This is a genomic window from Micromonospora sp. NPDC005979 (assembly GCF_040614415.1).
Taxonomy (GTDB): Bacteria; Actinomycetota; Actinomycetes; order Mycobacteriales; family Micromonosporaceae; genus Micromonospora.
The window spans coordinates 124,057-169,317 of sequence record NZ_JBEXUR010000014.1 but is presented as its reverse complement, the minus strand read 5'-3'; the positions used below and the strand labels follow the sequence as shown (position 1 = coordinate 169,317).

Annotated in this window: 39 protein-coding genes and 1 pseudogene; 30 read left to right on the top strand and 10 right to left on the bottom strand. The window is 71.6% G+C overall.

Annotation, left to right across the window (positions count from 1 at the left end):
• Window positions 1-115: 115 nt before the first annotated feature.
• Complete coding sequence (locus ABZ272_RS23350) at window positions 116-781, top strand: hypothetical protein (protein ID WP_355052038.1); 666 nt, start codon at window positions 116-118, stop codon at window positions 779-781.
• A 90-nt stretch (window positions 782-871) separates the two neighbouring features.
• Here the strand turns inward: ABZ272_RS23350 and gabT are convergent, their stop codons facing one another.
• Both gabT and ABZ272_RS23340 read right to left on the bottom strand, forming a co-directional pair.
• Window positions 872-2,143, bottom strand: a complete 1,272-nt coding sequence (gabT, locus tag ABZ272_RS23345; protein WP_355052037.1) for a 4-aminobutyrate--2-oxoglutarate transaminase — start codon at window positions 2,141-2,143, stop codon at window positions 872-874.
• Window positions 2,144-2,146: 3 nt separating this feature from the next.
• On the bottom strand, window positions 2,147-3,583 hold the full coding sequence (locus ABZ272_RS23340) for a gamma-aminobutyraldehyde dehydrogenase (RefSeq protein ID WP_355052036.1): 1,437 nt from the start codon (window positions 3,581-3,583) through the stop codon (window positions 2,147-2,149).
• A gap of 142 nt (window positions 3,584-3,725) precedes the next feature.
• Here ABZ272_RS23340 and ABZ272_RS23335 point away from each other — a divergent pair, with 142 nt between their 5' ends.
• Window positions 3,726-5,165, top strand: coding sequence for an aldehyde dehydrogenase family protein (locus ABZ272_RS23335; protein ID WP_355052035.1), 1,440 nt, complete (start codon window positions 3,726-3,728; stop codon window positions 5,163-5,165).
• 16 nt (window positions 5,166-5,181) lie between these two features.
• On the opposite strand, the gene ABZ272_RS23330 is transcribed toward ABZ272_RS23335, so the two are convergent.
• Both ABZ272_RS23330 and ABZ272_RS23325 read right to left on the bottom strand, forming a co-directional pair.
• Window positions 5,182-6,072, bottom strand: a complete 891-nt coding sequence (locus ABZ272_RS23330; RefSeq protein ID WP_355052034.1) for a hypothetical protein — start codon at window positions 6,070-6,072, stop codon at window positions 5,182-5,184.
• A gap of 42 nt (window positions 6,073-6,114) precedes the next feature.
• The gene (locus tag ABZ272_RS23325) at window positions 6,115-7,356 is read right to left on the bottom strand and encodes an SUKH-3 domain-containing protein (protein ID WP_355052033.1); all 1,242 of its coding nucleotides are present in this window, start codon (window positions 7,354-7,356) and stop codon (window positions 6,115-6,117) included.
• Between the two features lie 78 nt (window positions 7,357-7,434).
• On the opposite strand from ABZ272_RS23325, the gene ABZ272_RS23320 reads away from it, so the two are divergent.
• From ABZ272_RS23320 to ahcY, 16 genes are all read left to right on the top strand, one after another.
• Entirely contained in the window at window positions 7,435-7,857 is a 423-nt protein-coding gene (locus ABZ272_RS23320; RefSeq protein ID WP_355052032.1) for a YbaB/EbfC family nucleoid-associated protein, read from the top strand.
• Window positions 7,854-8,186 (top strand): hypothetical protein, encoded by a 333-nt coding sequence (locus ABZ272_RS23315; protein WP_355052031.1) that lies wholly within the window; start codon window positions 7,854-7,856, stop codon window positions 8,184-8,186. Before ABZ272_RS23320 ends, ABZ272_RS23315 begins: the two co-directional genes overlap by 4 nt.
• A gap of 16 nt (window positions 8,187-8,202) precedes the next feature.
• Window positions 8,203-12,336 carry a toxin glutamine deamidase domain-containing protein gene (locus ABZ272_RS23310; protein WP_355052030.1) on the top strand — a complete coding sequence of 1,378 codons (4,134 nt, stop codon included), beginning with the start codon at window positions 8,203-8,205 and terminating at the stop codon, window positions 12,334-12,336.
• Window positions 12,308-12,598, top strand: a complete 291-nt coding sequence (locus ABZ272_RS23305) for a hypothetical protein (RefSeq protein WP_355052029.1) — start codon at window positions 12,308-12,310, stop codon at window positions 12,596-12,598. The genes ABZ272_RS23310 and ABZ272_RS23305 overlap by 29 nt, the downstream gene beginning before the upstream one ends.
• Window positions 12,599-12,661: 63 nt before the next feature.
• On the top strand, window positions 12,662-13,093 hold the full coding sequence (locus ABZ272_RS23300; RefSeq protein ID WP_355052028.1) for a hypothetical protein: 432 nt from the start codon (window positions 12,662-12,664) through the stop codon (window positions 13,091-13,093).
• A gap of 139 nt (window positions 13,094-13,232) precedes the next feature.
• Window positions 13,233-13,826 carry a DinB family protein gene (locus ABZ272_RS23295; protein WP_355052027.1) on the top strand — a complete coding sequence of 198 codons (594 nt, stop codon included), beginning with the start codon at window positions 13,233-13,235 and terminating at the stop codon, window positions 13,824-13,826.
• On the top strand, window positions 13,826-14,482 hold the full coding sequence (locus tag ABZ272_RS23290) for a tetratricopeptide repeat protein (RefSeq protein ID WP_355052026.1): 657 nt from the start codon (window positions 13,826-13,828) through the stop codon (window positions 14,480-14,482). The genes ABZ272_RS23295 and ABZ272_RS23290 overlap by 1 nt, the downstream gene beginning before the upstream one ends.
• 81 nt (window positions 14,483-14,563) lie before the next feature.
• Window positions 14,564-14,806 carry a hypothetical protein gene (locus ABZ272_RS23285; protein ID WP_355052025.1) on the top strand — a complete coding sequence of 81 codons (243 nt, stop codon included), beginning with the start codon at window positions 14,564-14,566 and terminating at the stop codon, window positions 14,804-14,806.
• A 119-nt stretch (window positions 14,807-14,925) separates the two neighbouring features.
• Window positions 14,926-15,600: a deoxyribonuclease V gene (gene nfi / locus ABZ272_RS23280; RefSeq protein ID WP_355052041.1), complete on the top strand. Its 675-nt coding sequence runs from the start codon at window positions 14,926-14,928 to the stop codon at window positions 15,598-15,600.
• Between the two features lie 105 nt (window positions 15,601-15,705).
• Window positions 15,706-16,773, top strand: a complete 1,068-nt coding sequence (locus tag ABZ272_RS23275) for a hypothetical protein (RefSeq protein WP_355052024.1) — start codon at window positions 15,706-15,708, stop codon at window positions 16,771-16,773.
• A 69-nt stretch (window positions 16,774-16,842) separates the two neighbouring features.
• Window positions 16,843-18,228: a phosphomannomutase/phosphoglucomutase gene (locus tag ABZ272_RS23270; RefSeq protein ID WP_355052023.1), complete on the top strand. Its 1,386-nt coding sequence runs from the start codon at window positions 16,843-16,845 to the stop codon at window positions 18,226-18,228.
• A 61-nt stretch (window positions 18,229-18,289) separates the two neighbouring features.
• Window positions 18,290-18,475, top strand: coding sequence for a Trm112 family protein (locus tag ABZ272_RS23265; RefSeq protein ID WP_007455824.1), 186 nt, complete (start codon window positions 18,290-18,292; stop codon window positions 18,473-18,475).
• Window positions 18,472-19,668: an SIS domain-containing protein gene (locus ABZ272_RS23260; RefSeq protein WP_355052022.1), complete on the top strand. Its 1,197-nt coding sequence runs from the start codon at window positions 18,472-18,474 to the stop codon at window positions 19,666-19,668. Before ABZ272_RS23265 ends, ABZ272_RS23260 begins: the two co-directional genes overlap by 4 nt.
• 58 nt (window positions 19,669-19,726) lie before the next feature.
• Window positions 19,727-20,734, top strand: coding sequence for a cation diffusion facilitator family transporter (locus ABZ272_RS23255; protein WP_355052021.1), 1,008 nt, complete (start codon window positions 19,727-19,729; stop codon window positions 20,732-20,734).
• Window positions 20,735-20,738: 4 nt separating this feature from the next.
• Window positions 20,739-21,902 (top strand): mannose-6-phosphate isomerase, class I, encoded by a 1,164-nt coding sequence (gene manA, locus ABZ272_RS23250; protein ID WP_355052020.1) that lies wholly within the window; start codon window positions 20,739-20,741, stop codon window positions 21,900-21,902.
• Window positions 21,903-22,165: 263 nt separating this feature from the next.
• Entirely contained in the window at window positions 22,166-23,665 is a 1,500-nt protein-coding gene (ahcY, locus tag ABZ272_RS23245; RefSeq protein WP_355052019.1) for an adenosylhomocysteinase, read from the top strand.
• Between the two features lie 206 nt (window positions 23,666-23,871).
• On the opposite strand, the gene ABZ272_RS23240 is transcribed toward ahcY, so the two are convergent.
• Window positions 23,872-24,021, bottom strand: a complete 150-nt coding sequence (locus ABZ272_RS23240) for a hypothetical protein (protein ID WP_355052018.1) — start codon at window positions 24,019-24,021, stop codon at window positions 23,872-23,874.
• 169 nt (window positions 24,022-24,190) lie between these two features.
• On the opposite strand from ABZ272_RS23240, the gene efeU reads away from it, so the two are divergent.
• From efeU to raiA, 8 genes are all read left to right on the top strand, one after another.
• Entirely contained in the window at window positions 24,191-25,177 is a 987-nt protein-coding gene (efeU, locus tag ABZ272_RS23235; RefSeq protein ID WP_355052017.1) for an iron uptake transporter permease EfeU, read from the top strand.
• A 23-nt stretch (window positions 25,178-25,200) separates the two neighbouring features.
• Window positions 25,201-26,334: an iron uptake system protein EfeO gene (efeO, locus tag ABZ272_RS23230; RefSeq protein ID WP_355052016.1), complete on the top strand. Its 1,134-nt coding sequence runs from the start codon at window positions 25,201-25,203 to the stop codon at window positions 26,332-26,334.
• Between the two features lie 25 nt (window positions 26,335-26,359).
• Window positions 26,360-27,637 (top strand): iron uptake transporter deferrochelatase/peroxidase subunit, encoded by a 1,278-nt coding sequence (efeB, locus tag ABZ272_RS23225; protein ID WP_355052015.1) that lies wholly within the window; start codon window positions 26,360-26,362, stop codon window positions 27,635-27,637.
• A gap of 121 nt (window positions 27,638-27,758) precedes the next feature.
• A complete protein-coding gene (gene mtrA, locus ABZ272_RS23220) occupies window positions 27,759-28,448 on the top strand; it encodes an MtrAB system response regulator MtrA (RefSeq protein WP_355052014.1) in 690 nt (229 codons plus the stop codon).
• Between the two features lie 12 nt (window positions 28,449-28,460).
• Window positions 28,461-30,212 carry an MtrAB system histidine kinase MtrB gene (gene mtrB, locus ABZ272_RS23215; RefSeq protein WP_355052013.1) on the top strand — a complete coding sequence of 584 codons (1,752 nt, stop codon included), beginning with the start codon at window positions 28,461-28,463 and terminating at the stop codon, window positions 30,210-30,212.
• On the top strand, window positions 30,209-32,026 hold the full coding sequence (locus ABZ272_RS23210; protein WP_355052012.1) for an LpqB family beta-propeller domain-containing protein: 1,818 nt from the start codon (window positions 30,209-30,211) through the stop codon (window positions 32,024-32,026). Before mtrB ends, ABZ272_RS23210 begins: the two co-directional genes overlap by 4 nt.
• Window positions 32,027-32,030: 4 nt before the next feature.
• Entirely contained in the window at window positions 32,031-32,738 is a 708-nt protein-coding gene (locus tag ABZ272_RS23205) for a ComF family protein (protein WP_355052011.1), read from the top strand.
• 245 nt (window positions 32,739-32,983) lie between these two features.
• Complete coding sequence (gene raiA, locus ABZ272_RS23200; RefSeq protein ID WP_355052010.1) at window positions 32,984-33,610, top strand: ribosome-associated translation inhibitor RaiA; 627 nt, start codon at window positions 32,984-32,986, stop codon at window positions 33,608-33,610.
• A 51-nt stretch (window positions 33,611-33,661) separates the two neighbouring features.
• Here the strand turns inward: raiA and ABZ272_RS23195 are convergent, their stop codons facing one another.
• The gene (locus ABZ272_RS23195) at window positions 33,662-34,777 is read right to left on the bottom strand and encodes a GNAT family N-acetyltransferase (protein ID WP_355052009.1); all 1,116 of its coding nucleotides are present in this window, start codon (window positions 34,775-34,777) and stop codon (window positions 33,662-33,664) included.
• Window positions 34,774-35,925 carry a GNAT family N-acetyltransferase gene (locus ABZ272_RS23190; protein WP_355052008.1) on the bottom strand — a complete coding sequence of 384 codons (1,152 nt, stop codon included), beginning with the start codon at window positions 35,923-35,925 and terminating at the stop codon, window positions 34,774-34,776. The genes ABZ272_RS23195 and ABZ272_RS23190 overlap by 4 nt, the downstream gene beginning before the upstream one ends.
• Window positions 35,926-36,093: 168 nt before the next feature.
• Here ABZ272_RS23190 and secA point away from each other — a divergent pair, with 168 nt between their 5' ends.
• Window positions 36,094-39,021, top strand: coding sequence for a preprotein translocase subunit SecA (gene secA / locus ABZ272_RS23185; protein WP_355052007.1), 2,928 nt, complete (start codon window positions 36,094-36,096; stop codon window positions 39,019-39,021).
• Between the two features lie 164 nt (window positions 39,022-39,185).
• Here the strand turns inward: secA and ABZ272_RS23180 are convergent, their stop codons facing one another.
• Both ABZ272_RS23180 and ABZ272_RS23175 read right to left on the bottom strand, forming a co-directional pair.
• Entirely contained in the window at window positions 39,186-39,767 is a 582-nt protein-coding gene (locus tag ABZ272_RS23180) for an Rv3235 family protein (protein WP_355052006.1), read from the bottom strand.
• A gap of 213 nt (window positions 39,768-39,980) precedes the next feature.
• Window positions 39,981-40,208 (bottom strand): helix-turn-helix domain-containing protein, encoded by a 228-nt coding sequence (locus ABZ272_RS23175; RefSeq protein ID WP_355052005.1) that lies wholly within the window; start codon window positions 40,206-40,208, stop codon window positions 39,981-39,983.
• A 203-nt stretch (window positions 40,209-40,411) separates the two neighbouring features.
• On the opposite strand from ABZ272_RS23175, the gene ABZ272_RS23170 reads away from it, so the two are divergent.
• Complete coding sequence (locus ABZ272_RS23170) at window positions 40,412-40,921, top strand: hypothetical protein (RefSeq protein WP_355052004.1); 510 nt, start codon at window positions 40,412-40,414, stop codon at window positions 40,919-40,921.
• 243 nt (window positions 40,922-41,164) lie between these two features.
• Here ABZ272_RS23170 and ABZ272_RS23165 read toward each other — a convergent pair.
• Window positions 41,165-42,136, bottom strand: a pseudogene (locus ABZ272_RS23165) (hypothetical protein); the annotation flags it as partial.
• 611 nt (window positions 42,137-42,747) lie between these two features.
• Here ABZ272_RS23165 and pruA point away from each other — a divergent pair.
• Both pruA and ABZ272_RS23155 read left to right on the top strand, forming a co-directional pair.
• Window positions 42,748-44,376, top strand: a complete 1,629-nt coding sequence (gene pruA / locus ABZ272_RS23160; protein ID WP_355052003.1) for an L-glutamate gamma-semialdehyde dehydrogenase — start codon at window positions 42,748-42,750, stop codon at window positions 44,374-44,376.
• Window positions 44,377-44,553: 177 nt separating this feature from the next.
• A complete protein-coding gene (locus tag ABZ272_RS23155; RefSeq protein ID WP_266249116.1) occupies window positions 44,554-45,069 on the top strand; it encodes a PadR family transcriptional regulator in 516 nt (171 codons plus the stop codon).
• Window positions 45,070-45,261: the final 192 nt, after the last annotated feature.

Genomic DNA, 45,261 nt, shown 5'->3' with positions numbered 1-45,261 from the left:
AACTCCATGATCGACGGGCTTGATGGTGGGGGCGAACTGGTGGGTGGGGTGAACGGTTGGGGGGTGGTTTCCGTATCAGGCGGTGAAGACATTGGCTAGGGCGGGAGTTTCGGCGATGAGGGTTCAGCGGAAGCATGTGCTGGCGGCTACCGTGGCGGTGGTTGCCGCGGCGGGGGTGGCGGTGGGGACTGGGTTCGGGTTCGCCGACACCGCCCCGGCACGGTCGTCCGCCTGCTCCGGTTCGGTGACGTTCTCGGCGGAGGCCGGTGCGCCGGCGGCGACCAGCGACCGGTTCCCGGTGGGTACGCGGCTGCGGGTGACCAACCTGGACAACAACCGCGCGGCCACGGTGACGGTGACCGGCCCGTCGGGAAGCTGTGTGCTGCTCAACGCCGCCGCCATGGAGTTGGTGCGGGAGCCGGGCAAGAACGTGATCCGCCGCAACGTGGTGGAGCGTCTGGACGGCGTGGCCGCCCAGCCCGCCCCCGGTGGGGTACGCCCCGGCGCCGCCTCGCCCGCCGCGCCGCGCCCGGTGCGCGGCTCGGCCTGCTCCGGCGCGATCACCTTCTTCGCCGAGAATGCCGCCCCGGCGGCGACCAGCGGGCAGTTCCCCGTCGGCACGCGGCTGCGGGTGACGAACCTGGACAACAACCGGGCGACCACGGTGACGGTGACCGGCCCGTCGGGGAGTTGTGTGCTGCTCAACACCGCCGCGATGGACCAGATCCGCGAGCCGGGCAAGAACCTGGTCCGCAACAACACCGTCGAAGTGCTGCGCTGACGCGGGCCGAGGGGCCCGCCGCGGGTCTCTCGACGGCGTCAACGCCGCCCGACGTCGTGGCGGGGCCCGGGTCGGGCCCCGCCACGGGCGTCACTCGAACGCCGCGTCGAGGATGTCGGCGCCCCGGGTGAGCTGCGCGTCGGAGATGACCAGCGGCGGTAGGAAGCGCAGCACGTTGCCGTACGTGCCGCAGGTCAGGGTGAGCAGGCCGGCGGCGTGGCAGGCCGCCGAGATGGCCGCCGTGGCGGTCGGGTCGGGGACGAGGGTGCCGGGCTGGACCAGTTCGACGGCGAGCATCGCGCCGCGTCCGCGTACCTCGGCGATCCGGGGATCCCGCTCGGCGATGGCCCGGAGGCGGGGGGCCAGCACGGATTCGATCCGGCGGGCCGCAGCGGCCAGGTCCAGTTCGTGCATGGTCTCGATGGTGGCCAGCGCGGCGGCGCAGGCGATCGGGTTGCCGCCATACGTGCCGCCGAGCCCGCCGACGTGCACCGCGTCCATCAGCTCGGCCCGACCGGTGACCGCCGCGAGGGGCAGGCCACCGGCGATGCCCTTGGCGAGGGTCACCAGGTCGGGTTCGACGCCCTCGTGCTGGCAGGCGAACCAGTCGCCGGTCCGGCAGAAGCCGGTCTGGATCTCGTCGGCGACGAAGACCACCCCGGCCGCCGTCGCCCACGCGCGCAGCGCCGGCAGGAAACCCGGAGCGGGTACGACGAACCCGCCCTCACCCTGGATCGGCTCGATGAGCAGCGCGGCGACGTTCTCCGCGCCGACCTGCTTCTCGACCATCTCGATGGCCCGTGCGGCGGCCTCGGCGCCGGAGAGCCCGCCGTCGCGCAGCGGGTACGACATCGGCACCCGGTAGATCTCCCCGGCGAACGGCCCGAACCGGTGCTTGTACGGCATGTTCTTCGCCGTCAACGCCATGGTCAGGTTGGTCCGCCCGTGGTACGCGTGGTCGAACACCACCGCCGCCGGTCGTCCCGTGGCGTGCCGGGCGATCTTGACGGCGTTCTCCACCGCCTCGGCGCCGGAGTTGAACAGCGCCGACCGCTTCTCGAATCCGCCCGGCGTCAACGCGTTGAGCTGTTCGCACACCGCCACGTACGACTCGTACGGGGCGACCATGAAACAGGTGTGGGTGAACCGTTCGACCTGCGCGCGGACGGCCTGGACCACCCTCGGCGCGGAGTTGCCGACGCTGGTCACCGCGATGCCGGCGGCGAAGTCGATCCACTCCCGCCCGTCGACGTCGGTGAGCGTCCCGCCCGAGGCGGAGTCCACGTAGGACGTGACCACGCTGCCGACCCCGCGGGCCACGGCCGTGCCCCGCCGTTTGTGCAGCTCTTCCGAGGAGGGCATGGCTCAGACCTCGATGTTGTGCATGACGTGCTTGATCCGGGTGTAGTCCTCCAGGCTGTAGACCGACAGGTCCTTGCCGTGCCCGGAGTGCTTGAAGCCGCCGTGCGGCATTTCGGAGACGAACGGGATGTGCGTGTTGACCCAGACGCAGCCGAAGTCGAGCCGTCGCGTCATCCGCATCGCCCGGCCGTGGTCGCGGGTCCAGACGGACGCCGACAGGCCGTAGTCGACGCCGTTGGCCCAACGCACCGCCTCGTCCTCGTCGGAGAAGCGCTGCACGGTGATGACCGGACCGAACACCTCGTCCTGGATGATCTCGTCGGCCTGCCGCAGCCCGGACACCACGGTGGGCGTGTAGAAGTAGCCGCGATCGCCCTGCCGGGAGCCGCCGGTCTGGATCGCCGCGTGGTCGGGCAGTCGGTCGACGAAGCCGCTGACCCGGGCGAGCTGGTTGGCGTTGTTCAGCGGGCCGTAGAGCACGTCGGCGTCGTCCGGAGCGCCGGTCTTCGTGGCGCGGGCCTGCTCGCTGAGCGCTGCCACGAAGTCGTCGTGGACGCCGGGACCGGCCAGCACCCGGGTCGCCGCCGTGCAGTCCTGACCGGCGTTGAAGTAGCCACCGACCGCGATGGCCTCGGCCGCCGCCGCAACGTCCGCGTCGTCGAAGACCACCACCGGGGCCTTGCCGCCCAGCTCCAGGTGGGTGCGCTTCAGGTCGGGGGCCGCCGCGGCGGCCACCTCCATGCCCGCGCGGGTCGAGCCGGTGATCGACACGAGCTGTGGGGTCGGATGCGACACGAGGGTACGACCGGTGTCGCGGTCGCCGCAGACCACGTTGAACACCCCCGGCGGGAAGAACTCGGCGGCCATCTCGGCGAGCAGCAGCGTCGACACCGGCGTGGTGTCCGACGGCTTCAGGACGACCGTGTTGCCGGCCGCGAGCGCGGGAGCGATCTTCCAGATCGCCATCATCAGCGGGTAGTTCCACGGGGTCACCTGGGCGCAGACACCGATGGGCTCGCGCCGCACGTACGAGGTGTGCCCGGCCAGGTACTCCCCGGCCGAGCGCCCCTCCAGCAGCCGGGCGGCACCGGCGAAGAACCGGAACTCGTCCACCGCCGGGGGCAGCTCCTCATCGAGGGTGAGTTGGCGGGGCTTGCCGGTGTTGCGTACCTCGGCGTCGACCAGCTCGGCGGCCCGTGCCTCCACGGCGTCGGCGAGCTTGAGCAGCGCCCGCTGCCGCTCGGCGGGGGTGACCTCCCGCCAGCTCTCGAAGGCGGTGGCGGCGGCGTTCATCGCCGCGTCGACGTCGGCGGGGCCGGAGACCGGCGCCTGCGCGAACACCTCCCCGGTGCAGGGGTCGACCAGGTCGGCGTAGCCGCCGTCGGCCGGGTCGACGTAGGAGCCGTTGACGAAGTTGCGCAGCTGCTGCTGGTCACTCATGACGGGATCACTCCGAGGGGGCCGGGGGTGAGGTCTGCGGCGGTTATCGCAATCTTCCTGCCATCTTCGCTACTGAATCCGCAGCAGACAAGGGCTGTGGCGACTGTTTCCGTCGACTTCTGACTCGTCTACGCTGCACGGCGTGGAGCCCGCACCCTTTTTCGTCGCCTCCCGTCCCGCCTCCGGCACGGGCGAGCTGACCGTCCACCACCCGTACGACGGTCGCGCGGTGGGGCGTACCACCTTTGCCACCAGCGACCAGGTGGAGGCCGCTGTCGCGGCAGCGGCCGGGGTGGCCGCGCAGGCCGCGGCCCTGCCCGCGCACGCCCGCGCGGCGGCCCTGGACCACGTGTCCCGTCGGCTCGCCGAGCGTGCCGACGAGGTCGCGACGCTGATCACCGCCGAGAACGGCAAGCCCGTGAAGTGGGCGCGTGCCGAGGTCGGACGGGCGGTCTCCACCTTCCGGTGGGCCGCCGAGGAGGCCCGACGCTTCTCGGGAGAGCTGCAACGGCTCGACACCGATCCGGCCGCCACGGGCCGGATCGCCCTGGTCCGACGGGCACCCCGGGGGCCGGTGCTCGGCATCGCGCCGTTCAACTTCCCGCTCAACCTGGTCGCGCACAAGGTCGCTCCGGCCATCGCGGTGGGTGCGCCGATCATCGTCAAGCCGGCCCCGGCGACGCCGCTGTCCGCGCTGCTGCTCGGCGAACTGCTGGCCGAGACGGACCTCCCGGCCGGCATGTTCTCGGTGTTGCCGCTGCCCAACGACCGTGCCGCCGAACTGGTTGCCGACCCGCGGCTGCCGGTCGTGTCGTTCACCGGGTCCGGGCCCGTCGGGGCGGCGATCCGGCGGCAGGTACCGGAGAAGCACGTGACGCTGGAACTGGGCGGCAACGCGGCGGCGGTGCTCTGCGCGGACTGGACGTCCGCCGACGACCTGGACTTCGCGGCGCAGCGCATCGCCACCTTCGCCAACTACCAGGCCGGTCAGTCGTGCATCGCCGTGCAGCGGGTGTACGTGCACCACGCGCGGTACGCCGACTTCCTGCCCCGGCTGGTGGCGGCGGTACGCGCGCTGCGCACCGGCGACCCCACCTCGGAGTTGACCGACGTCGGCCCGATGGTGTCCGAGGACGCGGCCCGCCGGGTCGAGGCGTGGGTCTTCGAGGCGGTCGCGGCCGGCGCGACGGTCGAGGTGGGCGGCGTACGCGACGGCGCGACGTACCCGCCGACCGTCCTCACCGGCGTGCCGGCGGACGCCAAGGTCGTCGCCGAGGAGGTGTTCGGGCCGGTGCTGGTGGTCACCCCGGTCGCCGACGACCAGGCCGCGTTCGCCGCCGTCAACGATTCGGCGTACGGGTTGCAGGCGGGCGTGTTCACCCGCCGACTGGACGTGGCCTTCGCCGCCGCGCGAGTCCTCGAGGTGGGCGGCGTGATCGTCGGCGACGTGCCGTCGTACCGGGCGGACCAGATGCCGTACGGCGGGGTGAAGGGCAGCGGCGTCGGCCGGGAGGGGCTGCGCAGTGCGATGGACGACTACACCGAACCGCGTGTGATGGTGCTGACCGGGCTCGACCTCTAGGCCCTCTCGGCTCGAGCTATTCGACGAACACCTTCACGGTGTCGGCGAGCCCGTCGTTGCGGTTGATGCCGACGAAGAATTCGCTTCCCACATGGGTGACATCTTCGATCTCATCGACCAGGTTGTTGCTCGGAACGCCGATGTCGCTCTCCACATCGCTTCCCGACCAGTTGTACTGGTACACCCAGTTCCATCCGGTCGAGGGCGTCGAGGTGTTGATTGACTTGGTGTTCCAGATGTAGTTCTCCGAGCAGTCGATGCCCTGGTCGGACCGATTGTCGTGACTCGTCAGGTTGCTCTTGACCAGCGTCCATCCACTGGTGAGGGCACCCGCGCCGGGATGGGTCCACAGGCTGCCCAACCGGCGGGCCGCATATTTGCCGGCACCGCCCGCAGCCGTCGCGCTGTAGCAGAACCCGCTGATGTCGCCGGTCGGCAGACGAACCTCACTGGTTGTGCCGACAGCTCCGTCGGCGTTCAGGCGAATGACCGTCACCTTGTCGCTCAGGAACGCGGACTGACTTCCCTGGGCGGCAATCAGGGCCGGGCCCTGGCCCAGATAGTTCGCGTTGTAGGCGAGGTCGTTGCCGTGGCCGAGCGTCGGTATGGAGGTGGGAGCCCCGGAGCAGACCCAGCTGGCGCCGTCCCAGGTCGAGCCGTCACGGAGCCACCGGGACAGGACCGGCTCCGCGCCGGCCGCCTTCGTGAAGACGATGTAGAGCTGACCGCCCGGCCCCGCCACCATGCCCTGCATGACCGTGCGACCGGCCTTGCACTCGCTGCTGTTAGGGATGTCCAACCGGACCGCGCCACTCCGGTCGGTAGCGGCGAAGGCAGCCGAAGCCGGTGCGATGGCGATTCCAACTGAGAGTACGAGCACGGTGGCGACGCTCGACAGTTTCGTCAATTCGGTGTCTCTTCTCCAGAGGGGGGCGGAAAGACCTGGGAACTAAACCTGGGCCCAGGTGCCGTCGTCGCGAACCCGGGCGGGGGCGCGGCCGAGCAGCAACGTGGTGAGCGCCGCGTCGACGCCCTCGCCGAGGAACCAGTCGCCGGCCTGGTCGAGGGCGAAGACCCGGCCCCGCTCGTCCACGGCGAGGATGCTGTCCTGCTGCTCGGTGCCGATCGGAAAGAGCCGCACGCCGAGCACCGCGCCGAAGTCCGCGAGCGTGTCGGCGGTGTGCGCGATCAGGTGCGGACGGATGTCGAAACGGGAGATCCACACCTGCTCGCCCGGGCCGCGTCGGGCGCCCACCAGGCTCGGGAACGCCGTCAACGCCTCCACAGCGGCGGGGAAGACCTCGTGTCGGTGTGTCCTGGAGGGCACGGCGGTGACGTCCCGTACGCCGGCCGCCGCCATGATCTGGTCGCCGATGTGCGGACGCCAGCCCGCCGCCACCAGCGCGTTCGCCACCTCGGGCGGAAAGCGCCCCGGGTCGGGGTCGGGCGCGGCCGGTGCCCGCCACGTCTCGGTGTAGGCCCGCGCCGCCTCCGGCAGGACGTTGGCGCGTACCAGGAACGTGATGCACGAGTCGCAGGGCAGTTCGGCGACGCCGCCGGCCGGGTCACCCGGCTCACGGATCCGGAAGATCTCGAAGCGGGCGGCGTCCAGCAGGGCCGCCGCCTCGGCCCGACCCATCGGCTCGATGCCCTCGGCGGCCCGTCGGTGGTCGTACTCGTGCAGCACGTCGGAGACCACGATCAGCTCGGCGTGACACTCGACGCCACGTACCAGCTCGCCCGGCGGCCTCTCGTCCAGGTAGGCGCGCACGAGCGGATGGTGGTTCAGGGTGGCGGGGCCTCTCGTGCCCTGGGCCGTCCAGATGCGACCGTCGAGGGTCAGGTGCGCCACCGTGTTCGGCGTCGGACCCCGGTGGATCTCCCGGATCAGCAGGCTCGACGCGTCGATCGTGCGCGGCGCGGTCGGCCCGCTGGGCTGACTACGCCGGTACAGGTCCGCCACCACCGTGGCCGGCACCCGGGGCCAGGTGGTGACCTTTCCGGTGCGCTTGTCGATGACGGTCGTCGGCAGGTCGCCGGGGATCGCCCGTGCTCCGCTCGACACGATCGAGGTGACGACGAAACCGAGGTCGAACTCGTCGACCACCGGGGTGCACTCGTGGCCTACGCGCTGTGAGTCGCGCCGCGCCCAGGCGGACGCGAGCTGCTCGGCCTGCTGACGGTCGATCACACATCGAAACTACCGGACGACACGGATCGATGGCGGCCGGTATGGTCTTGGATACCGACGGTGACGGGAGGAGCGGCGGTGAGCGAACGCGCGGACCGGGACGCCAATCGCGAGCTACGAGCCCGATTCGACGACGTGTACGGCCAGTACCAGCAGCTCAGGTCTGGTTTGGACACTCTTACGGCACGGCTCGCCGAGCTACGGGTAACCCGCCGCTCATCCGATGGGCACGTCACGGCGACGGTCGACGCGCAGGGCCAGGTCATCGAGGTCGTCCTGACGCCGGCCGCCTACCGGGCCCGGGACGCCGAGGCGCTGAGCCGGAAGATCACCGAGACGATCCGGGCCGCCGTGGCCGCCGCCACCCAGGCCACCCAGGCCCTGGTCGCCGAGACCATGCCGGCCGGCGCCGGCTCGGCGGACTTCCTGCGTACCGGCGACTTCGGCGCGTTGCTCGGCCGCGCCGACGCGTTGCTCGGCCGCCGCGAGGGGTCGACATGACCGACGGGCAGCTCTGGCTGGACGCGTCCCGTGCGCGGCGTGGCGGCGCCGACCTGGCCCTGTCGGGCGAGGCGGTGACGGCCCGTCGCGCGGCGGAGGGCGGCGAGATCGAGACCGCCAGCGGCGCCCTCCCGTGGGGGCGCGACGACATCGGCGCGGCGTTCGAGCGGAGCTACCGCGGCATCGAGCAGACCGTGCTGCGCGCCTGGGCGGGCGTCGGTCAGCGGCTCACCGAGTTGGGTGTCGACGTAATCAGCGCGGTCGACGCCAGCGTGCAGACCGACCAGAGCGGCGCCGCCCGGCTCGACCGGGCCGCCGACCAGCGCTGACGGCGGGGCGATTCGGATGAGCGTGCTGCCCAGCCCGATCCCGCACCCACTCGACTACGCGCCCTGGGACGTACCGGGCTGGATCTACGAGGCCCTCGACTGGGCCGTCGGCGTGCAGTGGCCGGAGGGCGACGAACGGGCCGTCTGGGACGTCGCGGACCGGTGGTACGCGGTCGCCTCCGTCCTCGCCGGCCCGCACGCCGACGCCGCGGCGGCCGCCACCGAGGTACGCAGCGGATACGGCGGCGTGGGAGCTGTCGACGCCGCGTTCGAGGCGGCCTGGCGAGGCATCGCCGAAGGTGACGACGCGCCCCTGCCGGTGCTGCTCGCGGTCACCGCCGATCTGGGCCGCCTGGTCGAGGAGTGCGGCTGCGACATCGAGGGCGCCAAGATCGAGGTCTGGATCGAGCTGGGGATCCTGGTCGTCGAACTGATCTCGGTGGCGGTGGCGGCGCTGCTGACCGCCGGGGCGGCGTCTCCGGCGGCCGGCGCGGCCGTCACCGCGACCCGGCTGCTCATCCAGCAGATCTTCAAACGCCTCATGGGGCAACTGGCCAGCAAGGCTCTGCGGCGCGGGCTCAAGGAGGCCGGCGAGCGCGCGGCCAAGGAGGTCGCCAAGGGCGGCGTACGTGGGCTCGCCAAGCGCGCCACCCGGGAAGGGTTGGAGGAGGCGGCCGAGGAGTCCGGGATCAGCCTCGCCACGCAGACGTACCAGAACTCGACGGGCCGGGCACACGGCCTCGACCTGACTGACCTGGGCGCTTCGGCGGTCGGCGGGCTCGCCGGCGGTGCGGTCGCGCCGCTGGCCGCCCTGGGCCGCCACGCGACCGGCCGCGCGGCGCGAATCGGCGAGCACCTGGGTCGGGAGATGACCGGCGAGATGTTGGCCGAGAGCGCCGCCAGCGTCGCCACCGGGCAGGGCATGGCCTCGGTCGACGACGTGGTGCGCGCCGCCGCGTCCGGCGTCACCGGCTCGACGACCGCCCAGACCGACCACGCTCTGCAGGCACGGCTCCGTGCGCAGGCCGACGCTCTGGCCGGAGCGTCCCTCGCCGGCCCGTCGCTTCCGATCCCGCCCCCACCACCGGAACTCGCGACGTCCACGCCCGTGTCGCCTGGGCCGATTCCGCCAGGGCCGGCCACTGGGACGGTGTCTTCTGGGCCGGCGGGCTCCGGGGCGGTGTCTTCTTCGTCGGGTCCGACGGGGACTGGCGCCGGAGCGGTGAGCGCGGACGTCGCCGGTTCGTCGGTGTCGGCAGCAGATGGCGCGCCTGGGCTGCCAGCCGACGGGCCCGGGGCGAGTGCAGCCCGGCCGGCGGTGGGGGGTGATGTCGGGCTCGCGGGCGTTGCGGAGCCGGGACATCACGCGGCTGCGCCTACGCTCTCGGGGGTCCCCGCGCCCGTCGCCGGTGTCGTCCCGGCCGGCGGCCCTGGGGTCGGCGTCGCCCCGGCGGTCGCCCCGGCGATCGAGCCGGCCGGCGTGGCTCCGGGCGTCAGCGGCCCCGTACCCTCGTCGACCGGTCTGCCCGGGGCCGCCGCGGCCGTCTCGTCGCCGGTTCCGGTGACCTCGGCGGCTTCCCCGCCCACAGTGGTCGGGCCGTCGTCGGGTCCGCTGCCTTCGGCGCTCGCATCCCCCTCGACTTCCGTGACCTCGACGACCGGGCCGGTGTCGGCCGTGGGGGCGGTGCCTCCGGTCGGCCCGGCGGCGGCGAGCACTGCCGGGCTCTCGACGCCGCTCGCGTCCGCCGGCCCTGCCCCGGCCATCGCGCCCCCGCCGGCGTCCCCGTTCACGCCCACCGGGCCGACGGTCGGCGCGTCACCCGACGGCGTCGGCAGGCACGGCGCAGCCATGACCCCGGTGGACGGGAGCGCGGTGGCCGCGCCGGCCGGCCGCCACTCCGCACCCGAGCGGACCGCGACGCGAGAGTCGATCGCGCCAGCCCGCGTACCCCGGCAGAGAACCGGCGGTCGCGCGTCGGCGTCCGTCGACGTGGTCGCGTTCGGCGACCCGGTGGAGTCCGCGACCGACGTCGACGACTGGTATGCGGCCCAGTGGCTGGCCCAGGCGGAGGCCGCCGAGCGACGGCGCTACCAGGGCCACTTCGAGGCACAGCGGATCGGCTTCGAGAACAACCGCCGGCAGGCCGAGGCCACCCGCCTGCGGGCGCGGGCGGCGGAGCACGACCGCCGGGCTGTCGAGTACGCCAACTACGCCCGACAGTTGCACCAGAGCGGCCACCGGCAGTGGGCCGACGGCTGGCAGCGGGCGGCGAACGACGAGACACGCGCGTACGCCCAGTGGCGTGACCTCGCCAACGACGTACTGGCGGGCATCACGGCGCCGCCGGTCGTCGACCTGGCCGACGGGGCCTTCGCGCACGCCAACAGCGACGTGGGCGCTCTCGCGCTCGGCGCGGTGGAGACCAGCGGCCCGTCCCGCCTCACCGGCGACGACGTCCCCCCGCCGATCGACGACTCCCGCCCGTACGGGCAGCCGGGCGGGCTTCGGCCACCACTCGCGCTGCACCAGGTCGACGTCGAACGACAGATGCCGCGCGAACGCGACGGCACCGTCTTACGTACCGCCGATCCGCGCCGGGGCGGCTGGTTCCGCCTCCTGAACGACGGTGGCCCCCAGGCCGACGCCACCCGCGGCATCAACTGCCTGGACTGCACCCTGTCGCTGTTCGAGACGTGGGTGCACGGGCGACCGCGGGTGTCCGCGCCGCGCACCTTCGACGGCTACCTCGACGGCGACATCCGACGCCCGATCCGTGGTGAGGCTGGTGGTCCAGGCCGGGTGGAGGACGCCACCGGCGGCCGCTTCCAACGCGTACTCACTCCCGGTCAGCCGTCGGACCCGGCGCAGGCCCGGCAGGGGTATGCCAATCTGCGCGACCAACTGCTGCTGGGCGGCCACGGCAGCTACGCGTTCCTGATCACCGAGTGGGCCGGTGGCGGCTCGCACGCCTGGGTGGCACTCAACCAGAACGGCACCGTCCTCTACGTCGACCCGCAGACCGGCCTCGTCCGAGACCATCCGCTGTATCCCGACGTGGTCGGCATCGACGCGCTCGTACTGGGCGGAGACGGCCGGCCGATGCCGCTGGGCGGACTGCCCCGGGGCCGGTTCAGTGAACGCCCCGACCTGCCGACCCACCCACCCGGGTACGACGACGGCGGCCACGGCGACCCGTACGTCAACCGCATGTACCTGTTGCTGGACGGGCCCGGCTCCGTGCCGGATGGGCCCGGCTCGACGGATGTGAGCGGCGGAGCTCCGTCAACACCAAGGCAACCAGCGCTCCCAGTCACCGCCCGGCTCACACCAGCGGAGTTGGCTACGCTGACCGAGTTGCACGAGGGCGCGCTGGCAAACGCGGACCGAACCGAGGGCTCCCTGGTTCAGGTCGCGCGACGCGTGACCGACACACTCGGCCTCAGTGCGCCGATCGAGCTGCGGGAGCGCGAGTCTCGCATCAAGCCGCTCGATTCGTTGACGCGGAAGTATCTCGACGAGGCAAGCATCGACGGCACGGACGTGGCCGATTTTGCGGCGAACGTCAACGACGCCCTCCGCTTCTGCTTCGAGATTCCGTCGGGTCAGCAGTACAGCAAGGCCGTCGACTCGGTTCTTGCGGGGCTGGTCGACGCCGGCTACTCGGTCGCACTCTCGGCCTGCAAGAACTTTTGGCGGCAGGGTAACCGCTTCTACGGAGTTAACTGCACCCTCCGATCAGCGGACGGGATGTTGATCGAGTTGCAGCTCCACACTCCCGCATCTCGAGAAGTGTGGTTGGCGACTCATGAGGATTACGAGGTTGTCCGGCGCCCCTCGAACAGTCCACAGCGACGAGTGGGGGCGCTCTTGAGAATGCTGGCTGCGAATCGGGCCAGAGGCCTGCCGGAGGCGCTGCCAGCGGAGCTCGAGTTACGTTTCCCACCCAAGGACGCGACGTTCGCCAAGTGGGTGAGTCGGAACAGCGGAGTGTGGCACGAGTACCTGGCTTGGCTGGCTCGCGAAGGAGAGGATTTCGCGGGCGTGGTGCGAGAGTTGGGGCTGGCACGTCGGGACTTCCCCGTAACGCCACAGGTTGTCGGAGAGTTGGAGCAGGGGTTTGTTGAGCTACTACGTGATCTACCGGAATGACGAACACAATGAGCCGTCGGGTCTCTTTGTCGTGGATGTGGGCATCGGCGATGCCGTTCTGTGGGATCACCGCGCTGGAGAGTGGACGTATAACCCCGACCTCGTGGTGCGCTTTCTCGACGACTACCGGAACGCGGACCGCTACAGGAACGTAAGCCGTGCTGCCGCTGAGGCGGTTGCGCCCACGGTGACGGGCAGCGGCGAGTTGCCGGACGAGAGTTCGATCCGTGCCATGTTCGTCGGTCGCGCCGATGATCGTTGATTGGAGCATGCGACGCGCTGACGGCAAGTGCCTAGCGATGCGAAAAGCGCTCTGGTGCGCCTAATGGCTGAGGGTCTGGTGCTTCCGTCCTACTACCTCTACCACCAGTCTCCCGTCAAGATCGTGAAGACACCCGATGGTGGTGCGCGGGTGTGGAGAGTTGCAATCGACACGGGAGGCTGGCAGCCGAAGAACGACCTCTTCACGGAGATTGTCTTCGACGTCGGTGGAGATGTCTTTCGGCGCACCCCAGAGGGGTTTGTACAGGAAGTGGAGCGGTTCCGCGCTCACTACCTCGAAGGCGAAGGTCCGGTCTTCGCCCTCTATGAGACCGTGCAGGCGCTGAGGGACACGGCCAAGGCCGAGGGGAGACACCTGACGCCGCGCGAGCAGGATTTGATCCGGGGGATTCGACAGCGAACCTTCGTGATGTTCGAGGAGCAACTACGTGCGGCCGGCGATCCGGGTGCCGATCCCGATTTGGCTGCCCGCTAGTTGGGGATCGTCGCGCTCGGCGTGGGCCTACACGGAGGAGTGCCGCCGGCGCTCCACTCACGATGCCCCGCTGACCAGCGAAGACGACCGACCGGGTTTCCGGTTGCCGCTGTGGGCGGGTATCGACGAGAGTCGCCGTATGGCTGATTCACGCGCCGAGGAGGCGACCTCCGGCGGCGAACCCACGCGGACCTTCGGTTGGTCGTACCTGTTCGTCCATCCGGACGACGACCCACGCTCGGACGGTAACTTCGCCGACGAGCGGGCCGTTCTCGTCGAGTACCTGCGCGACCAACGCCTCACCTTCGAGTTGAAGTGCGACGGCCTGAACGCCGAGCAGTTGGCCCGGCGCTCGGTGCCACCGTCGACGATGTCGCTGCTCGGGTTGATCCGTCACCTGGCCGAGGTGGAGCGCGGCTGGTTCCGCAGGACGATGGCCGGCCAGGCGGCGCCCCAGAGGTACTGCTCGGATGACGATCCGGACGGCGACTTCGACGGCGCGGTCGCCGACGTGGCAGTGGTCGACGAGGCGTACCGGGCGTGGCGTGCGGAGGTGGCGTTCTCCGAGCAGTTCGTCAACGAGGCTGCGGATCTCGACGTGCGGGGGCGGCAACGCGACGGCAACGTCATCGTGCTGCGCAGGCTTCTGGTCCACATGATCGAGGAGTACGCGCGGCACAATGGCCACGCCGATCTCCTGCGCGAGCGTATCGACGGAAGGGTGGGTCAGTGATGGCCGAGGGGTTCGACGTCCGGTTGACGCGGGCGCGGGAGCGCTACGAGCAGGCGGTCTTCGGCGGTGACGGGACGTCGTTGGACGAGGCCGAGCGGGATCTCGTCGCGGTGGAGGCGGACACGGCCCTGGCTCGTGGACGGCTGTTGCACGCCCGTTTCCTCGAGACCGGCGCGGAGGACGCGGCCGAGCTGTCGCTCTTCGAGCGCGCCGCGCAGCTCTACCGCGAGGTGGGCGACGCCCGCGGTGAGGGTGAGGCGCTGTTCTGGGTGGGCACGGTCCACCAGGTGATCCGGCAGGACCAGGCCGCCGCCGATCCGGCCTTCGCGCGGGCGCGCGAGCTGGCGACGGAGGCGGGGGACGAGCTGACCCTCTCGTACGTGTTGCGGCACCTCTGCTTCGGCGAGCAGGCCGCCGGCCGGGTCGAGGCGGCGCGGGAGTTGCTGGAGGAGTCGACGCGGTTGCGCCGGAAGTTGTCCTTCACGCCGGGGGTGGCGGCGAATCTGATCGGTCTGGCCGACCTGGCGGCGAGCGACGGTGACCGGGACGCCGCCCGTGGCCTGCTCGACGAGGCCACGTCACTGGCTGCCGGCAGCGGCGCGTACGGCATCGTCCGGTGGATCGACGAGGCCCGCGACGAGCTGAAGCTCGCCTGAGCACCCTGTGGGCCACCGGTGCGCGGCTCGGCCCTCTCGTAGCGCCGGACGGCGGTTGACCGTGTTTATTAACATCGCTCCATGGCGAGATCCACTACGGGCGGCAGCAGCTCCGGTTTCTGGGCGTGGGCCGTCGGCCTCCTGTTCGGCCTGGCGATCGGTATCCCTTCGTTCGGCCCGAAGGGAGGGGTGGCGTTCGGTGTCGCCATGGCGGTCGTCGTCGGTCTCGCGTTCGGTGCTACCCGGAGGCGGGTCGACGATGGTGAGCCTGCCGAGGCGTCGACTCCGGCCGAGGACGGCGACGCGAGTCGGTCTTCCCGTTAGGGCAGGTCGTGGCCGGTATGCCGTCGCCGAGCGTGATCGACTCGACATCGCCGATCTCGGGGTGTCCGGATGCGGGGGATAGCGCGACATCGCCGAAATCGAGTGGATCGAGGGCCGTGCTGAACCGGACTCCGCGTTCGGTCGCGGAGGCGGTGGCCGTACAGGAGGAGTTGCGGCCGCTGGTCGACCTGGTCGGGCCCGGCCCGCTCGCGCCGGAGACGGTGGCCGGCCTGGACGTGGCGTACGCCGAGAGCGGTGACCTTCTCGCGGCGGCCGTGACCGTGCTGGATGCTCGGACGCTGGCCGTGGTGGATTCGGCGGTCAGCCTGGGTCGGCCGGCGTTCGACTACGTGCCGGGGTTGTTCGCCTTCCGCGAGGCACCGGCTCTGCTCGCCGCCCTGGACGCGTTGAAGACCGTTCCGGACCTGCTCGTCTGTGACGGGCACGGGGTGGCGCATCCGCGCCGGTTCGGGCTGGCCTGTCACCTCGGGGTGGTCACCGGCCTGCCCGCGATCGGAGTGGGCAAGACGCCGCTGGTCGGCGAGTGGGAAGCCCCGGCCGCCGAGCGGGGCGCCTGGTCGGCGCTGTGCGACGGGGGTGAGGTGCTCGGCCGGGTAGTGCGTACCCGGGACGGAGTCAAGCCGGTCTTCGTGAGCGTCGGGCACCGGATGAGTCTGGAGAACGCCACTGCCCGGGTGCTCGCGTTGACTCCGCGCTATCGCCTTCCCGAGACGACGCGCACCGCCGACCGGCTCTGCCGCGAGGCTCTCGCCGGGGCCGGACACGGGTCGTAGACCGTAACGCCGCACACATACCGACCGCTCTATGACCGGTGGTGGGAGTGGTCCGGTAGTAGCCTGTCCGGCGGACCCCACCCGGGGAGGAACGGTGAGGTGATCATGACGCTGCGTCGACGTGCCGCACGGCTCGCGACGGTCTGCGGTCTGTTGGTCGGCCTGGTGATGCTCGGTGCGTCACCCGCGCTGGCCGACGAAGACTCGGTCCGTGTGGGTGCGGCCAGCAGCTTCGCCGCCGGAGGTTCCCCTCAGGGAGTGAACGTCGCGGTGCGCAAGCGCTCCGAGGGATGCGTCCTGCTGCGTACCGCTCTGGGTCTGAGCCTTGAGGGTCTTCAGCCGGATCAGGTGGCGGTCCAGGTCAACGCGGGCGGACGCTGGTTTCCGGTGGGTGTGTCCGGTGGCGGTGGCAACGTGACGACCGCGCAGACCTCGCCGGCCAAGCCGACGTTGTGCAAGGGCAAGGGCATCACCGTGCGGTACCGGGTGGCGTTCGCCGCCGGCACGCCGGGGGGTCGGCTCTCCGTGACCGGTGTGGGTCTCACCGCCGCCGGTCAGCAGTTGGGGCAGGGCAGCGACACGGCCAAGGTCGCCGGGCGACTCTCCCCGTCGCCCACGCCGACGCCGTCGAAGAAGCCCACCCCGACACCGACCCCGACCCCGACCGAGGTCGCGGCGGCGGGCGAGGTGGTGGACCCGGCCGCACTGGGCCCGGCCTCCGTCGCACCCTCGACGACGGCGGTGGCCGCCGAGTCCGGTGGTGGTGGTTCGCCGATCATGTTCTTCGGCATCGCGATGGTGGCGGTGGGTGTGCTGTTGATCGTGCTGCTGGTCCGCCGCTCCCGGCAGGACCGCACGCCGACCGACGAGCCCGGCCCGCTGCCGGGCAACCCCGGTGGGACCACCTACCGCGCCGGTGGTGGGTCGCCGGCCGTGCCCGGTCACCCCGGCCCGGTGTACGGCCAGCAGCCGCCGGCGGTGCCCGTCCCACGACCCGCCCCCGGCGGTGTCTACGGGGCACGACCCGCCACGCCCTCGCCGGACGCCACTCAGGTCATGCCGGACGCCACTCAGGTCATGCCGGGCGCCCCCGGCGATCCGGGTGCTCGGCCCCGGCCGGACGACCCGGACGGCGGCGACCGCACCGTGTTCATGCCCCGGCTCCCCGGCTGAGCGGGGCAGGGCCCGGTCGCTCCGATACGCTCAGGTTCGTTGGAAACCTGCGGCCAAGGAGCGGAACTAGTGTCTGATCTGTCCCAGATCGTGAAGGCGTACGACGTCCGAGGGACGGTGCCGGACCAGTGGGACGAACGGGTCGCCGAGGCGCTCGGGGCCGCCTTCACCCAGCTGCTCAACGCCACTGACGAGCCCGGTGACGCTGTCGTCGTCGGGTACGACATGCGCGCCAGCTCGCCCGGCCTGGCGGCCGCCTTCGCCGCCGGGGTACGGGCCGAGGGGCGCTCGGTGATCGAGATCGGGCTCGCCTCCACCGACCTGCTCTACTTCGCCTCCGGTTCGCTCGGCCTGCCCGGAGCGATGTTCACGGCCAGTCACAACCCGGCTCAGTACAACGGCATCAAGATGTGCCGCTCCGGCGCCCGGCCGATCGGCCAGGACAGCGGCTTGGCGGAGATCCGTGAGCGGGCGCAGGCGATGCTGGACTCGGGGGCGTCCCGCCCGGCGGGCGAGCCGACCCGGCCGGCCGAGCGGCGCGACCTGCTCCCCGACTACGCCGCGTACCTGCGCAAGCTGGTCGACCTCTCCGGCATCCGGCCGCTGAAGGTGGTGGTCGACGCCGGCAACGGGATGGGTGGCTACACCGTTCCCACCGTGCTCGGCGAGGCCGCCCTGTCGGCCCTGCCGCTGGAGATCGTGCCGCTCTACTTCGAGCTCGACGGCAGTTTCCCCAACCACGAGGCGAACCCGCTGGACCCGGCGAACCTGGTCGACCTCCAGCGCGCCGTGGTCGAGCACGGCGCCGACATCGGCCTGGCCTTCGACGGCGACGCCGACCGGTGCTTCGTGGTCGATGAGCGCGGCGAGCCGGTCTCGCCGTCGGCGATCACCGCGCTGGTCGCGGCGCGGGAGCTGGCCAAGCACCCGGGCTCCACGGTGATCCACGGTCTGATCACCTCAAGCGCGGTCGCGGAGATCATCCGTGAGCACGGTGGGGAGCCGGTGGTGGCCCGGGTCGGGCACTCCTTCATCAAGGCGGAGATGGCCCGCACCAACGCCGTCTTCGGCGGGGAGCACTCCGCCCACTACTACTTCCGGGACTTCTGGTTCGCCGACACCGGGATGCTCGCCGCGATGCACACGCTGGCCGCCCTGGGCGAGCAGTCGCTGCCGCTGTCCGTGCTGGCCGGCGAGTACGAGCGCTACGTCGCCTCCGGCGAGATCAACTCGACGGTCGTCGACCAGGCTGCGGCGGTCGCCGACGTGCGTGCCGCGTACCCGGACGCGACGACCGACGAGATGGACGGGCTGACGCTGCGCTTCGAAGACGGCGCGTGGTTCAACCTGCGTGCCTCCAACACCGAGCCGCTGCTGCGGCTCAACGTCGAGGCGCCCACCCGCGAGCGGATGGTCTCGCTCCGGGACGAGGTGCTCGACCGCGTTCGCCGATAAGATCGCCTGCGCCGGTCGGCACCGCCGCCGGTGACCCCGCACTCGTGGAAGGAGCCGTGCCATGGCCCTGGATCCGCAGTTGCTCGAGATCCTCGCCTGCCCGGACACGCACCACGCCCCGCTGACCTACGACGCGGAGGCGCAGACGTTGACCTGCACGGAGTGCGGCCGGATCTTCGAGGTCCGCGACGATGTGCCGGTGCTGCTGCTTGACGAGGCCCGCGGCGGCCCTGGGCAGCAGTCATGATCGACGGTACGGCCGGGGTCAGCGGTCGGCGCGACGCCGACGAGGCCCTGCTCGACAACCCGGACGCGCTGGCTGAGCACGACCCGGGCGACATGTTGCGGCACACCGCCTCGGGTGGCGCCCAGGTACGCGAGAGCGCGGCGCTGGCCGCCGAGGCGAACCTCGCGGTGCTCGCCGACGACGGGCGGCCCCGGGCCGTGGTGATCGCCGGCATCGGCACGGCCGGGCGTACCGGTGACGTACTGGCCACGGTCGCCGGGCCGCGCTGCCCGGTCCCGATCATCGGGCACCGCAGCGCGGGCGTACCCGGTTGGGTGGGCGCCGCCGACGTGGTGATCGCGGTGAGCGCGTCCGGTCGCAGCCCGGAGGCGCTCGGCGCCGCCGAGGCCGCGCACCGGCGCGGCGCACGGCTGGTCGCGGTCGGCGCGCCCGACTCGCAGTTGCAGTCGGTGGCCGAGCGGGCCCGCGCGCCGTTCATCCCGGTGCCCCGGCGGGCGCCGGCCCGGGCCAGCCTCTGGGCGCTCACCGTGCCGGTCCTGCTGGCGGCACGGTCGCTCGGCCTGGTGAAGGTCAACGAGGCGGACCTGGCGGAGACGGCGGCCCGGCTCGACGCGGACGCCGACCGCTGCCGGTCCGCCGCCGAGTCGTTCGTCAACCCGGCCAAGTCGCTCGCGCTGGGCCTGGCCGGCTCGATCCCGATCGTCTGGGGCTCGTCGCCGCTGGCGACCGTGGCGGCCCGCCGGTTCGGCGACACCCTGTCCGCGAACGCCCGCTACCCGGTGGTCACCGGCGCGCTGGGCGAGGCCGGGCGGGGGCGGGTCGGGCTGCTGGACGGCGTCTTCGGTGGCCTGGCCGAGGGGGAGCGGGACATCTTCGCCGACCCGTCGGAGGACGACGGCGAGGGCACCCGGCTGCGGCTGGTGCTGCTGCGCGACGGTGGGCTCAACGCCGACGACGACACGGACGAGCCGCTCGCCGTCGAGGAGCGCCGCGCGGACGCGGTGCAGACCCTCGCCGAGCGCCGTGGCGTGCGGTGCGACGTGGTGACCGCCGAGGGTGGGTCGGCTCTGGAGCGGCTGGCCTCGCTGATCGCCGTACCGGACTTCGCCTCGATCTACCTTGCTCTGGCACACGGGTTGGACCCGATGGCCGTACCGGCCATCACCGAGATGAAGGAGCTGTCGAACCAGTGAACGCACCCAGGGGGCGGCGCGGCACGAACGTCACCACGACCCGAAACGGAGTGGCGGCGTGAGCGCGAACGGCGGGACGAAGGCGATCGTCGCCGCCCTGCTGGCCAACGTTGGCATCGCCGTCACCAAGTTCATCGCGTTCCTGCTCTCCGGGTCCTCGTCGATGCTGGCCGAGGCGGTGCACTCGGTGGCCGACTCCGGCAACCAGGGTCTGCTGCTGCTCGGTGGCAAGCGGGCGAAGCGCGCGGCCACGCCGGAACACCCGTTCGGGTACGGCCGGGAGCGCTACATCTACGCGTTCATCGTGTCGATCGTGCTGTTCAGCATCGGTGGACTGTTCGCCCTCTACGAGGCGTACCACAAGTGGTCGGACCCGCACGGCATCACCGAGTGGCAGTGGCTTCCGGTGGCGGTGCTGCTGGCGGCGATCGCCATGGAGTCGTTCTCCTTCCGGACGGCGATCAAGGAGTCCAACCACATCCGGGGCAAGCAGTCTTGGGTGCGTTTCATCCGGCGGGCCAAGGCGCCGGAGCTGCCGGTGGTGCTGCTGGAGGACTTCGGCGCCCTGGTCGGTCTGGTCTTCGCGCTGTTCGGCGTCGGCATGACGCTGGCCACCGGCGACGGTCGGTGGGACGCCGCCGGGACCGCGATGATCGGCGTCCTGCTGGTGGTCATCGCCATCGTGCTGGCCATCGAGACCAAGAGCCTGCTCCTCGGTGAGGGTGCCGAACAGCAGGACCTGGCGGCCATCGAGCGGGCCATCACCGAGGGCCCCGAGGTGGAGCGGATCATCCACATGAAGACGCTCTACCTGGGCCCGGAAGAGCTGATGGTGGCCGCGAAGATCGGCGTACCGGCCTGCGAGAGCGCGCACGACCTGGCCCGCGGCATCAACGCGGTCGAGGCGCGCATCCGTACCGCCGTGCCGATCGCCCGGGTGATCTACCTGGAGCCGGACATCTACAGCGCCGCCGCCGCCAAGGCCGGCACCGGCGCCGCTGCCGACACCGCCGTACCGCAGCCGGAGGAGTCCGCGGGCGAGGCGGTCGGACGGCCCGGGGTCTGAGACGGTGGAACCGCTGTACGGACCGATCCGGGACTACGCCTGGGGGTCCCGCTCCGCCATCGCGCTGTTGCAGGGGCGACCGGTGCCCAGCCCCGGCCCGGAGGCGGAGCTGTGGTTGGGCGCCCACCCGGGCGCCCCGGCCAGCGTGGAGCGCGCCGGAGCCCGGGTGAGCCTCTGTGACCTGGTACGCGACGAGCCGGGGCAGTGGCTGGGCCAACGGGTGGCCGGCCGTTTCGGCAGCCGGCTCCCGTTCCTGCTCAAGGTCCTCGCCGCCGACTCGCCGTTGAGCCTGCAAGCCCATCCGGATGCCGAGCAGGCCCGGGCGGGGTTCGCCGCCGAGGCGGGTCTTCCTCCCGAGGAGCGCAACTACACCGACCCGCACCACAAGCCGGAGTTGTTGGTCGCGCTCACCCCCTTCGAGGCGCTGTGCGGCTTCCGCGATCCGGTGGAGTCGGCCGAGGCGCTCGCCGCGTTCGGCGTACCCGAGTTGGGGCCCGTGGTCGACGCGCTGCGGACCGGGCCGGCGGGCCTGCGCACGGCGGTGGGGACGCTGCTCGGCTGGCCGGTCGCGGAGCGCGACGGGCTGCTGCGGGCCGTCCTGGCGTCGGCGGCCGACGGCCCGGACGCCGAGTTGGCCCACCGGCTCGCGAAGGCCTATCCCGGCGACCCGGGGGTGCTGGTGGCCCTGTTGCTGCACCACGTGCGTCTGGTGCCGGGGGAGGGGATCTGGATGCCCGCCGGCAACCTGCACGCGTACCTGAGCGGCTGCGGCGTCGAGATCATGGCGGCCAGCGACAACGTGCTGCGCGGTGGTCTCACCCCGAAGCGGGTGGACGTGGACGAGTTGGTGCGGGTGCTGCGCTTCGAGGTGCTCGACGAGCCGGTCCGTGCCGCCCGACCTGTCGCTCCGGGGGTGGACTGTTGGGCGGTGCCGGTGGACGACTTCGCGTTGCACCGGGTGCGGGTCGGCGCGGACATGCCGGAGGCCACGCTGGCTCTGCCGGGTCCCCGGGTGGTGCTCTGCGGCGCGGGCACGGTGACGGTCGATGACGGGGCGGGCGCTCTGACGTTGACGTCCGGCCAGGCGGCGATCGGCACGGCGGTTGGCGAGCCGCTGCGGATCAGCGGCGACGGCGAGGCGTACGTGGCGACGTCGGGCCTACGCTGACCCGACACAAGTCCGACTTTCCCGGAATAGCTTGACTCGGCTTTGCCTGAGTGTGACTCTATGAGTACGCAGCGTTATCGCGACGACGGTCCGGCAACGTGCGGGGAACCAAACCGGGGGGATGCGCGGGGCGGGCGGAGGTGGGCAGCAGGTCTGTCCACCACCGACCGCCCCGTGCGCTGTCCGCTGCCCGTCCCCCGGCGGCCGTCGCTGGCGCGCGTAAGGTGGAGGATCGGCGCAGACATCGTTCGACAGGAGCTTTCATGACCAGCACCCTCCCGGCGGCCGCCAGCGGTACGCCGTCCGAGGCCCGGCCGAGCACGCTCGCCGAGGGCGACTTCAAGGTGGCGGATCTGTCGCTCGCCGAGTTCGGGCGCAAGGAGATCCAGCTCGCCGAGCACGAGATGCCCGGCCTGATGGCGATCCGGCGGGAGTTCGCCGAGGCGCAGCCGCTCGCCGGCGCGCGGATCACCGGCTCGCTGCACATGACCATCCAGACCGCCGTCCTGATCGAGACGCTGGTCGCCCTCGGCGCGCAGGTCCGCTGGGCGTCCTGCAACATCTTCTCCACCCAGGACCACGCCGCCGCCGCGATCGTCGTCGGCCCGGACGGCACCCCCGACGCCCCCGCCGGCGTTCCGGTGTACGCCTGGAAGGGCGAGACGCTGCCCGAGTACTGGTGGTGCACCGAGCAGGTGCTCCTCTGGCCGGACGGCCAGGGGCCCAACATGATCCTCGACGACGGCGGTGACGCCACCCTGCTCGTGCACAAGGGCGCCGAGTTCGAGAAGGCCGGCGTCGTGCCGCCGGTCGAGTCCGCCGACTCCGAGGAGTACGCGGTCATCCTCGAACTGCTGCACCGCTCGCTGGGCGAGGACGGCCAGCGCTGGACCGGGATCGCGGCCGGCGTCAAGGGCGTGACCGAGGAGACCACCACCGGCGTGCACCGCCTCTACGAGATGCACCGCGCCGGCACGCTGCTCTTCCCGGCCATCAACGTCAACGACTCGGTCACCAAGAGCAAGTTCGACAACAAGTACGGCTGCCGGCACTCCCTGATCGACGGCATCAACCGGGCCACCGACGTGCTGATCGGCGGCAAGATGGCCGTGGTCATGGGCTACGGCGACGTGGGCAAGGGCTGCGCCGAGTCGCTGCGCGGTCAGGGCGCCCGGGTCGTGGTGACCGAGGTCGACCCGATCTGCGCCCTGCAGGCGGCGATGGACGGCTACCAGGTCGCCACCCTGGACGACGTTGTCGAGCAGGCGGACATCTTCATCACCGCCACCGGCTGCTTCGACGTCATCACCAACGAGCACATGGCCCGGATGAAGCACCAGGCCATCGTCGGCAACATCGGCCACTTCGACAACGAGATCGACATGGCCGGGCTGGCCAAGCGCTCCGACGTCGAGCGGGTCAACATCAAGCCGCAGGTCGACCTGTGGCGCTTCGCCGACGGGCACGCCGTCATCGTGCTGTCCGAGGGGCGTCTGCTGAACCTGGGCAACGCCACCGGGCACCCGAGCTTCGTCATGTCGAACTCGTTCGCCAACCAGACGATCGCCCAGATCGAGCTGTTCACCAAGACCGAGGAGTACCCGATCGGCGTCTACGTGCTGCCCAAGCACCTGGACGAGAAGGTGGCCCGCCTGCACCTCGGTGCGCTGGGCGCGAAGCTGAGCACCCTCACCAAGGAGCAGGCCGCGTACCTGGGCGTCTCCCCCGAGGGCCCGTTCAAGCCGGACCACTACCGCTACTGATCAAGCTCTGCTGAACCGGGCCGGCTGCGAGCAGCCGGCCCGGTTCGTCGTTCCCGCCGCCCCGCCCGGCCCGGCCCCGCCCCGCCCCGCCCCGCGATCTTGCAGTTTCGGTTGGTGATTTGCGCCTATCAACCCGTTGTGTCGCCACAGAAAGTGCAAGATCGCGCGGGCTGTGGGTGAGCGGGGCGGGGGGCGTGGGGCGCGGGTTAGTTGCGGCGGCGGGTGGGGCGTAGCCAGGTCCAGGCGCACCAGGCCAGCCAGCCGAGCGACACGACGGTGGCCAGGGTTCGCTGGCGTAGCGCGCTGAGCAGCAGCACCACGGCCAGCACCGCCAGCCATGGCAGGAAGGCTTTCACGACGGGGATCCTCGCACGGTCGGACGGTGAACGGTATGCGGCCGGTCGTCGAAGACCAGGTCACGGGGAGAGTGAGCTTGCCATGAACAACTTGACGAGGCCTGTGAACAGGAGGAAGGTATGGCTGCCCTAAGTTAGTGAAGGCGTGCCTAATGAACACGGAGCGGGGATGTTCGCCACCTACCTGATCGGCCTGCGGGAGGGCCTGGAAGCGACCCTGGTGGTCAGCATCCTGGTCGCCTTCCTGGTCAAGTCGCAGCGCCGGGACCGGTTGCCCCAGGTGTGGGCGGGCGTCGGCCTGGCCGTCGCGCTCTCCGTGCTGTTCGGCTGGCTCATCGAGTACACCTCGACCTCACTGCTGGCGCGTTCCGAGGATCGCGAGCTGTTCGAGGCGATCACCTCCGTCGCCGCCGTGGTGTTCGTCACCTGGATGATTTTCTGGATGCGCAAGGCGGCCCGCACCATCGCGGGTGAACTCCGCGGCAAGCTGACCGAGGCACTCGCCGTCGGGTCGCTCGCCGTCGCCGGGATGGCCTTCCTCGCCGTGATCCGCGAGGGCCTGGAGACCGCACTGATCTTCTACTCCGCGGCGCAGGGCGCGGCCGGGGACAGCGGACCGCTGCTCGCGCTCATCGGCGGCATCGTGACCGCCGTCGTCCTCGGGGTGTTGCTGTACGCCAGCGCCCTCAAGATCAACCTCAGCAAGTTCTTCACCTGGACCGGCGCGCTGCTGATCCTGGTCGCCGCCGGCATCCTCAAGTACGGCGTGCACGACTTCCAGGAGGCCGGTGTCCTGCCCGGCCTCGGCGACCTGGCGTTCGACATCACCGCCGTGCTCGACCCGACCACCTGGTACGCGGCGTTGCTGGCCGGCATGTTCAACGTGACCCCCGCGCCCACCGTGCTCGAGACCATCGCCTGGATCGGGTACGCCGTACCCGTCCTGCTGCTCTTCCTGCGCCCGACCCGCCGTACCCCGGCACCGGGAGCGGCCACGACGGGCCCGGCGGCGCCCGCCACGCCGGCGCCGGCCGCGGCCTCGGGGCCCGGTGTCGAGGCGTCCGAGCGCACGTCGCCGTCCACCACCACCGTCACCGAACGCGGGGCCGACACCGGCGCCGAGGCAGAGGCGGCATCCGCGCCGCAGCGTGCCTGACCCCACGAGGAGAGACCGCACAGATGCGTACCACCCGATTCTTCGCGCTGGCCGCTGCCGGCGTGCTGGCGACGGCCGGCGTCGCCGCCTGCTCCAAGGCCGACTCCGACAAGTCGGACGCGGCGGGCGGCCCGATCGTGGTCAAGGCCACTGACACGGCCTGCGACGTCGCCACGACCGACCTCGGCGCCGGGACGGCCACCTTCAAGATCACCAACTCGGGCGCGAAGGTCACCGAGTTCTACGTGTACGCCTCCGGCGACCGGGTCATGGGCGAGGTGGAGAACATCGCCCCCGGGTTGAGTCGCGAGCTGCACGTCGAGCTGCCCGCCGGCACGTACGAGACGGCCTGCAAGCCGGGCATGAGCGGCAAGGGCATCCGGGGCGCGCTCAAGGTCAGCGGGTCCGCGCAGCCGCTGACCGCCGACGCCGCCCTGGCCGGCGCCACCGACAACTACCAGCGCTACGTCAAGAGCCAGACCGGCGCGCTGCTGGAGAAGACCGAGGATTTCGTCGCCGCCGTGAAGGCCGGCGACGTGGCGAAGGCCAAGACGCTGTACCCGGTCGCCCGCACCTACTGGGAGCGGATCGAGCCGGTGGCGGAGATCTTCGGCGACCTCGACCCCAAGATCGACGGCCGCGAGGAGGTCATCGAGGAGGGGATGGAGTTCACCGGCTTCCACCGGATCGAGAAGGACCTCTGGCAGTCCGGCGACATCAGCAAGGACGGCCCGATCGCCGACCGGCTGCTGGTCGACGTCAAGGAGATCGTGGCGAAGGCCAACGCCGAGAAGCTCTCCCCGCTCCAGCTCGCCAACGGCGCGAAGGAGCTGCTCGACGAGGTCGCCAGCGGCAAGATCACCGGCGAGGAGGACCGCTACTCGCACACCGACCTGTGGGACTTCGCCGCCAACCTGGAAGGTTCCAAGGCGGCCCTGTCGGCGCTGCGGCCCGCGCTGGAGCAGCGTTCGCCGGAGCTGGTCAAGCAGCTCGACACCGAGTTCGCGAACGTCGAGGCGCAGCTCGGCAAGCACCGCGACGGCGACGGGTGGAAGCTGCACACCGCGTTGAGCAAGGCCGAGCTCAAGGAACTCTCGGACGGCATCAACGCGCTCGCCGAGCCGATCAGCAAGGTCGCCGCAGTCGTCGCGAAGTGACCGGGACGCAGGGGGAGTCGAGTCGATGAGCGTACGCAGGTTGACCCGTCGGCGGGCTATCACGCTCGCCGGCGCCGGGGTGGCCGGAGTCGCGGGCGTCGCCGCTGGCGCGGGGGCGCTGGTCGGCGACTCGCGTGGTCCGGCGGCGGCCAGCGACCACCCGGCGGGCGCGGTGCCGTTCTTCGGCGAGCACCAGGCCGGCATCGTCACCCCCGCCCAGGACCGGCTGCACTTCGTCGCCTTCGACGTCATCACGAAGGACCGGGCCCGCCTGGTCGCGATGCTCGAGGAGTGGACGGCCGCCGCCGCCCGGATGACCTCCGGCCGGGACGCCGGTGTCCTCGGGGCGGTCGGCGGGATGCCCGAGGCCCCGCCGGACGACACCGGCGAGGCGCTCGGCCTCCCGCCGTCGCAGCTCACCCTGACCATCGGCTTCGGGCCCACGCTGTTCCGCGACGCCGACGGACGGGACCGGTTCGGCATCGCCGACCGCCGCCCGCCCGCGTTGGCGGAGCTGCCCAAGTTCCCCGGCGACGCGTTGCAGGCCCCGATCTCCGGTGGCGACCTGTGCGTGCAGGCGTGCGCCAACGATCCCCAGGTGGCGGTGCACGCGATCCGCAACCTCGCGCGGATCGGCATGGGTGTGGTCAGCGTCCGCTGGTCGCAGCTCGGTTTCGGTCGTACGTCGTCGACCTCCCGGGACCAGGCGACCGCCCGCAACCTGTTCGGCTTCAAGGACGGCACGGCCAACCTCAAGGCCGAGGAGACCGACCTGCTGCGCGACCAGTTGTGGGTGCAGCCCGGCGACGGGCCGGACTGGATGACGGGCGGGTCGTACCTGGTCACCCGCAAGATCCGGATGCTCGTGGAGACCTGGGACCGGACCTCGCTGGCCGAGCAGGAGGAGATCGTCGGCCGGACCAAGGGCAGCGGCGCCCCGCTCGGGCGCAGCAAGGAGTTCGACGAGCCGGACTTCGCGGCGCGCGGTGACGACGGCAAGCCGCTGATCGCCGAGCACGCCCACGTCGCCCTCGCCCATCCGAGCCGCAACAACGGCGCACACCTGCTGCGGCGGGGTTACAACTTCGTCGACGGCTCGGACGGTCTCGGCCGGCTCGACGCCGGTCTCTTCTTCATCGCCTACCAACGGGACCCGCGCAAGCAGTTCGTGCCGATCCAGACCCAGTTGGCCCGCCACGACGTGATGAACGAGTACCTGCGGCACGTCTCCAGCGGTCTGTTCGCCTGCCCGCCCGGCGTGCGCGACGGTGGCGACCACTGGGGCCGGGTGCTCTTCGGCTGACCGGCGACGCGACCCGTCCGAGCTGTGGTGGCGGCGGACCGCGTCGAGGGGGGATCATGAGGCTGTCCGTGCCGGGTGACGCCGGTCCCACCGAACTGAACGGGGATGCAATATTAATCCCATGAGAGCCCGGGTCCTGGTGGTCGACGACGACCCCGCACTCGCCGAGATGCTCGGCATCGTGCTGCGCAGTGAGGGTTTCCTGCCTTCGTTCGTGGCCGACGGCGAGCGGGCGTTGGCCGCGTTTCGTGACAGTCGTCCGGACATCGTCCTGCTCGACCTCATGTTGCCCGGAATGAGTGGTATCGACGTGGCCCGGTCGATTCGTGCCGAGTCTGGCGTGCCGATCGTGATGCTGACCGCCAAGAGCGACACCGTGGACGTCGTCCTCGGTCTCGAATCCGGCGCCGACGACTACGTGGTGAAGCCGTTCAAGCCCAAGGAGCTGGTGGCCCGGATGCGGGCCCGGCTGCGCCGCGGCGAGGACGTCGCGCCGGAGATGCTGACCATCGGGCCGCCCGGCAACCAGATCAGCATCGACGTGCCCGCCCACACCGTCAGCCGCAACGACGAGGAGGTGAAGTTGACGCCGCTGGAGTTCGACCTGCTGGTCGCGCTCGCCCGCAAGCCGCGTCAGGTCTTCACCCGCGAGGTGCTGCTGGAGCAGGTCTGGGGCTACCGGCACGCGGCCGACACCCGACTGGTCAACGTTCACGTGCAACGGCTGCGCGCCAAGATCGAGCCAGATCCGGAGCGACCGGAAATCATCCTCACCGTGCGGGGCGTGGGCTACAAGGCGGGCACCGGATAGCCTGGTCGCACTGTGTCGACCTCGCCGCCCCCGCAGAACACCACAGCCCGCCGGCTCGCTGCCGGTCGGGAGGTCTGGCGTGTGCTGAGCGGCCGGGTCGCGCGGCTGCTGGCCCGGGCGCACCAGACCTGGCGGCGTTCGCTCCAGGTCCGGGTGGTCACCATCACGTTGGTCGCCTCCAGCCTGCTGGTGGGCGGATTCGCGTACCTGATCGCTGACAAGATCACGACGATCCTGCTCGACAACGCGCGCACCGACGTCCAGATACGCCTCAAGGGCGGCGCCGGGTACGCGGCCAAGCAGGTCTCCCTGTACGGCCAGCCGCAGGAGGCGCAGCTCCAGGAGACCATCGAGGGCACGGTCAACTACCTGGCCGGGGGTGACCCCCAGCAGACCAGTGGCGTGGTGGTGGCCATCACCGCCGCCAACTACCCGACGATGATCCAGACCCGGACCGCGCCGGCGGTCAACGTCCAGCCCCTGATCAGCAAGGAGTTGCGGGCCGCGGTCGCCAGCGGCAAGGTGGCCAGCCAGATCCAGACCGGCCGGCTGACGGGCGAGCCGACGAAGTACCTGGTCTACGGCTCGCCGGTGCCGACCCGCTTCGGCCAGATCGAGCTCTACTACCTGGTGCCGCTGACCCGTCAGGACGACACCGCCGCGGACGCCCGGGCCACCGTCGTCGGCACCGGCATCGCCCTGGTGATCCTGCTGGGGCTGCTCGCCGCACTGGTCACCCGGCTGGTGGTCAACCCGGTCCGGGTCGCCGCACGGACCGCGCAGCGGCTCTCCGCCGGCCTCCTCGACCAGCGGATGGTGGTCAACGGCGAGGACGACCTCGCGCTGCTGGCCGCCTCGTTCAACCAGATGGCGACGAACCTGCAACGGCAGATCCTGCGCCTGGAGGAGATGTCCCGCTTGCAGCGCCGGTTCACCTCCGACGTGTCGCACGAGCTGCGGACGCCGTTGACCACGGTCCGGATGGCCGCCGACCTGATCTTCGCGGAGCGCGACGAGTTCGATCCCGCGGTGGCGCGCAGCGCCGAGCTGCTCCAGGCCGAGCTGGACCGTTTCGAGGAGTTGCTCACCGACCTGTTGGAGATCAGCCGGTTCGACGCGGGCTTCGCCATGCTGGACGCCGAGCCGACCGACCTGGTGCCGGTGGTGCACCGGGTCGTCGACCGGTTGGCCGGCCTGGCCGAGCGGGTGGGCGTGGAGATCGAGCTGGACCTGCCCGGGACCCCGGTGATCGCCGAGGTCGACCCCCGCCGGGTGGAGCGGGTGCTGCGCAACCTGGTCGGCAACGCCGTCGAGCACGGCGAGGCCCGCCCGGTGCTCATCACCCTCGGCATCGACGAGACCGCCGTGGCCATCACCGTCCGGGACCACGGGGTGGGGCTCAAGGTTGGCGAGGAGAAGCTGGTGTTCAACCGGTTCTGGCGGGCGGACCCGTCGCGGGCCCGCCAGACCGGCGGCACCGGGCTGGGCCTGTCGATCAGCCTGGAGGACGCCCGCCTGCACGGTGGTTGGCTGGAGGCCTGGGGAGCGCCCGGTCAGGGCGCCCAGTTCCGGCTCACCCTGCCGGCCCGCGCCGGTGACCGGCTCACCACGTCGCCGCTGCGGCTGGTGCCCGCCGACGCGGCGCTGCCGTTCGGCGGCCCACGCGACGGCGGCCCGCTGGCCATCGGGCCGGGCAGCGGCGGAGCGTTGGCCATTGGCCCGGCGTCGGCCGGCAGCGACGAGCGGGAGGAGGTGCGCTCATGAGGGCTCGACCACTGCTCGGCGCTTTCGGCGCGGCGCTGCTCCTTAGCGCCGGATGCGGCATCCCGGCCTCGTCCGACGTGCGGGTCGACGGTAAGGCCGGCACCGCGACCGAGGCCGGATCGAGCAACGGCCGCAGCAGCGAACCGCCGTCGCGGACTGCCAGCGGCAGCGACAACGCGGCCTTCGTGCGGAACTTCCTGTCCGCCGCCGCCGGCGAGCCGGACCGGGCGTACGAGCGGGTGAAGGCGTTCATCGCCCCCGAGCACCGGCCCCGCCTGCAGGACAAGAAGGGCAGCGAGGTCGCGCTGACCGTGGTGCGGTTGGGCGAGACGGTCTTCACCTTCAACAGCGACTCCACCACCACCGTCAAGATCACTGTGCAGCAGATCGGCGTGCTGCGGACCAACGGAACCCTGGCGCCCCCGGTGGCGACCGAGACGCAGTACGAGTTCCGGCTGCGCAGCGCGGGCCTCGGCGGCGTCGGCAGCGACGAGCGCGCCGGGCAGTACCTGCTCGACCCGCCGAACGTGCTACTGCTCAGCGACGTCGCCCTCCAGCAGTACTACCAGGACGAGTCGATCTACTTCTGGAGTTCCGACCGCACCCGGCTGGTGCCCGACCAGCGCTACCTGCCGTACGCGGTGCCGGACGAGCGCCGGGTCAACGAGGTCGTGCGGTGGCTGGTCGGCGGCCCGTCCGACTGGCTGCGGCCGGGTGTCGTCGGGCTGCCGGACGGCACCGAGCTGATCAACAACGCCACCGGCGCGAACAACCGGTGGGAGGTCAACCTGGACATGTCCGGCGACGACCAGAGCCGGATCGACCAGGTGGTGACGCAGCTCGCCTGGTCGCTGGGTGACCTGCCGGGCGAGCTGGAGCTGAAGATCCGGAACAACTCGCAGCCGGTGCAGAACCTCGACGAGCGTCGGACGGCCCAGCGGCTCTACCCCGTCCGGGAAGAGCCGCAGCGGTACGGCGTCTACGAGGGCGCGATCCGCCCGCTCGACTTCGCCGGCGAACCCAGCGGCGCGGTGCCCCTCACGCCGGAGGTCAACCGCAGCATCGTGTCGGCCGGTCTCGCGCGGGGCGTCGGCCGGGTGCTCGCCGCGCTTGTGGTGACCAGCGGCAAGGACCGGCAGCGACTCGCGGTGGGCACGGGCGCGGACACGGTGGCCGCGCTTGGCCGCAGTGCCGGGGAGTACGCCTCGATCGGCCGCCCGGTCTGGCTGCGTACCGTCGACACGCGTCCCGCGCAGGGGCTGGTGGTGGCCGACGGTCGCCTCTACCGCTTCGACGAGGCCGCCGGCATGGCCGAGGTGCCGCTCAACCTGCCCTCGCCGGAGGTCACCGCCGTCGCCTCCGCGCTGGACGGTCAGCGGGTCGCGTTGATCGCCGGCGGGCGGCTCTACGTCGCGGCGCTGAACCTCGACGGCTCCGGCAACGGAGTGTCGATCGGCCCGCCCCGGGCGCTGGTCACCTCGTTGACCAACCTGACGGCGGTGGACTGGATCGGGGAGGACCGGCTGGTGGTGGCCGGCTCGGCGGGCCAGCCGGCGATCTACGAGATCAGCGTGGACGGCGCCCTGGAGACCCCGCTGCGCACCGATGTCGGCGCCAAGGTCAACCACCTGGCGGCGTACCCCACCAACCGCAGCGTGCGCGTGCCCACCGGGTCGTACATGTACGAGGCGAACAAGGTGGCCTACCGCAGCAGCCCGTTCGAACGGATCGCGCCCGAGCAGGTCCGCGACGTTCCCACGCCGCCGGCCGGAGTCCGCCCGAGCAACCCGTCGGCCCCGTTCTTCCTCTACTGACGTCGTGCGCGGGCTCTGGGCGGACCTCGCCGACCTGGTCCTCCCCGCGGACTGCGCCGGCTGCCGCGAGCGTCGCCAACGAATGCGACAGGGGGTCTGCCCCTCCTGCGTCGCGGCGCTGAGCGCGCTGCGTCCCCGGGTGACCCGCCCCACCCCCGCACCGGCCGGCCTGCCGCGCTGCGTCGCCCTCGGCCCGTACGACGGTCCGCTACGGGAGACGCTGCTGGCGTACAAGGAACACGGCCGGCACGGTCTGGCCCGTCCGCTCGGCGCGCTGCTGGCCGAGGTGGTCGCGGCGGCGGTCGGTGAGGTGCGTCCGCTGGCGCTGGTGCCGGTGCCGGACACCGCGGCTGCGGCGCGTGCCCGCTACGGCGACCACCTGGACCGGCTGGCCCGGCACTGCGCGGTCCGGCTGGGCCGGTGCGGCTGGCCCGTACGGGTGCACCGGCCGCTGCGTGCCCTGCCCCGGCCCGACTCCGTGACCCTGGACAGCGCGGGCCGTGCGGCGGCCGCCGAGGCGGCGTTCCGCCCCCGTTCCGGCGCGTCGGATGGGCCGCGCCCCTCGGACGGCGGACCCGCCGTGGTGCTGCTCGACGACATCGTCACCACCGGTGTGACGCTGGCCGCGGCGGCCCGGGTGCTGACCGCGACCGGATGGCGACCGGGTGTCGCCGCGGTTCTCGCCGCAACCGAGAAAAGACTCCGTTTGTAACAGACCGTGTTTCCGTTTCACCCGTTGGTGTATGAGGTGCGAAAAATACCGGGCGGTCTTGGCAACAAGGGGTGACTGCCGGGCGAACAGGAGTTAGCGTTTCGCTGTCGGGGGTAGGAGGTCGTTCCATCCCGCCCCTGGCGGTGAGAGGAGGCGTAGCCGCACTGACCGGTCGACGCCAGCGGGTCTTCCTACGGCGCACGACCGGGAAACCGGATCGAAGACGTCCGAGCAAGGGAGGTCACGTGGACATCGTGGTCAAGGGCCGCAACGTCGAAGTGCCGGACCATTACCGGGTACACGTAGCCGAGAAACTCGCAAAGGTCGAACGTTACGACCACAAGATTATTCGCATCGATGTCGAGCTGTTTCACGAGCGCAATCCGCGCCAGGCCGATCACTGCCAGCGGGTGGAAATCACCTGCGTCTCGCGTGGTCCGGTGATCCGGGCCGAGGCCTGCACGAACGACTTCTACAGCGCGCTCGACGCCGCCATCGCGAAACTCGACACCCGGCTACGCCGCGCGGCGGACCGTCGGCGCGTACACCGTGGTAGGCACGCGCCGATCTCCGTCGCCGCCGCCACCGCCGACCTGCCGGTCACCGACCTGGTGGCCGCCCCGCTGTCCGCGTCGAACGGCCGCGCCGGCACCGCCGTCGCGGAGCGCGTCGAGGAGGAGTACGACCAGCCGTGGCACCTCGCCCGGGAGAAGGTGCACCCGGCCGAGCCCATGACCATCGACGACGCGTTGTTCCAGATGGAACTGGTCGGTCACGACTTCTACCTCTTCCAGGACAAGGAGACCGGCCGCCCCAGCGTCGTCTACCGACGTCACGCCTACGACTACGGCATCATCTCCCTCGACACCTGAGGCGGGTTCGACCCCGTTGAGCACGGGGGCCGTCACGGCCCCCGTGCTCAATCAGCCCAGATCGGCGGGGAGCAGGGCGAAGGTCAGGTCGTCCACGCGGGTGCCGTCCAGGCCGGGCAGGCGTCCGCGTTGCAGGCCCTCGCGCCGGAAGCCGACCCGCTCTAGCACCCGGTGCGAGGCGGTGTTGTCCGGCATCGTTCCGGCGATCAGCCGAGCCACGCCGACCGGCCCGAACGCCCAGTCGACGAGCAGCCGCAGCGCACGGGTGGCGTACCCCCGGCCGCGCCACTCGGGCAGCAGCGCGTAGCCCACCGACGCCTCACCCGCTGCCACGTCCGTGTACGACAGCCCGCAACTACCCGACCGCTCGCCCGTGGCCGCGTCGATGATCAGGAGCCCGGCGAGGTCCCCCGTCAGCCAGGCGCTCTCGGCGAGCCGGCAGCGCCGTGCGATGGACTCCGGCGTCGGAGGTACCGGCGGCGCCTGGTTCGCCACCGTCTCCGGCCGGCTGTGCAGCGCGTACATCATCCCAGCGTCGTCCGGGCCGCGCCGGCGCAACGTCACCACCTGGTCGGTGAGCACCCCGTCGGGCAGGTCCGGCAGCAGGCGAGGGGTCGGGCCGGGCGGATCGCCGGCGAGGCGTACCCAGGTCAGCAGGTCGTGTCGGCCGCCGTCGCGGCGCTGGCCGGCGGATCGACGCAGGCCCTCGTAGCGGAACCCGGCGGCCAGCGCGACCCGCTGGCTGGCCGCGTTCTCCGGCTCGGTCTGCAACTCCAGCCGGACCGTCCCGGCGGCGAAGGCGTGCTCGCTCAGCGCCCGGGTCGCGGCGGTGGCCAGTCCGCGCCCCCGCGCCGCCGGACGCAGCCAGTAGCCGATGTCCGCCTGGCTCCGAGTGGGCACCGGGTTGCTCAGGCCGGCACCGCCGAGCAGCCGGTCGGTGGCCGGGTCCGCGATGGCGTACGCGGCGCCGCCGCCGGCCCAGACCGCCGGCGCGCCGGCCTCCACCCACCAGCGGGCGTCGACCTCGGTGTACGGGGACGGCATGGTGGAAACGAACCGTTGGCTGAGCGGGTCCGCGCAGCCGTCGACCAGGTCCGCGATGTCGTCGGCGCGGAACGGCCGCAGCCGTACCCCGTGCGCCTCGACGACCGGCGGCGTGCCCGTCATGTCAGGTCCTCGGCGAGCAGCGCGGCGACCCAGGCGTCGATCCGTTCACCCCGGTGCTGGACCCCGCCCCGGGCCGTCCCCTCGAAGGTGAAGCCCGCCTTCTCGGCGGCCCGCCGGGAGGAGGTGTTGCCCACGTTCGCCTTCCACTCGATGCGCGCCAGGCCGAGGGTCGTGAAGCCCCAGGCGCTGAGCGCGAGGAGCGCGGCCGGCAGGTACCCCCGCCCGCGTGCCGCCGGGGCGACCATGAAGCCCACGTCCCCGAGTAGCGGGTCGGCGGGGGAGAGCCGCAGGTCCAGAGTGCCGACGTAGCTGTCGTCCGGGTCGGCGATCACGAAGCAGGCGGAGTCCCCCCGGGCCCAGGCATCCTGGGCGTAACCCCGATAGCCCCGCGCGTCGGAGAGGTCGTACGGGTCCGGGACCGTGGTCCAGCGGATCGTCTCCGGGTCCCGGCAGGTCTGCACCACGGCATCCAGGTCGCGCTCCTCCATCGGTCGGAGTCGCAGCTCAGTGCCGGCCGAGGTGGCGAACAGCGTCGGCTGTGGGCGACCGAAGACGGCGGCCCGGCGAGCCACCAGGGTGCCTCGGGCGGCCGGCCCGGTCGAACCGGGTTCGGGTACCTCGCCGGGCAGCAGCGTGCCGATCCAGCCGTCCACGCCGCCCTCCGGCGCCGGATTCGCCCGCCGTACCCGGCCGTCGATTCGGAACCCGGCCCGCAGCGCGACCAGTCGGGAGGCGTGGTTGCCCACCTCCGCCTGCCACAGCAGCCGGCGCAGCCCCAGCTTCTCGAAGGACCAGCGGGACAGCGCCCGGGTGGCCCGCACGGTCACCCCCCGCCCGCGCGCCCACGGGGCCGTCCAGTAGCCGATCTCGCCGGTGCCGGCGTCGTCGAACGAGATCAGCCCGCACGAGCCGAGCAGGTCGCCGTTGGCCGCGTCGCAGACGGCGAACGGTGCCCCGGTGCCGTCCGCCCACGCCCGTGCGCTCAGCCCGGTGACGAAGTCGTGGGCGTGTTCGGGACGGTACGGGCGCGGTACGGTGGTCCAACGCTGAATGTCCCGGTCCTGGCAGGCGCGGTACACGCCGTCGGCGTCCGCCTCCCGCCAGGGCCGCAGCAGGACGCCGTCCTCGATGATCTCCACAGGCTCCACCCGTGCATCGTGCCGGAACGTTCGCCCTGGGCGTAACCGGATAACGTCCCGGGCGCGGCCCGTGCGCGTGTTATGTCGGGTTCGGCGGAGCCGACCGCCGCCACCAGTGACCATCGCGCCGATGTTGCGCCTACGATGGTTCGAGACTGTCTAGGGGAGCGTTGATCCGTGTCGATTCTGGAAAAGGTCCTTAACGCGGGCGAGGGCCGCATGGTGCGCCGGCTCAAGGCCATCGCCGCCGCCGTCAGCTCGATCGAGGACGACTACGTCAACCTCACCGACGAGGAGCTGCGCGGCATGACCGAGCAGTTCCGAGAGCGGCTCGCCGACGGCGAGACCCTCGACGACCTGCTGCCGGAGGCGTTCGCGGTGGCCCGCGAGGCTGCCGCCCGCGTGCTCGGCCAGCGGCCGTACGACGTCCAGGTGATGGGCGGCGCGGCGCTGCACTTCGGCAACATCGCCGAGATGAAGACCGGTGAGGGTAAGACGCTGACCTCGGTCATGGCCGTCTACCTCAACGCGCTCTCCGGCGACGGCGTGCACGTGGTCACCGTCAACGACTACCTCGCCCAGCGCGACGCGGCCTGGATGGGCCGGGTGCACGAGTTCCTCGGGCTGACCGTCGGCGTGGTGCTGCCCAACCGGCCGGCCGCCGAGCACAAGGCCGCCTACGAGTGCGACATCACCTACGGCACCAACAACGAGTTCGGCTTCGACTACCTGCGCGACAACATGGCCTGGTCGAAGGACGAGCTGGTCCAGCGGGGCCACAACTTCGCGGTCGTCGACGAGGTCGACTCGATCCTGATCGACGAGGCGCGTACCCCGTTGATCATCTCCGGCCCGGCCGAGCACTCGGCCCGCTGGTACGGCGAGTTCGCGGGCGTGGTCGCCCGGCTCCAGCCCGGCACCGACGGCGAGGGCGACTACGAGGTCGACCACTCCAAGCGCACCATCGCGGTCACCGAGCACGGTGTCGCCAAGGTCGAGGACCGGCTCGGCATCGACAACCTGTACGAGTCGGTGAACACCCCGCTGGTCGGCTACCTCAACAACGCCATCAAGGCCAAGGAGCTCTACAAGCGCGACAAGGACTACATCGTCAGCGACGGCGAGGTCCTGATCGTCGACGAGTTCACCGGTCGCATCCTGCACGGCCGTCGCTACAACGAGGGCATGCACCAGGCGATCGAGGCCAAGGAGGGGGTGGAGATCAAGCAGGAGAACCAGACCCTCGCCACGATCACCCTCCAGAACTACTTCCGCCTCTACAACAAGCTGTCCGGCATGACCGGTACGGCGCAGACCGAGGCGAGCGAGTTCAACAAGGTCTACAAGGTCGGCGTCGTGAGCATCCCGACCCACCGCCCGATGGTCCGCGAGGACCGGCCCGACGTCATCTACAAGACGGAGAAGGCCAAGTTCAATGCGGTCATCGAGGACATCGCGGAGCGCCACCAGATGGGCCAGCCGGTGCTGGTCGGCACCGTCTCGGTGGAGAACTCCGAGATCCTCTCCCAGCTGCTGCGCCGCCGGGGCATCCCGCACAACGTGCTGAACGCCAAGTTCCACGCCCGCGAGGCCGAGATCGTCGCCCAGGCCGGGCGCAAGGGCGCGGTCACCGTCGCCACCAACATGGCCGGCCGTGGCACGGACATCCTGCTCGGCGGCAACCCCGAGTTCCTGGCGGCCAACGAGCTGCGCCAGCGCGGTCTCGACCCGCTGGAGAACGAGGAGGACTACGCCAAGGCGATGGAGGAGGTCCTGCCCACCTGGAAGCAGGCCTGCGACGCCGAGGCGGACGAGGTCGCCGCCGCCGGTGGCCTGTACGTGCTGGGCACCGAGCGGCACGAGTCCCGGCGGATCGACAACCAGCTGCGCGGTCGTGCCGGCCGGCAGGGCGACCCGGGTGAGTCCCGGTTCTACCTGTCCCTGCAGGACGAGCTGATGCGCCGCTTCCGGGCCGGCGCGGTCGAGGCCGTGATGGAGCGCTTCAACATCCCGGAGGACGTGCCCATCGAGTCGAAGATGGTCACCCGCCAGATCAAGAGCGCCCAGGCCCAGATCGAGGGCCAGAACGCCGAGATCCGCAAGAACGTTCTGAAGTACGACGAGGTGCTCAACAAGCAGCGCCAGGTCGTCTACGCCGAGCGGCTGCGGGTGCTCAACGGCGAGGACCTGTCCGACCAGGTCCGCAACATGATCGACGACACCGTCGAGGCGTACGTGCGGGGCGCCACCTCGGACGGCTACGGCGAGGACTGGGACCTTGAGCAGCTCTGGTCCAGCCTCAAGCAGCTCTACCCGGTCGGCGTGACGATCGAGGAGTTGGAGGAGGAGGCCGGCGGCTCGCGAGCCGGCATGGACGCCGACTTCCTCGTCGCCCGCCTCAAGGATGACGCCAACGCCGCGTACGACCGCCGCGAGGAGCAGCTCGGCACCGAAGGGGTGCGCCAGCTCGAGCGGATGGTGCTGCTCCAGGTGATCGACCGCAAGTGGCGCGAGCACCTCTACGAGATGGACTACCTCCAGGAGGGCATCAACCTCCGGGCGTACGCCCAGCGCGACCCGGTGGTGGAGTACCAGCGCGAGGGCTTCGACATGTTCGCCACGATGATGGAAGGCATCAAGGAGGAGACCGTCGGTTTCCTCTACAACGTGGACGTCCAGGTCACCGAGCCGGAGCCCGAAGCCGACTCGGAAGAGGTCACGCTGCTCGACAAGCCGGTGGAGATCCGGGCCAAGGGTCTGAACCGTGCGCCGCAGCGGCAGGGTCTGCAGTATTCCGCCCCGACCATCGACGGCGAGGCCAGCCCCGGTGCGGTCGCCTTCGAGCAGGAGCAGCAGCAGGCGCCGGCGCTCGGCGTGGGCCGCCCGGCCCAGGGCGCTCCGGCGGCCCCCGGGCAGAGCGCGCCGTCCGCCCCGCAGCGGCCGGCCTCGGGGCTGCGCGGCCCGACGCTCCCGTCGGCGGGGTCCCGGCGTCCGGCCTCCAACCAGGCCGACGCCGGCAACGGCCCGTCCCGCAACGCGCCGTGCCCGTGCGGTTCGGGTCGCAAGTACAAGCGCTGCCACGGCGCACCCAATGGCGGCAACTGACCGACAGCGCGTCCCGATGGGCCCCGGCCGACAAGGCCGGGGCCCATCGGCGTCTCCGGCCCGACGGTGTTGATCGACTCCGCTTCCGGGAAGTCGGTGTGTCGGCGGCCGGTTGAGGCCCCGACTTCCGGGACGTCGAGTCGATCAGCGCACGGCGGACCGGCTCAGAGGACCTGCAGGGCGCTGCACAGCCAGCGGCCCCGCCGGTGCTCCAGGCGCACCGCCATGGCCCAACTGCGGCCACCGGGACCGCTCACCACGGCGGCTGCCTCCACGGCTGCCTCGCGAGGTTCGCAGACCCGCAGCCTGGTGAGCCGCAGTGCCGGCCGGGTCGCCCGACGCCGCGCCGGACCGGCCCGCCCGGTGGCCCGAGCGAGTTCGGTGAGCAGGTCGGTGGCCCGGGCCGGGTCGAGCAGAGGGCGTACCTGAGCCGGCGAGCGGTAGCCGTTGACCACCTCGAGGCAGGTGCCGACGAAGCGGTGCGCGGCCCGGGTGGCCTCGCTCGCCGTCGTCGGGGGCAGGGGGGCGCCCGGGTGGTTGGCCGGATGCGCGGGCGTACGGCGTGGGGTCGTGCGGCGCACCGCGGGCCGGACCGGATCCGGTCGTGTCGAGGCGAAGAGGTCGAGGGCGAGCTGACCGTGGGTCGGCCCCGGCCAGTAGGTCTCGTCCTGGTACGGCGGGTCGATGGGCGGGACGGGACGCAGGCGCACGGGTGGTCGGGAGACTCCGGGTCGCCGCTCGCTCATCGCTGCCTCCCCATGATCTTGCGTTTGCCTTCGTTTGCCTCCGACTGATTAGATTCTCGGCCACCGAGTGGTCCCGGTCAATGCCCCTGCGGCGAATGGGCCGAACACCCCGCATGGTCGGCTCGGGATCGCGGATGTGGCGGTATCCCCGCCCTTCGGACGGCACGACATCGGTGATCTGGAGTGGATCACCGCAGGGAGGGCCGGGCCTGGCTACTCAGGATCGCGGTCGACGAGGGGGTTCTCGCGTACCCAGTCGGCGGTCTCGGCGTACTTCTTGGCGATGTACTCCTCCAGTCGAGCCCGCTCGACCCGCCACTGACCGCGCCCGCCGACCTTGATCGCCGGCAGCTCCCCGCTGCGGACCATGTGGTAGACCTGCGAGTCCGACACGTTCAGCTCGGCGGCCACGTCGGAGAGCAGCAGGAACCTCGGCTCCACAGGAACTCCCGGGGTTGACGTCGTTTGCCTCAGTTTGCCACCGACAGTGCTCACTGCCCAACAGCGCCGTGGCCATCGGTGGCGGACACACCGGCGGGAAACTTCCACCGGCCGGAGGCGAGGTGTATGACGGTCACGGCGTGCGGCATGATCTGCGCCCGTGCCGGCTACCGTCGGTACGGAATCGAGCGGGGAGACGACCGGTGACCGACGAGCTTGTCCGGGTGTACGTGCCGGCGACCGTACCCATGCTGGCCCGCCTGCGCGAGCAGGGGCTGACCGCCGACACCGCGCATGCGGTGACGCCCGCGCTGCGCGAGTGGTACGCCGAGGGCGACGAGGAGGAGTTGGAGTACGTCGCGTTCACCCGGGCCGCCCAGGACGCGCTGCACCTGCTCCGGGAGGATCCGGCCGCGCCCCGCCGCCGCGTGGTCGTCTCGGTCGACCTGTCGCCCGCCGCGCTCGGTCGTGGCGACGGCGAGCTGGGCTCCAGCCTGGTGACGTTGACCGACACCGTGCCGGTGGGGGCTGTCGCGGCGATCCACGTGGACGGCACGGACGCCGTCGAGGAGGTCGCCGCAGCGGCCGACGTGGTGGCCGAGGCCGCCGCCGGTGACCCGGACGCGCAGTTCACCGTCGACGGCGCCGAGGATCACGAGCTTGAGTGGTACGACGTGACGGAGTTGGACATCCTGCTGCGCGCCGCCGACTGAGCCGGCGCACGTAGCCGGTCAGCGGACGGCGCGCTGTGGTCAGTGGGCCGCGTCGGCCTGGGCCGGGTCGGCGTCCGTGTCGCGGGCCGCCGCGGTGGGCTCGTCCTGCGGGTCGTCACCAACTCCGCTCGCCTCCGCCGGCTTCCGTGCGGCAGGGCCAGCGGCCGTTGCCGGTGCCGAGTCGGCGTCGGCCCACGTCGCCGTGCTGGCCGGCTCGGAGCGGGGCTGGTCGGCGGTGGCCGGCTCGTCGTCGGTGCGGGCCGGGCCGAGCGTTCGGCCGAACGCGACGAGCGCGGTCAGCGCCCCCACGAACAGCACCCAGATGCCGTTGTCCACCCGCGAGGTGCCCAGCGACGTCTGCGCCACCGCGTCCGCCTCGCTGAGCGCGCTGGCCAGGTCCAGCAGTGAGCGACCGCCGATCCGGATGATCACTTCGGCGAGCAGCAGGAGCAGGCCCGGTCCGGCGCCCGCGAGCAGGTACGCCGGCCAGCGCAGCGCGCGCGTCTGCGGATCGCGCCGCAGGGCTCGACGTCGCGCCCACGTGAGGTAACCGAAGGCCAGTAGTCCGGCGACCAGGCCACCGAGGAGCGACTCGGTGCGGGACACCCACTTGGCCGCGTCGACGAGCGACTGCTGGGTGTCGCCCGCGCCGAAGAGGTCGAACAGCGGGTCCCGGGCCCGGCTGAACGCCACTACGAAGACCAGCGTGCCCAGCGCGGCGGTCACCACCGCACCGACCGCCGGGGCGGTCCGGGCGCCCGCGATCGCTCCGCCGATGATCGCGGCGGCCGCGGTGGTGCCGGCGATCACGTTGGTGGTCGAGGTGTCGAAGTAGGTGAGGTTGATCGCCACAGCGGCGAGCAGCCCGACCACCATCCCGGCCCCGATCGCGCCGACGAAACGCAGGGTGGTCCCGTCGCCGTACCGGCGGGACAGCAGGTTGCCGAAGGCTAGCGCGGTGGCCGCGCCGGCCACGAGCGCGGCCGAGATCACGCCGGGCAGGGCGAACGCGGACAGGCTGATCGCGGTGATACCGGCGGCCGCCGAGGTGATGGCCTCCCGGGTCGACCAGAGCATGGCGGCCAGCCAGCCGAGCGCCAGCAGCGCGAGGACCGCCGCTCCGGGCGCCGGGACGGGCCCGGCCGTCGGGGTGGTCGCGTCGACCTCCGGCTGGTCCGACTCCGCGGCTGAGTCGCGGCCGGGCTGCTTGGTCATCGTCTCCCCTTCGAGGCGCCAGGTCACCGACCATTCAGGGTACGCGGACCGCCGCGCCCCCCACCGAACGAGCCACACCCCCCCGGTACGCCGACCCGCCCAGCCGAGCCCTCAGGACAAGTCGAGCCCTCAGGACCAGTCGAGCGCCGTCGAGCTGCCCAGGGGCGGGACACGGTCGCAGCTCCGCAGGACAGGTGGCGCGTCCAGTTCGCAGGACGGGTGGCGCGTCGAGGCGTACCCCCGAAGGAACGGCGACGGGCGCGCGGACCGCGACCAACGTCGGGCTGGGGCGAGCGTCCCCGGCGGAGGGATCAAGCCTGACCGCCCGGAGCCGGGGACGCTCGCCCCAGCCCTTCACCGCGAGCGGTAAGGGTTCGCCCCAGCCCCACCACGGCGAGCCGCACGGCGAGCCCCGACCGGTAAGGAGAGGAGAGCCAGTCGGTCCTTCGCCAGGCAGTGACGGCGGCGGTAGGGCCAGGACCGACGCGTGAAACAATCGCGGGAGGTCCCGCCGCTGCTCGGCTACCCCGCGCGGCGTCCGGTGTCCGACTATCCGGTCGGTGCCCGCGGGTCCGGTTTCGCCACCGCTGTCGAGATCGCCAGGAGCCTTGATGGATGCCGTGTTCTCCGTTCCCGAGCCGCGCAACGAGCCGGTTCGCAACTACGAGCCGGGCAGCGCAGACCGGGAGCGGCTGCAGCGGCGGCTGACCGAGCTGGCCGCCGAGCGCATCGACCTGCCGATGACCATCGGCGGGGAGCAGCGGATGGCGGCGGGCGACCCGATCAACGTGGTGCAGCCGCACAAGCACGCGCACGTGCTGGGCGTGACCGCGCACGCCTCGCACGACGACGCCCGTGCCGCGATCAAGGCGGCCAAGGACGCCGCGCCGATGTGGCGGGCGTTGCCGTTCGAGGAGCGCGCCGCGATCTTCCTGCGCGCCGCCGAACTGCTCGCCGGCCCGTGGCGGGACACCCTCAACGCCGCCACCATGCTCGGCCAGTCGAAGACCGCGATCCAGGCGGAGATCGACTCGGCCTGCGAGTTCATCGACTTCCTGCGCTTCAACGTGCACTTCGCGCGGCGTCTGCTCGAGGAGCAGCCGGCGTCGTCGCCCGGCGTGTGGAACCGCTTCGACCACCGGCCCCTGGAGGGCTTCGTCTACGCGGTCACCCCGTTCAACTTCACCGCCATCGCCGGCAACCTGCCCTCCGCGCCGGCGCTGCTGGGTAACACCGTGATCTGGAAGCCGGGCCCGACCCAGCAGTTCGCCGCGCACTTCACCATGCGGCTCTTCGAGGCCGCCGGCCTGCCGCCCGGCGTGATCAACATGGTGACCGGCCGGGGCGAGGAGGTGTCCGATGTCGTGCTCGCCGACCCGGACCTGGCCGGTATCCACTTCACCGGTTCGACGAAGGTGTTCCAGCACCTGTGGAAGACCGTCGGCGACAACATCGCGCGCTACCGGGGCTACCCGCGGCTGGTCGGCGAGACCGGCGGCAAGGACTTCGTGGTCGCGCACACCAGCGCCGACGTGGACGCCCTGCACACCGCGCTGATCCGCGGCGCGTACGAGTACCAGGGCCAGAAGTGCTCGGCCGCCTCCCGGGCGTACGTGCCGCGCTCGATCTGGGAGGGTGGCCTGCGTGACCGTCTGGCCGCGACCGCCGACTCGCTGACCTACGGCGACGTGGCCGACTTCGGCAACTTCGGTGGCGCGGTGATCGACGACAAGGCGTTCGCCCGGCACACCGCGGCGCTGGAGCTGATCAACGGTGACGACAGCTGCCGGGTGCTGGCCGGTGGCACGGCGGACGACTCGGTCGGCTACTTCGTCCGGCCGACGCTCTTCGAGTGCTCCGACGCCGCGCACGAGACGTTCACCACCGAGTACTTCGGGCCGATCCTCGGCGTGCACGTGTTCGACGACGCCCGCTTCGACGAGGTGGTCGCGCAGGCCGAGTCGATCGCCCCGTACGCGCTGACCGGGTCGGTGTTCGCGACCGACCGCCGGGTCGTCGACGCGGTCGGCGAGCGCATGCGGTACGCGGCCGGCAACTTCTACATCAACGACAAGCCGACCGGCGCGGTCGTCGGGCAGCAGCCGTTCGGCGGTGCCCGTGCCAGCGGCACGAACGACAAGGCGGGCTCCTGGCTCAACCTGGTCCGCTGGGTGTCGCCGCGCACGATCAAGGAGACCTTCGTGCCGCCGACCGACCACACGTACCCCCACATGGGCTGAAAGGAAGGGCCCCTTGTTAACGCCTGGTGCATAACAAGGGGCCCTTTCTTTCTCGGGCGGTCCATCGATAGTCCTCTACGGACAGTCTGTCGCCGACAGTGCACTTAGGAAGTCCTTCTTGGGTGGCAAACCGCCAAATCCTGGACGCCGGCAGCGCAAAGTGGCAGCGTAACGGGCATGGCGGAATCCGGAGTCAACCCCACGGCGGCGGCCCTTCTCGGGCTGCTCCACGAGGGTCCCATGACAGGCGGTCAGTTGATGGCCGCCGCAGAGCGCCGGCTGGCGCCCTACTGGTCGATGACCCGCAGTCAGGTCTACCGCGAGTTGCCGGTCCTGGCCGAGCGGGGCTACGTACGGCTCGGCAAGCCGGGCCCCCGAATGAGCCAGCCGTACGCGCTCACCGCCAGCGGGAAACGGACGTTTTCCCGCTGGCTGGCGGAGAACCCGGGGCGGGACACGATCCGCAACCCGATCGCGCTCCGGATGGCCTTCGGCAACCTCCACTCCTCCAGCCAGCTCAAGAGCCTGTACGCCTCGGCCAACGAATACCACACCGAGGCCCTCGCCCAGGTGCGGGAGCAGGTCAAGAACGCCAAACGGGACGGCGAGACGTACGACGCCAGCGCGCTGGAGTTCGCCGTCGCCTACCATCGGGCGGCCCTGTCCTGGCTGAAGTCCGCCCCCGCCGGGTGATCGTCGGCGGGTTCACGGACACGGAACGGGCCGCGGCTTCCACCGCGCGGAGCTTATTTGGCGCGGACCTGCGGGGCTCGCAAGCTCACTCCTCGTCCGCGCGGAGCTTATTTGGCGCGGACCTGCGGGGCTCGCAAGCTCACTCCTCGTCCGCGCGGAGCTTATTTGGCGCGGACCTGCGGGGCTCGCAAT

Bases quoted from the DNA above. Each gene is read 5' to 3' on its own strand.
- ABZ272_RS23310 (WP_355052030.1), top strand. From the start codon at position 8,203: ATGAGCGTGCTGCCCAGCCCGATCCCGCACCCACTCGACTACGCGCCC.
- ABZ272_RS23180 (WP_355052006.1), bottom strand. From the start codon at position 39,767: ATGAGCGAGCGGCGACCCGGAGTCTCCCGACCACCCGTGCGCCTGCGT.
- ABZ272_RS23285 (WP_355052025.1), top strand. From the start codon at position 14,564: ATGGCGAGATCCACTACGGGCGGCAGCAGCTCCGGTTTCTGGGCGTGG.
- ABZ272_RS23340 (WP_355052036.1), bottom strand. From the start codon at position 3,583: ATGAGTGACCAGCAGCAGCTGCGCAACTTCGTCAACGGCTCCTACGTC.
- ABZ272_RS23265 (WP_007455824.1), top strand. From the start codon at position 18,290: ATGGCCCTGGATCCGCAGTTGCTCGAGATCCTCGCCTGCCCGGACACG.
- mtrA (WP_355052014.1), top strand. From the start codon at position 27,759: ATGAGAGCCCGGGTCCTGGTGGTCGACGACGACCCCGCACTCGCCGAG.
- ABZ272_RS23315 (WP_355052031.1), top strand. From the start codon at position 7,854: ATGACCGACGGGCAGCTCTGGCTGGACGCGTCCCGTGCGCGGCGTGGC.
- ABZ272_RS23295 (WP_355052027.1), top strand. From the start codon at position 13,233: ATGGCTGATTCACGCGCCGAGGAGGCGACCTCCGGCGGCGAACCCACG.
- ahcY (WP_355052019.1), top strand. From the start codon at position 22,166: ATGACCAGCACCCTCCCGGCGGCCGCCAGCGGTACGCCGTCCGAGGCC.
- efeO (WP_355052016.1), top strand. From the start codon at position 25,201: ATGCGTACCACCCGATTCTTCGCGCTGGCCGCTGCCGGCGTGCTGGCG.
- pruA (WP_355052003.1), top strand. From the start codon at position 42,748: ATGGATGCCGTGTTCTCCGTTCCCGAGCCGCGCAACGAGCCGGTTCGC.
- ABZ272_RS23210 (WP_355052012.1), top strand. From the start codon at position 30,209: ATGAGGGCTCGACCACTGCTCGGCGCTTTCGGCGCGGCGCTGCTCCTT.
- ABZ272_RS23350 (WP_355052038.1), top strand. From the start codon at position 116: ATGAGGGTTCAGCGGAAGCATGTGCTGGCGGCTACCGTGGCGGTGGTT.
- ABZ272_RS23195 (WP_355052009.1), bottom strand. From the start codon at position 34,777: ATGACGGGCACGCCGCCGGTCGTCGAGGCGCACGGGGTACGGCTGCGG.
- efeB (WP_355052015.1), top strand. From the start codon at position 26,360: ATGAGCGTACGCAGGTTGACCCGTCGGCGGGCTATCACGCTCGCCGGC.
- ABZ272_RS23290 (WP_355052026.1), top strand. From the start codon at position 13,826: ATGGCCGAGGGGTTCGACGTCCGGTTGACGCGGGCGCGGGAGCGCTAC.
- ABZ272_RS23275 (WP_355052024.1), top strand. From the start codon at position 15,706: ATGACGCTGCGTCGACGTGCCGCACGGCTCGCGACGGTCTGCGGTCTG.
- efeU (WP_355052017.1), top strand. From the start codon at position 24,191: ATGTTCGCCACCTACCTGATCGGCCTGCGGGAGGGCCTGGAAGCGACC.
- ABZ272_RS23260 (WP_355052022.1), top strand. From the start codon at position 18,472: ATGATCGACGGTACGGCCGGGGTCAGCGGTCGGCGCGACGCCGACGAG.
- ABZ272_RS23155 (WP_266249116.1), top strand. From the start codon at position 44,554: ATGGCGGAATCCGGAGTCAACCCCACGGCGGCGGCCCTTCTCGGGCTG.
- ABZ272_RS23300 (WP_355052028.1), top strand. From the start codon at position 12,662: ATGGCTGAGGGTCTGGTGCTTCCGTCCTACTACCTCTACCACCAGTCT.
- gabT (WP_355052037.1), bottom strand. From the start codon at position 2,143: ATGCCCTCCTCGGAAGAGCTGCACAAACGGCGGGGCACGGCCGTGGCC.